This window comes from Alishewanella sp. HH-ZS (assembly GCF_001704375.1).
In the GTDB taxonomy this organism is placed as follows: Bacteria; Pseudomonadota; Gammaproteobacteria; order Enterobacterales; family Alteromonadaceae; genus Alishewanella; species Alishewanella aestuarii.
On record NZ_LZEJ01000015.1, the window covers coordinates 1 to 57,671 of the forward strand.

38 protein-coding genes (1 of these 38 running past the window's edge) are annotated in these 57,671 nt (G+C 48.8%); 21 read left to right on the plus strand and 17 right to left on the minus strand.

Annotated elements, in window-relative coordinates:
* Positions 1-290 precede the first annotated feature (290 nt).
* Both A9165_RS17100 and A9165_RS07710 read right to left on the minus strand, forming a co-directional pair.
* Positions 291-5,075 carry an RHS repeat-associated core domain-containing protein gene (locus A9165_RS17100; protein WP_176714602.1) on the minus strand — a complete coding sequence of 1,595 codons (4,785 nt, stop codon included), beginning with the start codon at positions 5,073-5,075 and terminating at the stop codon, positions 291-293.
* A gap of 2 nt (positions 5,076-5,077) precedes the next feature.
* Positions 5,078-5,905, minus strand: a complete 828-nt coding sequence (locus tag A9165_RS07710; RefSeq protein WP_065955471.1) for a hypothetical protein — start codon at positions 5,903-5,905, stop codon at positions 5,078-5,080.
* A 793-nt stretch (positions 5,906-6,698) separates the two neighbouring features.
* Between A9165_RS07710 and A9165_RS07715 the strand changes: the two genes are divergently transcribed.
* From A9165_RS07715 to A9165_RS07765, 11 genes are all read left to right on the plus strand, one after another.
* Positions 6,699-7,565, plus strand: a complete 867-nt coding sequence (locus A9165_RS07715) for a TnsA endonuclease C-terminal domain-containing protein (RefSeq protein ID WP_255365671.1) — start codon at positions 6,699-6,701, stop codon at positions 7,563-7,565.
* Positions 7,549-9,630, plus strand: a complete 2,082-nt coding sequence (locus A9165_RS07720; protein ID WP_065955473.1) for a Mu transposase C-terminal domain-containing protein — start codon at positions 7,549-7,551, stop codon at positions 9,628-9,630. The genes A9165_RS07715 and A9165_RS07720 overlap by 17 nt, the downstream gene beginning before the upstream one ends.
* Positions 9,630-11,294 carry an AAA family ATPase gene (locus A9165_RS07725; RefSeq protein WP_065955474.1) on the plus strand — a complete coding sequence of 555 codons (1,665 nt, stop codon included), beginning with the start codon at positions 9,630-9,632 and terminating at the stop codon, positions 11,292-11,294. Before A9165_RS07720 ends, A9165_RS07725 begins: the two co-directional genes overlap by 1 nt.
* Before the next feature lie 2 nt (positions 11,295-11,296).
* Positions 11,297-12,805: a TnsD family Tn7-like transposition protein gene (locus A9165_RS07730; RefSeq protein ID WP_065955475.1), complete on the plus strand. Its 1,509-nt coding sequence runs from the start codon at positions 11,297-11,299 to the stop codon at positions 12,803-12,805.
* On the plus strand, positions 12,802-14,418 hold the full coding sequence (locus tag A9165_RS07735; protein WP_083216244.1) for a Tn7-like element transposition protein TnsE: 1,617 nt from the start codon (positions 12,802-12,804) through the stop codon (positions 14,416-14,418). Before A9165_RS07730 ends, A9165_RS07735 begins: the two co-directional genes overlap by 4 nt.
* A gap of 119 nt (positions 14,419-14,537) precedes the next feature.
* On the plus strand, positions 14,538-16,226 hold the full coding sequence (locus A9165_RS07740) for an N-6 DNA methylase (protein ID WP_065955512.1): 1,689 nt from the start codon (positions 14,538-14,540) through the stop codon (positions 16,224-16,226).
* Positions 16,227-16,235: 9 nt separating this feature from the next.
* The gene (locus tag A9165_RS07745) at positions 16,236-18,635 is read left to right on the plus strand and encodes a sensor histidine kinase (RefSeq protein WP_065955476.1); all 2,400 of its coding nucleotides are present in this window, start codon (positions 16,236-16,238) and stop codon (positions 18,633-18,635) included.
* The gene (locus tag A9165_RS07750; protein WP_065955477.1) at positions 18,625-19,749 is read left to right on the plus strand and encodes a hypothetical protein; all 1,125 of its coding nucleotides are present in this window, start codon (positions 18,625-18,627) and stop codon (positions 19,747-19,749) included. The genes A9165_RS07745 and A9165_RS07750 overlap by 11 nt, the downstream gene beginning before the upstream one ends.
* A complete protein-coding gene (locus A9165_RS07755; protein ID WP_065955478.1) occupies positions 19,742-20,476 on the plus strand; it encodes a hypothetical protein in 735 nt (244 codons plus the stop codon). The genes A9165_RS07750 and A9165_RS07755 overlap by 8 nt, the downstream gene beginning before the upstream one ends.
* A gap of 565 nt (positions 20,477-21,041) precedes the next feature.
* Positions 21,042-21,761 (plus strand): HipA family kinase, encoded by a 720-nt coding sequence (locus A9165_RS07760; protein WP_039928402.1) that lies wholly within the window; start codon positions 21,042-21,044, stop codon positions 21,759-21,761.
* The gene (locus tag A9165_RS07765; RefSeq protein WP_008950565.1) at positions 21,758-22,594 is read left to right on the plus strand and encodes a DUF3037 domain-containing protein; all 837 of its coding nucleotides are present in this window, start codon (positions 21,758-21,760) and stop codon (positions 22,592-22,594) included. The genes A9165_RS07760 and A9165_RS07765 overlap by 4 nt, the downstream gene beginning before the upstream one ends.
* A 128-nt stretch (positions 22,595-22,722) precedes the next feature.
* Here A9165_RS07765 and A9165_RS07770 read toward each other — a convergent pair whose 3' ends face one another.
* From A9165_RS07770 to A9165_RS07780, 3 genes are all read right to left on the minus strand, one after another.
* Entirely contained in the window at positions 22,723-23,697 is a 975-nt protein-coding gene (locus A9165_RS07770) for a sensor domain-containing diguanylate cyclase (RefSeq protein WP_065955479.1), read from the minus strand.
* A gap of 297 nt (positions 23,698-23,994) precedes the next feature.
* Positions 23,995-24,369 carry a DP-EP family protein gene (locus A9165_RS07775; protein WP_008950563.1) on the minus strand — a complete coding sequence of 125 codons (375 nt, stop codon included), beginning with the start codon at positions 24,367-24,369 and terminating at the stop codon, positions 23,995-23,997.
* Between the two features lie 23 nt (positions 24,370-24,392).
* On the minus strand, positions 24,393-27,686 hold the full coding sequence (locus A9165_RS07780) for a winged helix-turn-helix domain-containing protein (RefSeq protein ID WP_083216246.1): 3,294 nt from the start codon (positions 27,684-27,686) through the stop codon (positions 24,393-24,395).
* 227 nt (positions 27,687-27,913) lie between these two features.
* Here A9165_RS07780 and A9165_RS07785 point away from each other — a divergent pair, with 227 nt between their 5' ends.
* The 3 genes from A9165_RS07785 to A9165_RS17205 all read left to right on the plus strand — a co-directional run bounded on the left by A9165_RS07785 (position 27,914) and on the right by A9165_RS17205 (position 34,260).
* On the plus strand, positions 27,914-30,553 hold the full coding sequence (locus A9165_RS07785; protein ID WP_008950561.1) for a glycoside hydrolase family 16 protein: 2,640 nt from the start codon (positions 27,914-27,916) through the stop codon (positions 30,551-30,553).
* A gap of 25 nt (positions 30,554-30,578) precedes the next feature.
* A complete protein-coding gene (locus A9165_RS07790; protein WP_008950560.1) occupies positions 30,579-33,536 on the plus strand; it encodes a TonB-dependent receptor in 2,958 nt (985 codons plus the stop codon).
* 436 nt (positions 33,537-33,972) lie between these two features.
* Positions 33,973-34,260: a LytTR family DNA-binding domain-containing protein gene (locus A9165_RS17205; RefSeq protein ID WP_369799940.1), complete on the plus strand. Its 288-nt coding sequence runs from the start codon at positions 33,973-33,975 to the stop codon at positions 34,258-34,260.
* 15 nt (positions 34,261-34,275) lie between these two features.
* Here A9165_RS17205 and A9165_RS07800 read toward each other — a convergent pair whose 3' ends face one another.
* Both A9165_RS07800 and A9165_RS07805 read right to left on the minus strand, forming a co-directional pair.
* Positions 34,276-36,807 carry an exo 1,3/1,4-beta-D-glucan glucohydrolase gene (locus A9165_RS07800; protein ID WP_065955481.1) on the minus strand — a complete coding sequence of 844 codons (2,532 nt, stop codon included), beginning with the start codon at positions 36,805-36,807 and terminating at the stop codon, positions 34,276-34,278.
* Between the two features lie 4 nt (positions 36,808-36,811).
* On the minus strand, positions 36,812-38,083 hold the full coding sequence (locus A9165_RS07805; protein ID WP_065955482.1) for a sugar MFS transporter: 1,272 nt from the start codon (positions 38,081-38,083) through the stop codon (positions 36,812-36,814).
* A gap of 160 nt (positions 38,084-38,243) precedes the next feature.
* On the opposite strand from A9165_RS07805, the gene A9165_RS07810 reads away from it, so the two are divergent.
* Genes A9165_RS07810 through A9165_RS07820 form a run of 3 tightly spaced genes read left to right on the plus strand, consistent with a single transcriptional unit; the run spans position 38,244 to position 41,977 of the window.
* Positions 38,244-39,578: a GH1 family beta-glucosidase gene (locus A9165_RS07810; RefSeq protein ID WP_065955483.1), complete on the plus strand. Its 1,335-nt coding sequence runs from the start codon at positions 38,244-38,246 to the stop codon at positions 39,576-39,578.
* A 32-nt stretch (positions 39,579-39,610) separates the two neighbouring features.
* Positions 39,611-40,951, plus strand: a complete 1,341-nt coding sequence (locus A9165_RS07815; RefSeq protein WP_065955484.1) for a glycoside-pentoside-hexuronide (GPH):cation symporter — start codon at positions 39,611-39,613, stop codon at positions 40,949-40,951.
* A gap of 24 nt (positions 40,952-40,975) precedes the next feature.
* Positions 40,976-41,977, plus strand: coding sequence for a LacI family DNA-binding transcriptional regulator (locus tag A9165_RS07820; protein ID WP_065955485.1), 1,002 nt, complete (start codon positions 40,976-40,978; stop codon positions 41,975-41,977).
* Between the two features lie 8 nt (positions 41,978-41,985).
* On the opposite strand, the gene A9165_RS07825 is transcribed toward A9165_RS07820, so the two are convergent.
* The 3 genes from A9165_RS07825 to A9165_RS07835 all read right to left on the minus strand — a co-directional run bounded on the left by A9165_RS07825 (position 41,986) and on the right by A9165_RS07835 (position 45,284).
* A complete protein-coding gene (locus tag A9165_RS07825; protein WP_065955486.1) occupies positions 41,986-42,504 on the minus strand; it encodes a DUF3617 family protein in 519 nt (172 codons plus the stop codon).
* Between the two features lie 86 nt (positions 42,505-42,590).
* Complete coding sequence (hxpB, locus tag A9165_RS07830) at positions 42,591-43,238, minus strand: hexitol phosphatase HxpB (protein WP_065955487.1); 648 nt, start codon at positions 43,236-43,238, stop codon at positions 42,591-42,593.
* A 24-nt stretch (positions 43,239-43,262) separates the two neighbouring features.
* Positions 43,263-45,284 carry a winged helix-turn-helix domain-containing protein gene (locus A9165_RS07835; RefSeq protein ID WP_176714603.1) on the minus strand — a complete coding sequence of 674 codons (2,022 nt, stop codon included), beginning with the start codon at positions 45,282-45,284 and terminating at the stop codon, positions 43,263-43,265.
* Between the two features lie 129 nt (positions 45,285-45,413).
* Between A9165_RS07835 and A9165_RS07840 the strand changes: the two genes are divergently transcribed.
* Complete coding sequence (locus A9165_RS07840) at positions 45,414-47,213, plus strand: alpha/beta hydrolase (RefSeq protein WP_065955489.1); 1,800 nt, start codon at positions 45,414-45,416, stop codon at positions 47,211-47,213.
* Here the strand turns inward: A9165_RS07840 and A9165_RS07845 are convergent.
* The 5 genes from A9165_RS07845 to A9165_RS07865 all read right to left on the minus strand — a co-directional run bounded on the left by A9165_RS07845 (position 47,208) and on the right by A9165_RS07865 (position 52,331).
* On the minus strand, positions 47,208-47,804 hold the full coding sequence (locus A9165_RS07845) for a response regulator transcription factor (protein WP_065955490.1): 597 nt from the start codon (positions 47,802-47,804) through the stop codon (positions 47,208-47,210). The genes A9165_RS07840 and A9165_RS07845 overlap by 6 nt on opposite strands.
* A complete protein-coding gene (locus A9165_RS07850) occupies positions 47,801-48,868 on the minus strand; it encodes a histidine kinase (protein ID WP_065955491.1) in 1,068 nt (355 codons plus the stop codon). The genes A9165_RS07845 and A9165_RS07850 overlap by 4 nt, the downstream gene beginning before the upstream one ends.
* Positions 48,865-49,449 carry a hypothetical protein gene (locus tag A9165_RS07855; RefSeq protein WP_065955514.1) on the minus strand — a complete coding sequence of 195 codons (585 nt, stop codon included), beginning with the start codon at positions 49,447-49,449 and terminating at the stop codon, positions 48,865-48,867. Before A9165_RS07855 ends, A9165_RS07850 begins: the two co-directional genes overlap by 4 nt.
* Positions 49,450-49,669: 220 nt before the next feature.
* The gene (locus A9165_RS07860; RefSeq protein WP_065955492.1) at positions 49,670-51,004 is read right to left on the minus strand and encodes a sigma-54 dependent transcriptional regulator; all 1,335 of its coding nucleotides are present in this window, start codon (positions 51,002-51,004) and stop codon (positions 49,670-49,672) included.
* The gene (locus tag A9165_RS07865; protein ID WP_065955493.1) at positions 50,997-52,331 is read right to left on the minus strand and encodes a sensor histidine kinase; all 1,335 of its coding nucleotides are present in this window, start codon (positions 52,329-52,331) and stop codon (positions 50,997-50,999) included. Before A9165_RS07865 ends, A9165_RS07860 begins: the two co-directional genes overlap by 8 nt.
* A 263-nt stretch (positions 52,332-52,594) precedes the next feature.
* Between A9165_RS07865 and A9165_RS07870 the strand changes: the two genes are divergently transcribed.
* Positions 52,595-53,077, plus strand: a complete 483-nt coding sequence (locus A9165_RS07870) for a hypothetical protein (protein WP_065955494.1) — start codon at positions 52,595-52,597, stop codon at positions 53,075-53,077.
* An 81-nt stretch (positions 53,078-53,158) separates the two neighbouring features.
* Here A9165_RS07870 and A9165_RS07875 read toward each other — a convergent pair whose 3' ends face one another.
* Together A9165_RS07875 and A9165_RS07880 are read right to left on the minus strand one after the other, a co-directional pair.
* Positions 53,159-54,604 (minus strand): capsule assembly Wzi family protein, encoded by a 1,446-nt coding sequence (locus A9165_RS07875; RefSeq protein WP_065955495.1) that lies wholly within the window; start codon positions 54,602-54,604, stop codon positions 53,159-53,161.
* A gap of 138 nt (positions 54,605-54,742) precedes the next feature.
* Positions 54,743-55,405, minus strand: a complete 663-nt coding sequence (locus A9165_RS07880; RefSeq protein ID WP_065955496.1) for an SDR family oxidoreductase — start codon at positions 55,403-55,405, stop codon at positions 54,743-54,745.
* Between the two features lie 196 nt (positions 55,406-55,601).
* On the opposite strand from A9165_RS07880, the gene A9165_RS07885 reads away from it, so the two are divergent.
* On the plus strand, positions 55,602-57,161 hold the full coding sequence (locus A9165_RS07885) for an FGGY-family carbohydrate kinase (RefSeq protein ID WP_065955497.1): 1,560 nt from the start codon (positions 55,602-55,604) through the stop codon (positions 57,159-57,161).
* A gap of 29 nt (positions 57,162-57,190) precedes the next feature.
* A protein-coding gene (locus A9165_RS07890) for a DNA-3-methyladenine glycosylase 2 family protein (protein WP_065955498.1) crosses the window boundary here: on the plus strand, positions 57,191-57,671 show its 5' portion. It continues 1,007 nt past the right edge of the window; 481 of the gene's 1,488 nt are visible here — the first part of the coding sequence; it begins with the start codon at positions 57,191-57,193; the stop codon falls past the right edge of the window.

Sequence of the window (57,671 nt, forward strand, 5' to 3'; positions counted from 1 at the left end):
AGCAATTTGTGGGGATCCCTCAGCCGGGCTGCTGGTGTTTTTGCTTATAATACGCTCACACCAGAGTTTAAACTAAATACTACCTCCATACCTATTTTTGTATTTTTTAAACGTGATGTAACCAACAACCAAAAAGAATAGATTGTAAGCAACAAAAAAAGCTATACCCCGCGTTAACGCATACTGATAGCCAATCAGAAACGAAAGAATTGCACTTATAATAAAGTGAAACTTCATTTGCGGTCTGTAAAAGTGTATGAATCTCATTTAAAGTACCTTTATCATAAGAGTCACTGCTTTTCAGTAATTTCTTTGTTTACTATCGACAACGTTAGATCTCCAGCAGCAGCAGCGCCAGTAGACCCAGCAGAAGTCAGCTGTTCTGAAAGTTTAGGACCTACATATGAAGAAGCAGTAGTATTTGATATCTGGGCAGGAATCCCACCTCTGTTAGACATACTATCAAGTTGAGCAGAAACGGAATTTGCTGATTTTGCACCTGCATAACCACCAATAGCTCCTGTTAGCGCACTCACACCGGCTTTAGTTGCATCTACTTCATTTCCTGCAGCAAGATCAGATGCAACTGAACCGGCAGCATTTGCAAAAGCACTAACCACTGTTGTTTGTTTAACAGCCTGACCAGCTGTAATTGTATTTCTTATGGCTTGTGTAGCAGCCCTGCCTGCAAAACCACCCGTAACAGCACCGACAGCTCCTGCTATTGCTACATCAGCAAGGTTAATTTTTTGTCCTGTTGCTACTTGGGCACCCAATTCAATTGCTGCACCGATTACCACCCCCCAAATAAACTCACCGTCTGGGTCAACATACTTATACGGATTATTATTTGCATAGGTATATCGATTGAACCCCATCGTCGGGTTGCCGCGCTGCATATGCCCGAGGAAGTCTACCGGGTCGTTTGAGTAAAACCTACCGATAAGTGGGTCATAATACCGCTGCTGCATATAGGTTAACTGCAGGTCATTATCTTCTACATGTCCGGTATAACCTGGCTCATCCGATTGAGTCCGAGGGTCTGCATACTTGGCTACGAGCTGGCTGCCTAAGTAGTAATAGTCGGTATAGCCATTGCTTTCATAGGTACTCATCAGAACACCAGCGCTGCTATACAGGCTATAGGTTTTTGCGCCGTTTTTGTTTTTGATTATCCGCCGACCATGGCCATCATATACATAGCTATTGATACCCGAGCTGGCTAAACGGTTTGCCCTGTTAAAGGTAAAGGCTCTTACCCCATTATTAGTGACATTTCCCCGACTGTCGTAGCTAAAGCTCTGGCTCAAACTGCCACTGATACTAGTAAGTTGGTTACTGCTATTGTAGGTGTAACTGATATCCTGGGTACCCAACGTTTTACGCGTGATATTGCCAAGAGCGTCATAGTTAAAGCTGCCGGCCCCCCAAAACCCGTTCGCGGTTTTTAACCGGCCAAGTCCGTCATATGTCATGTTGGTAACACTATTGGACGGCGAGACAGAATCAGTTATCGAGGTAAGATTACTGTTGGCATCATAACTGTACTGCTGTGACAGTAAGTTAGCCGATAGACTTACCCGGCGCTGCTCAGGTCGTTGCTGACTATCTAGTGTTTGTGTAAAGGTTAATGCATTGCCATAGTTGAAGCTTTTGAGCTGGCCATTTGGGAAGTACTGTGCATTAGTCGCATAACTGCCACTACTGAGCGCCCTACCTAGCGCATCAACAGTAAAGCTGACACTCCTGCCAGAGGGATAGACCAACGATGTTAACTGCTCCATAGCGTTATAACTTGGGTCCAATACAAAAGCGAGGTTATCCACCAGAAGTGTTTCTTTTTCAATTTTGCCTTGAGAATTGTATTCATACTCCCAAGAGGTAGCGCCTGAGGTTAACTGAGTGAGATTCCCCTGATTGTCAAAAGTGTAAATGCTATTGCCGCTGCTATCCGGGTAACTGATTTGCCGAATATTCCCCATATTGTCATAGGTATAACTGGTCTTTTCACCCGCGAGCACACTCGCCGTAGCACAGGTGTTACTTGCACCGGACGCCCCTTTTGCTTCCCAAAGAATATCGCCAACCGCATTATAATCGTATGCCGTTGCCCCGACATCCGGACGGTACAGACGACACAACCGCTGCTGCGCATTGTAGTAACGTGACTCTGTTATGCCTCCCTGAACAATACTGGAGACGTTGCCGAATACGTTATAGTTGATGGTTGTACTGACACTTTCAGGTTGACCGATAAGCGAGGGAAGTTTTTGCTCTGGCGAACCAAACGCCCGATAGGTAGTGGTGGTACGGTTACCTAGCGCGTCAACTGTTTCTACTCGATTGTTCGTTAAATAATAATAATCAACCCCCGTATTATCGACGGTGGAGTACTGCCGCTTAACCCGTTGTAAGCCATCGTACAGAGTCGCCTGACCATTTGACTCATAATCATTTTCACTTGGAAATGACGTGAAAACCGGTTGGTTATATGCATCAAACTGCTGACGCACAAATACATTAATATTACGCGCTGTATCACGCTCACGAGTGAGCAATGGCCTGAATAACGCATCCATTTCGATACGCTTTTCATAGGTTCCACGCGTTATCGTTTGAATAAAACGGCCGTTCTGATTGGTGTAGCTGATTGTCGTCGGAGCCCAAGGAGAAGATGGCGTAACGGAAGCCAGTCGTCCCATGGCATCGTAACCATAGGTAGTTGTATGACCGCGAAAATTCGTGACGCTTTCGATTTCACCCCGATCATTAACACTTTGCCAAGCGCTTTGTGTTGCTGATGCGGTATAACGTCCCGGCAGTGTTATTTGCTGTGGAATACCGCGCTTGTAGTTGTTGAACTCGACCCAGCGATTTGCCACGTTATACGTCTGACGTAACACATTGCCGGCAGAAACACCGCTGGTATGGTACGTACTAGTGCTTATAAGCATACCGTATTGATATTCCTGATGCGGCAATAGCTTACTTGCAGAGTTAGCCGCGTAGTACGTTGTCTGGTTTGTCGTGGTCCAGTTGCTGTTATCTGACGATAATTCTGTCGTCGTCGGCAAATTCAGTACCCACATAGCGGTATCATGTTGATAACTCAATCGCTTATAACGTTGTCCACTCGGACCAGATTCTGAAACCAGACCAGGTTGACCGTAAGCATTGTAGTTACTGTATGTAGTAAAAAATGTTGTAGGTGTGCCATTACTGTAACTGGTGGTCTTAACCGTTCCAGGATAAATATTGTTTTCATGCATTGCCTGGTTTTCAAAAACCTTCTGGCATTCATCGCTGATTATCTCGATGACCGGATATTGCGAGGGCTTACATGACACCATTCTTACTTTGCCGGTTTTGGGCGACGTCACATAGCTGGTTTCAACCGCCTGTAACAAGCTGGATGCGTTGGTATCGTAATAAAGCGTTAAGACTTCTTTGCCCTCTAGGACACCGAAGTTTCGATTAAATACATGTACTGTTTTACTGCCATCCGGATTAACAACAGAGGTTGATCGCAAGTCCATCAGTGTGTGACCAGCAGGTGTGAAAGGCAAACCTGACAGTGCAGCGGGTTGAGGTGTTGATATGCTAAGTTGTTTCGGCGAGCCTGCATTCTGAGAATATTGATAGTTCCAAATCAAGGAGCTGCCATTAAACTGCAGTTCCTTTTTGGATATGGCGAGATTCGTTATACAACGACCAACATTGTGATTTCCATACCAAGGTGATGCGCTGCCGCCAGTCGTTGAAAAAGGCACATTCGTTCTACCAAATTGCGTCCCTCGCTGTGTTAGCACGAAAACAGCACCATCCGGATGTGTGATAGTAGAAACTTTATCTACTGGCGATAAAACTGCACAATCCGCCAACGTGGGTTGACTCGCACTTATCCCACCAAAAAGGTCGAACGCTAAACTAAACTCCCATTGCTTGTTATCTGGGCGAATAACTCGTTTCAGGATATCTTTATATAGTAGGTCACGGTTGTCATATACCGTATTGTACTCGTAACGCCATTCCCGACCGTGTGCAGTGATCCGGGATACTCTATCCGTATTCACGCCAGCTTCATAAAAAATGTTGATTTCACGCCCATCTGAGGCGTAAATCCGGCTTAGTTTGTTTGAGTAAGTTAAAAATTGGCCCGAGCTGCCGTATGGTAGCGTTGCTGACTGATACTCGAAGGTCACTTCATTATTAAAGCGATCTCTGATCTTGCTCACCTGAATATTGAGGGTGTAGCTACGTAAGAGAACCGCATGGTCATAGTTGGGGTTGAAGACTTCCCCTTCCTGCTCTACCTGAACCAAGGTAGATGGCACAAGCCGAACCACATCAAAAGTATAGGTTACGCCTTCAGGAGATGTTGCCTCAAAGCCATATCGGTTAGAAAGACAGGTAATTTTCCAATTATCAGCATAACGAGCCTGCTGGATCCCTCCTCCTGCAGTATACGCCATTCTGAGTTTCTGATTAGTTACTCCAGGAATATCCAGTGTATCGCCACTCCAATACTGCATTGGGCCGACAGTCGCAAAATCTGTATCAACCCAGTTAGGCTCTAATTGACCGCAACTTGGCAGGTGGCTGAGTAAACCGGGGCGGTATTCAAGGGTCGTGGTAGTAATACTTGGGATTTCCAAAACCCAATCACCAAGACTTGCATTATTACCCCGGTTATTCTTTGACCCGCGATAGGTGCGGCGAATTTCAACTGGTAACGGGTTATTTCCTTTGAGGGCAATATCAGTATGCTGAAAGGTGACCGTTCCAGTATTCAAATCGACTTTGTCACCAAATAACGCTGTTGTCTCCGGCGTTATATGTTCCTTTACTTCCATTCTTGCTAACGCAAGCTCTGTCATCAATTTAAGCTTGTCATGGCTTCCAGCGGACATCGCTGACATCGTGCCGGCCTTAGCAAACGACTTTGTATTAGTATTCGGATCGACCGCCTGCATAAATAACGCAGACAATTCAGCCAACTCTTCTTTGGTATAAGCGTGAGCCCCAAAAGAGACAACCCCGGCAATCAGTAACGAAATGCTTAACGTAGTTTTCATCATTATTGCTCCTTGCGCTCACCGTAGGGTTTATGTTCCGTTTTCTTAAGCATAACGCCTGACTGATTACTTTCCCCAATCACACTGCCCAGAATATCCGTATGAATGTAAGTAACCGCAGGAGAGGTATTGACCGTAAGAACGTAAGACCAGTCAGAGCATTGTGAGGACGCATTACAACCACGCACTTGATAGCTGTAGATATTGTTCGCACTGACAGTAAAACTATGGCTACGGGTCGTGCCTTTGTTAATTTCGGCTTGCCAAAAGCCATTTAGGTTTTGTCTGATCCGATATGATGTGATGTTAGCTACAGCTCCCCAAACTACGGTCAATGTACTTCCTGAGAATGAGGCAGTTAGGTCCGCAGGCGCTTTTATAAAAACCCCCGGCGTACCGCCTCCGCCACCGGAAACGTTGAAAGTTTGTGTATACGCGTAATCACTGCAACCATGTAAATTGCTGCAAGCCGCAACACGGAACATATAACTATTCCCGGTTGCAAGAAAACGACTTTGGCTGTTGCTATAAAGCACATCGTCGTTGCCCCAGTTGCCGTTTGTCGCCTGACCCAGCACAAAATAGTCATAAGCACCATTAACAACCCATTGTAAATGAACAGTTTGTCCAGAAAGGGTCGCTTGGGTGTACTGCGGTACCTGAGGCGCACAGTAGCTGCCAATGGTTGCCACATCGCAATCCCACATTGGTGTAACCTGCTCTTCGATTTGCTTTTTTTCTTCGGATGGCTGATCCGTTTGTTGTGCATAAGTTGCAGTTACTAAAGGAAATAGCAAAAACAAACGGGCAATCAATAGCGCTCTCAGCATAGACACGACCTCCATGTCAGAATTATTGGCTAAGAAAAGGTGATTTTGACTTAAATTTGAACAGAACGTAATTACACTAGCGGTAGAAAATTAATTGTCAACAGAAAGTTTAAGAGAGGCGTGGCAAAGGGGATAAAGACCGTATCTCGCTGTTATTTGAGAGGCTTATTGAGCCTCTTAAATAGGATCTGGAAAAGACTCATGATCTTCATGAAAGAGCTCTTTACGAAGGTGAAGGTAAAATAAGTCTCCAGCCAGTGCGCTGGCGTTTTTTTGGCCAGTTATTGCCGTAGCGTTTAGACTCGCTAAGCAGTGCCGCTAGGGGTTATAGCTGCGCCGATGATGGGTGAAACATTTACCATGAGTAAGCCTTAATCAGCGTCTGTGTGGTACTGATTTCAAACAGCTCACCCACTAAACGGTATGGCGCGTATACGGTTGGTAGTCGGATTGTACGTGTTAGTTTTTGGCGATTTTCGCCAATACGGTATTACTTTAAATAGAAAGTGTCCGGGTAGCCTTTTTATCCCGCTCACAGGCTGGGGGAACTAACGCTCCGGCGTCACTACTCCAGTTTTCTGGCCCCGGTCAGTAGCGATACTTTCAGTATAGTTAATATTTCATCAATATGCATCATTTTACTAAGTTTTACCATGCTCCATGGGCTCGAGTACAGCTCGTTCAGCAGCGACAATATTTTCAAGTCTATCTAGTGCATATTTCGTAATAGAAAGTATGTTTGTTACATCAGGTCTTTGAAGTAATAAAGTTGCATACTGTAATAGTACTTACTATGATAAAAGTCAGTCTTTATTATCGGCTACATATTATGGCTTCAAGGAGAAGAGGATTTACGGATGCACAGTTTGCGAAGTGGATCAAAGCTGGCCGTGGTGCTGGCGAGTATGCAAGTTATCAGCCTTGGCTAAAAGTATCAGATTTCCCCTCCCTTGGTCGTGTTCATCGTGTTTTTGGGCATAAGTCTCAGCGCACCCATCATTTGCTATCTGATCTAGAGCTGTCGGTTTTCTTGCTACTGGAGTGGCATCGAGAGGTAACGCAGATCCGTGAACAATTCCCGCTGGAGCGAGAGGTGACCCGCCGCTTAGCCACTGAGGCGATGATTGATCATCCCGCTTTAGCAGGTACCGAACAGTATTTATCCTCAGACTTCCTGGTCGACTCCAGCAATGAGCATGAGCCGCGTTTTGCACTGCAGGCAAAGTATAAAGATGCCCTGGATGATGCCCGGACAGTCGAAAAGCTGGAACTGGAGCGGCGTTATTGGCAAGAAAAAGGGTTGCCCTGGTATCTGGTCACTGAAGCGGATATCCCGGAAACCGTGTCGAAGAATATCTCATGGCTTTATCCGTCTCAGCGCCATGAACCGGACGATTCTGAGCTGACACAGCAGCAGATCGAGCTGTATGCCCACCACTTTGCAAAGCGACCAAACCAGACATTGCTGGCCATTTGCAAGGAGTTGGATGCGGCATACGACTTGCCACTTGGCGAATCGCTGTACGAAGTCCGAACCTTGTTGGCCAAGCGCTACTTCACTTTCGACTTGTTCGTACCGGTGAGCAAGCTAAAAGCAAAGGATCTTCAGAGCGGGAATATCCATTTTATCCGGGAGACCTACCTTGTTTCGAATCAATGAGGTTCTGCGGTTTGATGGTCAATGCTACCGGGTGTTGCAGCTGCTGGGTGATTACCTGGTGTGGATCAACATCGATGACGCAGCGTCTTTCCCTGAGCTTGCTTTGGTGGCTGAGCTGCAGGATGCCATTGAGCAAGAGTTGCTTGAGCGTACCGATGATCCCTTTAAATCCTTGGCTTTTGAGTCTCCAGCAGAAGGCAGTATCGCAAAAACGAAGCGTGATAGTAATTATGCGCTCATCAAGCCACTGATTGATTTACCTGATTTTTATAGCCCCAAAAGCCGGGGTCCTGTGGTGGAAGATATCATCCGTGCGAGCGGTACCACCAAGCAAACCGTGTATCGCTTGGCCAAGCGCTTTTGGCAGCGAGGTCAGATCCCAAATGCCCTGCTGCCAGACTACAAAAACTCGGGTGCGAAGGGGAAGCGACGACTTGCCGGTGACAAAAAGCTTGGTCGGCCGCGTAAGCATCAAAGTGGTGTTGGCGCCAAGATAGATGAGTTTACTGAACGTTTGTTTCGTATTGCCATTGATCGGTACCTGTTAAAAGACAAAGGGCATTCCTTTCCTTATGCTCACCGCCGCTTTGAGAGCATGTACCTAAATCACTTCCCGGAAACCCCGCAAGAAGAGCTGCCCAGCAATTGGCAAATGTTGCATTTTTACAAGCGTGAGTACCAGCAAGTGGAAGCGCTGAAGAGGCGGGTGCCAGTTGCTATATACAACAAAGATATCCGGCCTTTGCACAGTACCGCCAATACCCAGGTGCTTGGGCCAGGCTCACGCTATGAAATTGATGCCACCATTGCCGATATCTACCTGGTATCTGACAGTGAGCGGGGCAATATTGTGGGTCGCCCTGTGGTGTATATGGTGATAGATGTCTTTAGCCGGATGATCGCCGGTTTCTACATTGGCTTTGAAAATGCGTCCTACGCCTCTGCCATTCAGGCTTTGTATATGGCCGTGACCGATAAGGTGGCTTATTGCAGGGGATTGGGTTTTGAGATTGAATCAGAAGATTGGCCCAGTGTTGGCTTACCTGATGCGATCTTGGCAGATCGTGGTGAACTGCTTGGCCATCAAATTGAAAATTTGGAGAGTAACTTTGCGCTCCGTATTGAAAACACGCCACCGTACCGTGGCGATGCAAAAGGGATAGTTGAGCGCAACTTCAAAACTATCCAAGCGTCATTTGGTCCTTTTGTGCCGGGGTATGTGACGGGTAACAAAGTGAGAAAGCATGGCGGAAACGACTATAGGCTTGATGCCAAGCTATCGGTAAAGGATTTTGCTCAGATAATCTTGTCCGCTGTACTTTACCAAAATCAGTATGCGGTGCTGGAAAAGTATGACCGTGATGCCGATATGCCGGCAGACTTACCGCTTACGCCAATTCATCTCTGGAACTGGGGCCTGCAACATCGCACCGGGCGTTTACATCATGCGGACCCTACAGCATTACGTATTGCATTACTACCGCGGGAAAAAGCGACGTTATCAGAGCATGGTGCCTGTTTATTTGGCCTTTATTACTCTTCGTCCGAGATGCTACAGCTGGGCTGGACGCATCGAGGCCGACAGGTCAAGCGTCCTGTGAGTCTTGAAGCGGCCTATGATCCTCTAGTTGCCGATCAAATTTACCTGTTCTTTGACAAAGGCAGTAACCATCACTGGATATGTAAATTGACCGATAAGTCCAGAGAATTCCGGGGGGCATCTTTTTGGGATGTCTGGCAGGTGCGGGATGAGCAAAAGAAAACAACCGCAGCAGCTAAAGTTCGTTCAAAAACATATAAACGCCAGCATGAGGAGTTTGTGCTGGAAAAAATACGTGAGGCTGAAAAAGCAGCCCCGGATACCAGCAATATACCCAAAGCTGAGCGGATCCGAGCCATCAACGAAAACAAACGAACCGAAAAAGCCCGTGAGCGATCCGAAAAAGCGCAGCGCCCAGCATTGGAGCAGCAGCACAAGTCTGCCCAAGTTATTCCGTTTGGTGGTAATGAACCCACTCTTGATTATCCGGATTACATTGACGAATTGTTTGGAGACGACGATTAATGCCACTACCTGATCATTACGTCGAGGCTGTTTATAAAGACCCCGGATTGGAACGTTATCGCGGGAATCCCCTTATTGAAGCTCTGCCGCCCATCATGGACTTACAATCTTTAAAAGCAAAGTTAACGGGGAAGATTAAATTCAATCCGAAGGATTGTTTTGAAAAAGGTCATATTCGAGCGCATCAGATTTGCGCCCTACTGGATGACTTTTTTCAGCCCCTGGCAATGCACAAGCAACTCGAAGAGAAGATATCCATTATGATCCGCGCAGGTTATGTTGGACGAAACCTCGCTGATGGCTCGATTAACAAGCTGATGCAAGAAAGCTATGAGCGCATCATGGCAGGGGAAAGTAGCTCATCACGCTTCGTCCAATCGAATTCAACCGCCAAGAGCTTGTCATTGATCGGATGCTCAGGCAGTGGCAAAAGCACTACTATCAATCGTATTCTGGCCACCTACCCGCCCGTCATTTACCACTCGAAGTACAATTTTATCCAGTTACCCTATCTGAGAATGGAATGCCCTTCGGATGGATCATTAAAGAGTTTGTGTTTGAATTTCTTTCGCGAAGTCGACCAACTACTGCAAACAGGGTACGAAGAGAAATACGCCCGCAAACGCCATGGTACAGAGGTATTGCTATCACTGATGGGACAAGTAGCGACTCAGCGAGCGATCGGTGTCTTGGTCATCGATGAGATCCAGCGTTTGACATTGAAGCGTTCAATCAGCAAGGAAGCGATGCTAGAGTTTTTTGTTGCCCTGGTTAATGTGGTTGGGGTGCCGGTGGTCTTGGTAGGTACGCCCAAAGCCCGGCCAATCTTTGAGCTGGAGTTGCAGTCAGCCAGGCGGAGCGCTGGTTTTGGCTCATTATTCTGGGAGCCGATGCTGTGTGAGCCTGTCAGCACAGATCCACGTACCGGCAAAGTGCAAAAAACCGAGTGGATCGCATTCACCGATAAGCTGTGGCAATACCAATGGCTGACAAAGCGGGACGAGGTGCTGAGTGATGAGGTGCGAGACTGTTGGTTCGACTTATCGCAAGGTGTGCTGGATATCGTTATCAAGCTCTTTGTACTTGCCCAAATGCGAGCAATATCCACCGGCCTGGAAAGGATCACTGTTAAGCTGCTGCGTACCATTTATGAGCAGGAGCTAAAACCGGTCCACCCTATGCTGGATGCATTGCGCCGGAATGACCCTCAACTGATAAGCAATTACTCCGATCTGAAGCTACCATCCATTGACAAGCGTTTGCTTGAGCTAAAAGCCTTGATAGATCAGCAGCAAACCAAAAAAGAAGCCGAGCCATCCTTTAGTGGTAACGACAAAGCCATGCGGCTTTATACCATGCTGCAGGCCATGGACTGTGATTCAGGTTTGCTGCAGCCATTGATTGAAAAGGTGTTTAAAGATCATCCGAATTTGTCGTTGCCAGAGCTCAGCCGGGTGGTGTTGGACTGGTATGCAAGCTCAATGAAACCAACAAAGTCGCCCCGGGCAAAAACCGAAAAAATTAAACAGAAAGACTGGCATACATTACCGTCCGATGATCTGCGCTTTAAGTTTTCGCAAGCGGAAAAGGGAAAGCTCTACCTGGGGCTCAAATACGGTAAGGAGTTATTCGATATACCCAACTGGCTGAAAAGAGTCGGTTAAAGATGTTGGGCTTTCCTTTGCCATATCGCGATGAGCTGCTTTATAGCGTCATCGCCAGGCACGGGGTTCATAGCGGTATTGTATCGCCAAAAGAGTTGCTGCGGGAGGTTTTTGGCGATACCAAGATCATTGCGACCCCTGACTTACCCGGTCATTTAACGTTGGTCGCTGCTTTGTACCCACCGAAAGTTGGCCCAACATCGTACGAATTGTTGTACAACCATACTCTTTTTCCGCTGTATGCACCTTTTATTGGTGAGCAACGCCGTCAGCAACTCGTCAATGAGCTGATAGCAAATAAACGACACAGTGCGCATGTCACGGCAGGAGTGGCCGCTTCGCGCATCAAGCAGCCGGAATATCTGCGGTACTGCCCTGGTTGTATGCAAGCACAATACAGCCGTTATGGTGAATGCTATTGGCAAAGAGTCTGGCAGGTCGCTGGTGCAAACGATTGTGCGGTTCATGGAGCTTTACAAAGTGCACCAACACACCGGCATGATGTGCATCGTCATCAGTACCAGGCTGCTTGCTTTCAAGTCTGTGTTATCAAACAACAGGCGATCGGCTGCTGGCAGAGCTGCTTAATTGCCACTAGTATCGAAGCATTACTAAATTTCACTGGGGTACCGGCACCTGAGTTGGTGCAGTGGGGGAATTGGTACCATGATTTGGCCGATGCACAGGGTTTCTGTCGTGGCCTGCAGATAGAACATGAGAAAGTCAGTGCCAAAGTGATTGGCTTTTGGGGCTCAGAATGGTTAGCAAGCCTTGATTTGCTGCCAGAATGCTCAGAAAACTGCTGGTTAAAATCAATATTCCGTAAGCATCGTAAAGCATTTAGCTATCTGCAGCACGTGATAGTGCTGCACGCTTTTCTCGAGCCTGGTTGGTGTTTTACCGATGTGATGCAACAAGTTGCTTCATCAAGGCATCCTGCAAAAGTAACGCCGCCTCAAGTAGCTGTATCGGATAATACGAAACTGGATAACTTCCGCAATCGTTGGTTATCAGCTGCACGCCGCTATGGTGCCAAGCAAGCGCGTGAGAATGGCTTTGGAGATGTGTATGCCTGGCTATATCGGCATGATCGAGACTGGCTAATAGCAACCAACCAACAATATTGCATTAAGCCGAATACGTGCCGATTAAAAGTAGATTGGCGAAAGCGTGACCATGATAATGTCAGAAGGCTGATACAGCTTCGTGATTCAACGGAGCAAGATCTCTGGCCGCCAAGGCGAACAAAGAACTGGTATCTGGCACAATTGCAGCGCAATGCCACCATTGAAAAAAACTTAAAGCACTTGCCACTGTGTCGTTTGTTTTTTGATCGGCATTGTGAAAATATAGAGCAATATCAAATAAGAAGAATTACCCGCATCGTTATTCGCTTGAATTTAGCCGGTGCAGATTTAAAGCGCTGGCAGGTGCTTCGGTTGTCTGGACTGAGTGAAGAGCGGCTCACAGAGTTGGCGCGGGAGTTTCTGCAGGAGATCATTAGAATTTGACCGGTTCTATCCACCTAAAGGGATTTAAAGACGATACCTGGCTAAATGGGATCGGAGATTTGTTTTGTAAAACAGATGGGGTACGTTGGGGCGTCAACTTAAGCATTTATCCGGGTAAGGAAGCGGGATCTGATTCAACGTCCCTGTCCAATGCGCCTTTGTTGGTGCGTAAGAACATCATAAATCCAAGCAAAGATTATTACCCAAATAGCCATGAGCAAAGTTTCGAAATCACCACAACACGGGATTGGGATGTTGTTCGGCTTAAAAACTGTCCTGCCCTTGAGCGTCCATTGCCAAAAGAGCTGCAGCAGTATTGTTTTGAATTCAACATCGAGGGCGGAATACGCGTTTTCTTGCCTCAGTTTGAGCTGGCTCGGGCGCTATTTTTTCATAATGCTTATCTGGCTCGTTCATCCGTTTTGCACGATGTGCTGAGTAATGAGTTCATCACAGAGACTGAGCCGAAATTAAATTGGGCTCATATTCATGTGCTTGATACCTGTAACTGCCCAATAGAGTTATTCAGTGATTATGGCTTTCGTAGGCATCTTTCTTGGTTGTTGCTGGATCAGGAGGTCAGACTCTCCTATGAGAGTATCAGCAGGTACCAGCTTTTGCATAGCGTTGATACTGGTCACTATAGACGCTGGACCTTTCAGTTTGATCCGCCGCCACTTCAGGGAGTGATACTAAACGTCAGAGGAAGGTTTGAGCCGAAAAGCCGATCCCTGCTGGTTTATGAGGTCTTTGGCATCCGTAAGATTGTGCCCAATATCCCTAAAGTGGTTGAGTTCACCAGCCCAAAATTCATAACTTCGGAGGCTGGTAAAGGGAGCAGAGCTGGAGGAGATTCTCGTCGGCCGGATGAGCATAATCTGGATGACGAAAGCGAAGAAAGCGGTGAGAATAAGCCTGTGATGCTGAAAGCAAATCAAGTGGTATTTGAATACGAGCAGGCCATTGAGACCAGAAAAGTAAGTAATAAAACCAAACCAACGGGTGGACGCAAGGATGAGGATGGTGAGCCTAGTGAAGCTTCAAAAGATGTTAGTAGCGAAGAGCAAGGCCCCTTTGGCGACTTACCTAGTGCTGAGTGGGACGCACTGGATGAACAGACCGATGATGCACACCTCTACCTGAATAAATTCGAAAGTTACTTTGAAATGCTGAGATTGCTTGAAGAACAGCATGGTTGTAAGGTGAAAAGGTACCCACTCAGAAAGCTGCCGGCAGTGGGTAGATGCACGATGCACATATTGAAAACCGATGGCAACCCAAGGTGCATGTCGGTTGCTCATGTTACGGTAGGTACCGTTGGATATTACCTGCTAGAGGTTGATACCTCCGATGCCAGTAAGGCATTGTCTACAAAGGTAATCTTGGCATCTGCTGTAGGTGATATAGCTAAGTATCTCAATGAAATAGAAAGGCAGTTGTTGAAGGCATCATTGTCCTGGCCTGTTGGATTGCTAGACCAGCTGTTTGGTAAAAATAGTCATGTCTGGGTAGCTCATCAGCAGTCTAGCGCAGGGGGAGCCTTAACTGCAGATGAAATTAAAAAATGGGCATCCAGACTTTTTACACAGCTTAAACCAAAGGTCTTAGCATAGATTTATTCGTTATCGATGTCGTGCGCCTTAGTCTATTTCATTATCGATGTGCTCTAGAGATTGACCTAACTGCACAATATCGATATAACGGGCCTAAATTTAAGTTGATGACATTGAGTATGCAGCCACACTCGAAGGATGAACGCAAGGCCCTTGGGGCCTATTATACGCCAAGTAACTTGAGCCAGGTACTTTGTGACTGGGCTATCAAGTCACCTGACTCTGTTGTTTTGGAGCCAAGCTTTGGTGGGTGTGGTTTTTTAGAGACTAGTGTTGTTACGTTGAAGGCTTTAGGCTGCAAGAACCCAGAAGATCAGCTCTATGGTGCAGATATTGATGAAAAAGCATTCGGATTTCTCTCCGATAAGTTAGGCCGTATTTCCGCGGTTAGTAATCGATTTATCTGCTTGGATTTTATCCAATCAAATAAACAAGATTTTGGCAATATCACTTTTGATGTTGCCATTGGAAATCCACCTTATGTATCAATGCATAGTATGACTGAGCGGCAAAGGGAAAGCTGTAAGAAAATCCTCAGAGCTTCACCTTTTGCAGATAAAACACTTGGGATAAATGCGAGCTTATGGGCTTTTTTCCTACTGCATACGTTAAGTTTCCTCAAGACAGGAGCTAGGACAGCATGGGTTTTACCAAGTAGTGCGTTGCATGCGGACTATGCAAAAGCGTTATTGGCAATTTACGAAAAGCATTTTGAAACGATTAAAGTAATCAAGTTAAATCAGAGATTTTTCCAATCGTTAGGAGCCGATGAGGTTTCAGTAATTCTTCTGGCTGAAGGCTTTAGCGAAACACCTTCAATCGGACCAAAGACACAATATGCGATTGCTGACGATTTAGATACGTTAAGGGTATTGGTTTCAAATAATTGCACGACACAAGACGCTTTCAGTGATAACTATAAGCACTCGATCATGTCTTCGGATGTGTTACGGAAAATGCTCGAAATTCAAGAGAGCGGTTCTACCGAGAGATTGGGAGAAATAGGTAAAGTCATCATCGGAATGGTTACTGGCGATAACAAGACTTTTGTCATCAGCAAAAAAGAGGCTGAAGCTTTTAATCTGGGTCCTGATGTATTAAAGCCAGTTATTGGACGATTTTCCCAACTGAAGGGTTTGATTCACACTCTATCTAGACATAAAAAGTTGGAGAATGAAAACAGCAAGTGCCTGTTAGTTTGTCCTAGAAGCGTGTCACAAAAACCTAGTCCAATAAGAAGCTATCTCGCTACCGTTGACAGGAAAAAGCGCCATGCAAATAGAACTTTCGTAAAGCGGCCTAATTGGTTTTATCCTGATGATGGCCGTTATCCAGATGCGTTTCTTTCATACATGCTTGATAAAGGCCCTAGGTTGGTAATTAATGCCTCAAGAATAAATTGTACCAATTCAGTACACAGAGTCTTTTTTACTGGTGACATCTCGTATGAGAATAAAAAAGCAATTGCAGCATCCTTTCTATCATCATACTCTCAATTATCAGCTGAAATCGCAGGAAGATCATATGGTTCAGGAGTTCTAAAGCTTGAACCAACGGCTGCAAAAAATATTTCGATTTTTACAAGTAGCAAAGTGCTCAAAAAGTTGTCTTCTATCGTAGCTCAGATAGATGGAATGCTAAGTAAAGGGCTTCTAATCGAAGCTCAAAAACTTGTTGATGAGGCTATTTGTAATGCTGAAGGGATTCCCCGGAAAACTTTTCTTAACTTTTCTAAGTGTGCTGAAGAAATGAGAAATGATAGATATAAAGGGTTGAGGAGAAGTGGTCCTAGAATTAAATCAGATTAAGGAAGGCGCATGGAACATTCTGAAAGTTATTTTGATGGCATCAAAAAAAAGTTGATTGATGAGCTCTCAAGTAATTCGTTAGACATAAGTGAAATACTCTCCCTTTCTACTGAGCTTTCGAAGTTAGACAAAAATAGCGTTAGATTTACAGTTGATGCCGATCATGTAAACCGACTTGGCTTAGAGCTGGTATCAAAAAAAGAAACTGCTTTGTCTGAAATTATAAAAAACTCTTATGATGCTGATGCAGATACTGTGCTTGTTAATTTTATTTATGATCATGTCGGTTCGCGGCTTGAAATTTTAGATAATGGTACAGGTATGAGTCGGGATGAGCTTGTGAATGGTTTCATGCGTATCTCTACCAGCATGAAGAAAAAAGAAGAGTATTCAAGAATATATAATCGAAAACGAGCGGGAAAAAAAGGAATTGGACGTTTCGCCGCACAAAGGCTGGGTTTGAGGCTTACTATTCTCACTAAACGTGATGTCGATGAGGGGGGCTTACGTGTTGAGATTGATTGGCGTGAGTTTGAATCAGAGAAAGAGCTTATCGTCATTTCAAACAAAGTAGTAGAAACTGATGATAGCCATTTTCAGCAATTCAACTTCAAGTCAGGCACGTTGTTGATTATTCATGATTTGCGAGATAACTGGACTGAAAGTCAGGTTAAGAGAGCGTATCGATATGCTTCAGGCTTGCTTCTACCTTTTCCTGTATCAAAGATTAAAAGAATAGATAGCGAACGGGGTAGTAAATGTAGGGATCCAGGATTTTCTGCAGTAATAAAGAGATTTATGGATGGTAATGAGATAGATGTGATCGATACCACTGACATGTATCTTAAGCATGCTCTTGCTGAAATAGAAGGCTGGATTGATGATAAAGGGCAAGGGTTTTGGCGAGTGAAAAGCTCTTATATCGACTATGATTCAGGAGTTAAAAATTACGTAACAAAAACACTTACTCAGTACCAAGAGAAAGATCAAAATACTTTAGAACAGATCAAAGTCAGTGAAGTTCGGAATGTAAGTTTCAAAGCTTATTACTTCAACCCGGGTACTGCTCATGTCCCTAAATTACTAAACTCTACTGTTACAGAAAATCTTAGGGATTTTGGAGGCATTCGGTTGTACAGAAACGGTTTTCGCGTATTACCGTATGGCGAAAAGTTTGACGATTGGTTGAGACTTGATTGGCACACGAAGAGTCGGACGATATTACCACCTGTAGGGAATCAGAATTTTTTTGGGATTGTAGAAATTACTCCTGATACGAAAGGGTATTTTGAAGAAGTTGCATCAAGAGAAGGTCTATTGGAAACAGATTCATTTAATGAGTTAAGGGAATTCGTTTCCTCATCCATTTTGTCAGCAATAGTTGATTTTACCTATGCATTTGGTCAAACCAAAGTTTTTGCAGGAGAAAAGGACTATATTAAAAAGGGAAGAATTTCTTTTAAGGATTCATTAGATGGATTCAGTGAGTCCATAGAAAAACTTGAAAGCTCACCGAGACTGGAACTTAATAAAGTACAACAGATTAACTCCTTATTTAAAGACGGAGTTGAAGAGCATACATCCATCTCTGATGGTTCTAGGGTTGTTCCAATTGAGCTAATAGAAAGTATTGCATTTCAGGCCAAGTATCTACTTGATAAGGCTGAAATGTATCGGATTCTCGCTGGTTTAGGCTTGGCGATGGCCGAGTTTACCCATGAAGTTAAGTTCTCGATATTGAAGGTCTCAGATAACCTATACAAATTGCTAGAGCTATTTCCTAAAGAATACCTATCACAGGAGATAGAGCAAGCCCTTTCAGCTATCGAAAATTTAAGAGCTTATACTTCTTTCTTTGAAGCTAGCTTTCAATCATTAACGGATAAAGAAGGCGAGCTCCTTGATTTAAGAAAGCTTGTTAATGAGTTCCTTGATGCGATAAAAGATACAAAGCATGAAGACGACCAGGTTAGGATTGATATTTCTTTAAATGGATTAGACTTTGTCACCCCTAGAGCGCACCGAGCAAACTTCAATTCTATTTTAGTTAATTTGTACTCTAATGCAAAGAAAGCAATTTATAGAGCCGGTGTAGAAGGGAGAATTCTTATTGAGCTCGAGGAGACTGATGACACTGTAGAAATGGTCTTTAGTGATAACGGCTGTGGAATCTCCAATGAGAACAGAGAAAAGATATTTGATGAGTTCTATACGACTAACACTCAGATGTTTAGTGCAACAGAGAATCAGCAGATGTTGGGGATGGGGCTTGGATTAACGATTGTACGAGAAATCGTAGAAGGCTTAGGGGGTGAAATCGATTTAACCACTCCAAAGGATGGGTATTCGACTTCCTTTCAAGTATCTTTACCAAAAGCAGAAGAAAAGGATATCGAAGATGACTTTTAATATTGCAGTTGTTGACGATGAGGACATAAGTGATTTTATTAACAACATAAGCCTTGATGGACTGACATATAAGCATATCAAGCCCTGTTCATTCCAAGAAGATATAGAGAATATTTCTGATCAACATGATTTAATTTTAATGGATCAGAAGTTAGCGGGGAGCATAGGGAAGATACCATATATGGGAACAACCCTTGTACAAGAGCTAAGAACCAGAATGGCCGAAGGCCATTTGAAACCAAAGCCCGTGATTCTATGGTCAATTGCTGAGAATATAATAAGTTACCAAAACGAAAAGTCTTCTCATAACCTTGTAGATGCGGTTTGGAATAAAGAATGGTTACATCGAAAAAATTTAAGGCAACGTGATGAGTGCGGAAAAAAAATTGAGAGCTTGATATTCGGATACAGGGAAATTACTGCTGCACTCTGTAAGCATAGGTCTGAGGATGATCGTAATGGTAGAGGGCTAGCTGCTGCAATTTTTGGCATTCCGAAAGAGTTTGTTCTTGGCTATCTCCCTGAGCCTGTTTTAGGACACCTGGTTAATAAAAATCATCACGTAACTCACACGCTGTCAAATTTCCTAACGAATGCGATTTTGAGATTCAATGGTTTCCTTATTAATGAACAGACTTTAGCGGCACGGTGCGGGGTTGATATAAGTTGTGGAGATTGGGTAAAGTTAAAAGACAGTAATTTCAGTAAGTTCCGATTCAACGGCATTTATTCTGATTTTTATCGAAGATGGTGGGCTTCAGATTTTGAAGCTTGGTGGTTAGAGGTGATATCTAGCGAGCATCCTGCGAATTTAGATGCCGCTGATAGGGTTAAACTTCTGAATCATAAATTGTCATTGTCACTTTCAACGGCAAGGCCAGCGGAGAATCATCTTGAAAGCAAGTTTTGGCATTGCTGTATTATTAATGATTCACCACTTGATGAAGTAGATAGCTACAAAGTTACTACTTCTGAACGTAGAGAGTGGCAAGAGCAGCTGTATGCCAGCTTTAATGCGATAAATAATAAACTCCATAAAAGTAATGGATATGAATTAACTGCTCGAGATAAAGAGAGGTTTCTGAAAGTAAGAAAAGGAAATTATCATGAATGATGTTGATTTCCTTCGTGCATTAGATGATCTGGCTGAAGTCCTCGAATCATTCTATGGAAAAGGTGTGCGTGATATAAGTGGGCTCAAGCGAGCAGTTTCAAGCTTAAAAAAGCGATTAGTGGATCCAAAACAAAGAGAATATCCACTGAACATTCACATTGCACGCATGAGCTTTGATATACAAGGTAATCACAAGCACACTTTACCTGCAGGAGCTACAGATTCTATTCTAACATTGTCAGTGAAAATATGCTTTCGTGATAAGTTTGCAGTCTTCTCTGATATAGTAGAAATGAGTGTTGACTTTGAGCTGTCTTCTAACGATGAAAATGGTCAGCCTGTGAAAAGTGCCTGGCACTTAGATTATCATGATGTCAAGGGAGATGAACAATTTTCCCACCCCCAATTCCATTTCCAATTTGGAGGAAAAAAACTCAGAGAATCGATTCGCGAAAATAATCGCCATTTTAATACAGGCGAATTACTTCTGATGGAGAGCCCCCGGATCATGCACCCTCCGATGGATCCTATATTAGCAGTTGACTTTGTTTTTGGTAATTTCCTCGGTGATAAATGTTGGAAAGCCCTGCGACAGAAGCGCCCCTTCATTAACATTCACAAGGCAAGTAAGGAGTTATTTTGGAAGCCGTATTTTGAAGGGATCTCTGGATATTTTTCAAACCCGAATGTCCCTTCGCAAGCAAATACCTTGCACCCAGGTTTGTAAGTCCAATGTTGGAGGAATGCTTGCGGAGAACAATTCAATTACTTTATTGCTAAGTAGTAACGAACCATACTCTGCATTCGAATGAGAATGTTATCATAAAGAAAAATTATAAAGGATATGTTGCGTAAGTTGTTTTTGGTGACTACTAACCATAGCATTGTGACAGTGTGAGTATGATACTTTATTACTCCAAGTTTGCCTACTTTGTTCGGGTGCTTGCATTTCAGTATGATACTTTATTTTTTTCACACTAATTTTTCCAGCTAAAAACCAAGGCCTATAGGTGAGTCAGTATGAAACTTTATTGCTCACCCACAGCCATTAACAGTATGCTGTGATGGCCTTTTTTTACCGCTTTATTAGCTGTACCTTTATCATGAATTTCGGTTAAGCCTCACAGTTTAATTTTGTTTCCAAAAGTGCTTCTCGATGCACAAAGCCTTGGTTTTAGTAGGGTAAGACAGCTTGATTGACGCAAATTACTTGCGAGCTGCTAACTAACTGACTAACTTAAAAGCAGTTTCAGAATTCTGGATGTTAATGCCGCAATCAAAAGGGGGCTTTGGTGCTCGACGTAATTGAAATTCAGCAAAAGTCCAGTCAAGGTCGAACAGAGCCTTATCTCTGCCGATTATCTGACAACAAGCACTACTATATAAAAGGACCTCAAGCAGGTTGTAAAGGACTGATAAACGAGGCGGTATGTGCATACCTTGGTCAGGCTTTACAATTAAAGGTGCCCGCATATTGTTGTGCTTACTTACCACAAGGTCTTTTGCATTTTGATTACGTTGCCAGTCGCGTGTTAGGAGCAGGTGACAGTGTAGTGTTTGCATCGGAACTTGTACCCGATCTTTTGGAGGTAACACCTACAAGTGTTTTATCTATGCCTGAGTCATACGCTCGTGATCTATTTCTTTTTGATTACTGGATCCGAAATGAGGATCGGACTATTACCGAAAAAGGTGGCAATCCGAACTTGTTTTATCAGGCAGCTTCAAAGCAATATATAGTAATAGACCATAATCTGGCTTTTGAGACCGACTATAATTTCAAGGACAATGCCAAACTACACTTAGCTTACAATGCTTGGTTTGGTTCGCAACATGATGCACTATGGCGTACGCATTACAGTGCGAAACTCGCCATTGCGTTACAAGGGTTGCCCCAGTATGCTGCCACTTTACCGCCTGAATGGTTGGCAGAAGAGCCGGGTTATCTGGCAGAAATAAACGACATACTGGCTTCATTTAACAGCGACGAATTTTGGGAGGTACTGATATGAAAACGCTATATCAGTATGCAATAGTACGGTTTCTACCTCATGTTGAGACGGGCGAATTTGCTAACGTCGGTATAGTACTGTGCGCCCCAGAATTAGGCTTATTTGATTTTCGCCTGGCGCCAAGCCGGTTTGCCCGTGTAACAGACTTTTTTGAAGACCTTGAAGGCAAGCTTTACAAGGCTACACTGCAGACGGTCGAGCAAGAATTACAACGGATACAAACTTATGTCACTCGGCTCACCCCAAAGGCGTTAGCACAACAGATGCAGGAAGTGGTACGGCCAAGAGAAACCTTGATACGCTACTCTGAACTGCGTTCTTTATATCTGGACCAGAAACCGACTGCCGTGCTTGAACAGTTGTTTGAGCGCCTGGTGCACCGTACTTTTCTGACCGAAGAGTATCAAGAAAACCTAATGGTTAAAGTCATTCGACAGCAGTTAAAAGACGAAAAGCTGACTCACTTTAAACAGCAGAAAATTCAGGATAATTTTATTGAAGTAACACTGCCGCTGGTGGCAAAAACCAACGGCCTTTTTGTGATAAGACCCTTAGCGTTTCGCCAGCAAACTGCTATTAGGCTGTTTGACCATGCTGAACAATGGCTTGGTCGTTTTCGGCGACTGGTAAATCATCATGTGCTACATAAAGAGCATATTTTGTTGCCATTACAGGGGCCAAAAGTTAGCGACAGCAAATTGCTCGGTGCATTCAGAGAAGTAGAGCGTGAATTGGCAGCCTTTGGCGTGCAAACTTTGGATTATAAAGATAAAGCCGGCATTAGCTGTTTTGCCAAACAGGCATTAATACCAGATGGTTTTAAACTTCAGTAATTCTACCCAATCGGAAGCTTAAAACTTCTAAGATTTGCCGTATCTAGCAAGTGAATATGCCAAAAATGGTATGCAACTTGGATACACAATTTAGTGCTACCGACAATTGCAAATATCGGTGTCATGTTTTAGCAACTGGTATTAATACAGTCGCGGCCATCTGCTTTGGCACGGTATAAGGCGGTATCCGCGGCGCATAATAGCGCTGTGCTGGTGCGAAACTGGCCGTTAATTTCACTGGCTATGCCCTGACTTACTGTAATGCCAACAGAAGCAGGTAAAGCTGCATCGGTAAATTGTAATTGCCTGACCGCTTGCTGAACCTCTCGGGCTACGGCTAATGCTTTAATTTCATTATAGTTAGGCAAAATCAACGCAAATTCTTCACCGCCATAGCGGGCGGCCAGTTGTGCGTCTAATGGCATTGCTTGAAGAATAGCGCGCGCGACTTTACGTAAGCAGGCATCACCCTGAATATGGCCGTAACTGTCGTTAAACTGCTTAAAAAAGTCGATATCGATAATGATGACGCTAAGAGGTCTTTTTGCTGCCGTGCACTGTAGCCAATGGTGCAATAATTGTTCGTCAAAACTGCGGCGATTTGCCAGGCCGGTTAAGGCATCCGTTGCCGCCTGGCGGCGTAGTTGCTCAAACTCGGCTTTTTGGCGGGTTAGGTCGCGTAAAATCAGTAACAGTCTGGCCTCAGGTTCTGATAAAAAGGACACAGATAGCTCAATATCTTTTAGTTCACCATTTGCGCAGCGAATAACCATCTCTGTAGGGCCAGTTTGCAGCGATAGCACTTGTTTCGCTACTATTTTGACCAGTCCCTGATATTGCGCTACACAACGGTCATGTAAAAAGTCCGTCCAGGATTCACCAAGTAAAGGCCGCTCTATGCTATTTAACAACAACGCAGCCTTGGCATTGGCACACTCTATTACCCCATCGGTATTCACCACCAGAACCGCTTCGGCCAGATATTGAATAAAGCGGTTGATATTAAAGTCGGCCGTATTTTCGTCACGACTTACTGACAAGCCGCTGTTGCCGTCCTGGCGTGCTTCGGCTGATAAAGTGCTTTTGAAAGGCGCTACGCTCATCTTGGTGTTCCGCAGTAGTGAGTTTTGTTATGACTCACTATAGAGCCTTGGTTGCGCCAGAACCTTTCGGTAACCTTACTTTTTAAGTTTCTGATTCTGTTTGATTATTTTTATTATTTGTTGGCCTGATCAGGAAGTAATAGGCAATAAGCGGGCATTAAATGCCGTTTCGGCTGCTGGCGTTGGTAGTGATTGGTATAAGCCGGGTTGGAACAGGAACGTATTGATAAGGTTAAAAGCCCCGGTTGGGGCTAGCTCAGAAGTTAAAGATCGCGCGTATCTGTAGTTGCGTTGACCTTAATCTGGTTCATTTTTAACTTGCGGATCTGGACTTAACACGAATAAAGAGTTCGTTGAGTTTGATAGTACAAATTGAAATTTAGTATCGCCTGCCGTTTGATCTGTATCCAGCAGTTGCAGGTATTGGCCATCACTGCTTACAGTCACAGCGTCGATAACGCCATCAAATGGCGTACTAAAACCGGCTCCGACAAATTTTAAACCTTTCCCGGTATTATCGATTAGTCGGTAAGTAATAGTACTGGCTTCCGTAACGGTTATATCGCCACTGGGTAAAGGTTCACCGCTTGTGCTTTGGTAACTAAAAGTGGGTTCACCTTGTTCCAGATTTACAATGACATTGATCATCAGAGAGGCATTGGGAATGGGCATCGTCTTTTCCTTGGTTGTGTTGATCAAAAGTGGAAATTGGTAATCGCATTGTGTTGTAGCAAGGATATCAGCACTGAGTGTTCACTTATTTCATTTAAACAGTCTAACGCTTTTGCATAGTTGATAAGATACCGCGGCTCCTTGTTGTTTTCGATAATGTCAGCAAGTCTGTCTTTGATGTTTCTACAAATTACTACTGCTTTATCTTGCCCATGCAGTACAGAACGCGTTTTGGCTTGCAATAATTGGCTCTCCAGTAACGCAATATAATGTGCTCGATTTAGTGGAAAGTTTTCACTTAGCTCTGAGTAGCCGGAGACAGCCAGATCGGTATAATTTTCGCTCAAGGCGATCTGATTGATTTGATGTAATTTTACTCCGGTTGTCAGCCACAACCTCGATAAAAGCTCTTTACGTTGCGAATCTGATAGTTGAGTAGGGCCTGAAGTTAAGATGTGTTTGAGTGAACTCACGTGTTGCTCAATTGCTGTTATATCGTCGTTAATTGAAAAGTTTAGCGCGTTGATATCCAACAGATATTTTCTTCTCTGCCAACGACTGTTGTCAGGATCTTGCTCTAACGCCTTTGCTAATGTCCGATAACCCTCTAAATAAAATGCACGTGCAGTTTCGAAATCTCCTTGATAACTGAGAAAATCAGCAAGAATTTGGTAACTGCTGGATAATATGTCTAATAAATACGGCTCTTTTACTTCAGCCAGGACAAGGTCATTTTGTAACGCTTTGTGAATTGTTATCGCCGATAGTAAATTACCTTCAGCCAGCGTTGCGCTTGCGAGCCAGGAGCGGGTATCGGCAATATCGGCTAGTAGCTGTGTATTTTCCGGCTGTTTTGCCTGCGCCAGTAATTTTAGCCGCAGCGATTCTTCGAAGTTTTCCCGCGCTATAGCAAATTGCTGCTGTTTTATCGCCAGCGAGCCCAGAGAATTGGTGGCGTAGGATAACTCCATAATGGCATCAAGGCTGTCGGGCGCCAGTTCGTACATTAATTCACTGTACTGATAATAACGCTGAAACTCGTGCTGGGTGCCCTGCCAGTTACTGGCGTCGTATTGGATCTGTCCCAGCCAGAAGGCATTGGCGCCCAGGGTCTTCAGCAGCTCGAGATTTGTTGGTTGTAGTTTGAGTGCGGCTTCTAACTGACTGCGGCCGGCTTGCAGGGCGGCGCTGGCTTCATCTATTTTACCGCGCGAGTAAGCCACCTCGCCCATGGCAGTCAGAGTTTGTCCGTGCTGCAGCATGGCTGCAGTGCTTTGTAAGGTGCTGCTATTGCTAAAGTCGGTGAAGTATTCCAACGCCTTATTGCTAATACCATCCAGTAGATCCATCCGGCCGATACTGCGCAGCTTGTCGGCAAATTCGCCTACCATAAACCCCAGCAGATTTTCGGCAGCCAGGCGTTTTTGCTGCGCTTGTTGTTCAGCGTTATAGCTTTTAAAACTCATGGCAAAGGCTGTAACGGTTAACAAGCACAGCGCGGCGATAGTGCCATGGCGTAGCCAGCGTTTTTGCCGGGCTTTTTGAGCGGATGCCTCGATAAAGGCCAGCTCGGCGGTATCGAGCTGAAATAACGGGTTTCGTTTTAACTGCAGCGCTTCTTGTAGCGGTTTGCCCGGGGCCAATAAATAAGCGCTATTGCCCTGTTCGGCCTGCCAGCGCTGCTGCAAATGTTGCAGACGGCTCTTAATGCTTAAGCTGTCGTGGTGCTCGCTAATCCAGGCGGTGGCGCGCGGCCAGCGCCGCAGTAGCGCTTCGTGTGCCACACTAAAGCAGGGCTCGCCTTGTTGTAAGTGCGATACAAATAGGCGTTGTTCTACTAGCGTTTGTACCAGGGTTCGCTCAGCATCGGTATTTAGCTGACTAAAGCGGGCGCTGCGGCTGGTAATGCTTTGCTCATCTTCACGCAGTGTCACCAGCAACGAGAGTACGGCCGGCAAGCTGGCTTGCTCGGTTTCCGTTAAGGTGCAAATGGCTTGCTCGGCATTTTTACCGATAGCGCCCTCAATACCGCCCAGCTTTTTATAGGTCGCCACTTGCAGCTTATTGTCGCTGCTACGCTGTAAATAAAGTTGTTGCAAGGTGTATTGCAGCATTGGCAGGGCGTCGGGGTTGCTGGCGGCTTCGCTACAGAGTATTTCGTCTAACGGAATGGCGGTATCGGGGTCGGTATCAAAACCCAGCCCGGCAGCAAGCGCCGGCAGCCTGATCATCTGTAGCAAGTCGTTACGAGTGGGAGCGGCCAAATCGAAATGTGCGCCCCTGGCTTTGCCGGCCATCAGCGTAGGGTAATTAACCAGCAAAGGGTAAAACTCATTGCGGCATGCACTCAGCACCAACACACTGTTGCTACAGGCTAGCTGCTCCAGCAGGCTGATAAATTGGCTGCGCTCGGTTTCATTAAACAGCGGCGACGACAGCAACACTTCCAGGCGATCGACAAAAAGTGCCAGGCGCTTTAAGCCCTGCCGGCCATTTTGCAGAGCCTGGTTTAACATACTCAGAATCAGCTCTGGGGTTGCGGTTAGTGCAGCGGCTAGGTGTTCGGCGCTGTAACCTGTCAACACGGGTTCATCCTGCAACTCCCAGTCTAACAGGGTGCTGGCTAAATTAAGCAACAGTTGCCTGGGCGCGACATCGGCTAAATCCAGGCTGGAGTAACTTAGTACTTCGATACCATGATAGCCACCTGTTTGCATTAAATTAGGCAGCACACCAGCATGCACCAGTGACGATTTGCCGCTTCCGCTAGGCCCCAGTAACAAACAAAACGCCCTGCCAAATTTTACCTGTTGTGCGATGCGCGATAATAAAGTGTTGATCTGTGCGCCGCGGCCGAAAAATACACTGGCGTAGCGGGCGTCATAGGCTTGTAAGCCCGGAAACGGCGAGCCTTGTTGCCAGCTCAGCTCGTTAACACTCTGCTCTTGCCCAACCGGAAAGCGTACTTCTGCAATGGCGCGATAACCGCGTTTACGGATGGTTTCAATATAACGGGGTTGGGTGGCACTGTCGCCAAGGGCTTTGCGTAACTGCGCCAGGGTTTTATGTAGGGGGTTATCGCCGGTATCCAGCCTGGGCCAGCAGCGGTTAATAATTTCGTCGGTCGTGACCACTTCGCCGGCGTGGCTGCATAACAGTAATAATAACTCCATGGCTTTGGGCTCCAATTGGTATTGGAGCTTTTGCTTTAGCAGCGTATTCGCTGCCGGGTTAATTTGCCATTCACCAAAAAAGAAGATGTTTTGCATAATAAGGGCGTTGTTATTCGTGGTCATCGCAGGGCTGGAATCAACCATAACACGCTGTTGTTGATTTGTTTAGCGACAAAGTATTGTTGCCGAATAGCCCGGGGTTTGTGCAACTTTCCTACCATTGCTGCGGAATTAAATCTGAGCTTTTTTTACACAGTGCATTGACGGCTGAAAATTCTTGTTCTACCTTATGTAAGCGCTTACATTTTTAAGTGGGCGGTATGGCGTGGCCTGCCGCTGGCGTGACAAGGCAAAAAACAGGAATTCAGGGTATGACCATTAAAATGAAAACAGCAACCCCCCTGGCCGCAGCACTATTGGCAGTGGGGCTAAGTGGCTGTGGCGGGGATGTAAACACCAATTCAAACTTTTCCGCTGTAGATACAACTAAGCCGGTCAGTGACTGGAAGTTAGTTTGGAGTGACGAATTCGAAGGCAATAGTATTGATCGGCGAAAATGGACATTTGAAATTGACTGTCGTGGTGGCGGCAATCAGGAAAAACAATGTTATACCGATAGTCCGGAAAATGCTTTTGTCTCTAATGGCACCCTGAAAATTGTTGCCAGGCCAGCGGCCGAAGGCGCCCCTTTACCTTACACGTCGGCACGTTTAAATACCCGATATCAGGGGGACTGGAAGTACGGGCGTATCGAGGTTAGGGCGAAAGCCCCATCAGGCCAGGGTTCTTGGCCTGCAATCTGGATGATGCCAACTGATGAAGTGTATGGTGGTTGGCCCAAATCAGGCGAAATCGATATTTTTGAAGCCGTTAATCTTAAAACCGTTGATGCTGAAGGTAATGTAGAAGCTAAAGTTTACGGTACTTTGCATTACGGACGTGATTGGCCTAACAATGCCAGTAGTGGTAAGTCTTACACTTTACCGAACGGAGCTAATCCTGCTGATAGCTTTAATACCTATGCTATCGAATGGCAGGAGGGTGAAATTCGTTGGTATGTTAATGGCTATCTTTATCAAACCCAGCAGGCTTCCCGGGTGCGCACCAATAGTCGCGGGGAGTTAATCGGTCTAAACCATCGCGGTTGGTTCGCCGAATATTTTAATATCGCCACCGGTAAGCTTGAAACCCAGTATAACGCAGCTCCCTTTGATCAGCGTTTTTATCTGATTCTGAATTTAGCTGTTGGCGGAAACTGGCCAGAGAACGTAAATAATCTGGGCATTGACGCTGCGGCATTTGAAAACGGCCAGACTTTCGAAGTGGATTGGGTTCGTGTCTATGAATGTCAGGCTAATCCCCGCAATGGTAAAGGTTGTGAAACTATTCGGGCTGGCTACCTGGATAGTGATACCCTGGTAACAGGGCAAGCGCCTATTCCTGTACCGCCTTCCACAGGAGTGGCACAGAATCTGACCATTTTTGATGGTACACCCAATCCAAACTGGCCAGCCTGGGATTGCTGTGGTGGTTCTACTCCAGCCATAGTGCAGGATGCCAGCCGTGGCAATGTTTACGAGTTTGTCGTGGGTGCGTCACCTACCGTTAATGGTTTTATTAGCCGCTCTGCCTTTGTTACCCCGCCCGGGGTGGCCAGTCCTTTTGATGCATCTCCGTTAAAAGATAAAGGTAGCATCAGTTTTGATATGTTGGTGGTTAGCCCCCCGGCAAATCCGGGTTCCAGTTGGCTATTTAAAGTAGAAAGTAACGAGAACTCTAGCGCTGTTGAATTGCCGCTTACTGCCAGCAGCGAAGGTGTTGCCCCGGTAACAGGGCAATGGCAAAGCTACACTTTCCCTCTAAGTATGCTGGATGCAGCGGGTTTAGATTTGTCGGCAATCGATGTAGTGATGATTTTCCCGGCCTGGGGTTCGGGTGAAGGTGCGGTATACCGGGTGACTAATGTGAAAATTTCTCAGCCTGCGGAGTTCCCGGAACTGGTGATCTTTAACAATGGCGCTAACGCTGACTGGCCAATGTGGGATTGTTGTGGTGGCAGTACCCCGATTGAAGTACTGGATGAGGAAACCGATCGTTTGGCCGCACAATTCACTGTAGGTGCTTCACCAACAGTGCTGGGCTTCTATAACAGAAGTCCGCTAGGTGGCGGTAATCCGTTTGATGCGTCGGCACTATTAGCCGATGGTGTGGTGCAATTTAACGTCAAGGTTGTAAACGCTCCGGCGAATCCTGCCTCAACCTGGTTGTTTAAAATTGAAGCCGCAGGCGGTGATTCAGCAGTTGAGTTACCTCTAAGTGCCGGTAATGGCGGCCAGGCCCCCGTTACAGGTCAGTGGGCAACTTATACCTTTAGTTTGCAATCGCTGTTCGATGCGGGTCTGGACATTAGCGCTATTGACGTACTGATGATCTTCCCTGCCTGGGGTACTGGCGAAGGTGCGGTATTCCGCGTGAATGAAGTGAAAATCTTTAACCCTAATGCCGGCAATAACCAGTTGGTGCTGTTCCGTGACGCTGTGAAAGCAGGTTGGGAATTATGGGACTGCTGTGCCGGTTCAACACCTAAGGTAGTTGATGTAGGAGCGCCATACGGCAAGGTCGCGCAGTTTGAAATTCTGGGTTGGCCAGAGACCGTACTGGGTTTCCTGGCTGACGAAGGTGAAGCCTTTGATGCAAGTGCCTTATTGGCCAATGGTAGCGTCAGCTTTGATATGCGCGTCGTATCTGCGCCAACCAATCCAAACAGCAGCTGGTTCTTCAAAATTGAATCCAGTGGTGCAGCGACGGCAGTCGAGTTGGCGCTAAGTGCGGGTAACAATGGCGTGGCGCCGGTTACTGGTGAGTGGCAACGCTACAGCTTCTCGCTACAAAGTTTATTTGATGCCGGTTTAGATATCAGTGATATCAGCGTGCTGATGGTATTCCCGGCTTGGGGTACCGGCCAGGGTGCCGTATATCAGATTGATAATGTTGAAATTTCAAATAACTAATACGGTGCGACGAGAGTAGAACATGATGAAAACAACAACTTTTAGCAAAAGCCGGGTCGCTACCGCAGTGTCAATGGTGCTGTTATCCGGAATAAGTTTACCGCTAATGGCACAAGACAGCATGACGTCTGATGACAATGCTGAACCGAAGATCGAGATTATTCAGGTTAAAGGTATTCGCGGTAGTTTAGCCCGCTCGATGGATGTTAAACGTGAAAGTTATGGCGTAATGGACGCTATCTCGGCCGAAGAGATGGGTAAATTTCCGGATACTAACCTGGCAGAGTCGTTACAACGGATCACTGGGGTCTCGGTTAGTCGGGTCAATGGCGAAGGTAGTCAGATCACGGTGCGTGGCTTTGGGCCATCGTTTAACCTGATTACGTTAAATGGCCGGCAGATGCCTGGTACAGGTTATACCCGTTCGTATAACCTGGAAAATTTGTCGTCTGAGGGGGTGAGTGCGCTAGAAGTCTATAAAACTGCACGAGCCGATAAACCTAGCGGCGGTTTAGGTGCTACGGTGAATATTGTGACCTCCAAGCCATTAAACAGCCCAGGTCAGAAATTTGCGGTAATGGGTCGTGGCTTGCATGATAGTTCAAATGAAGCCGGGAAAGATGTCACACCGGAGTTTGCGGCAGTGTATAGCAACACTTTCGCTGACGATCGCTTTGGAGCGGCTTTCTCGTTCTCTCACTCGCGGCGAGATTTCCAAATCCAGCAGGCGAATATTCAGGGCTGGCAGGCGAATGTGCCACTGCCTAATCTGGATTCACAGTATGTAGTTGACCGCCGCCCAGTCGGAGCAGACGGTTTACCAATCGGTAACCATTTCTTCCCAAAAGATATGAACTACAGTATTGCTGACTTTCAGCGCGAACGCACCAATGGTCAGCTAACCTTTCAGTATGCGGCAACAGACGATCTGACGTTTACGCTGGATTATACCGGCAGCCGCACCTTGACTGGTACCAACAGCATTGGTTGGGGGATCTGGAACGAATTCGGGGGCAATATCAATGCTTACGAATTAGATAAAAACGGCACAGCGGTGTTTGCCGATATCAGCGGTAACGATGGCTCTTTTACCGCCAACCGGGATACTACAGAAGTCAAAGCGGCCTCTATTGGTTTTAATATGGCGTGGCAGCTGACGGATGACTTCAAGCTAAGTTTCGATTTCCACGATTCAAACAACAAAACCGATAATGGTGTGGATAAAGGTCTGGGCAGTGCCGGCCAGGTTATTCTGGGTTCAGATCGTCTGCGGACAAAAATCTACGATTATCGTAACGGGGAAATTCCTCAGGCCTATGTGCTGTGGCGTAACGGTACCCGTGAATTGTTACCATCAGAGATTGACTCTAACTTTAGCCAGTTTATTCACTCACCAGGTGAAACAGAAATTAAGCAATATCAGCTGGATGGAACCTGGTTTAACTCGCGTTTTAAAATCCCACTGGTGTCGGTAAAAGGTGGTATAGCCCGTACCGATCAAACAATGGGTGGCACTAACGCCTGGAGTGGGCTACGTGGTGGTCCGGGCTTTAATCCAAGTTTTACCTTTATTTTTCCGGACGGTATGTTTACCCGGCGTGATACCGGCAACTTCCTTGATCAATTTAAAGGCGGTGGCAGAGATCTGGTGAGCAATTACTATTACACCTATAGCTTTGACGAAGCCGTAGCTCGACAGATGGCGTACCTGACGGAAGCCTTGCTGGGCACTGACGCCTATGTACCGGATGCTTATTTTAACGGCTTAACCGGTGCCAGCAGTGTGGGTGAAGTAACGGATAGCCTCTATCTGCAATCTGCCTGGGAATTTGAAGTCGCAAACTTACCGGTGCAGTTAAATGCGGGTGTACGTTATGAGCGCACAGATGTCACCAGTACAGTGCGGCAGCGGGTAGAACGTCAGGTTAATTGGGAAAGTGAATCTGAATGGATTATGCAGTACGAGGAAGGTGGTGAGGATAATTATGCTCAGTTTACAGGTAAGCATAACGTCTTGTTACCGAGTATTGATTTAAGAGTTGACCTGACTGATGAGCTGGTGAGTCGTTTCTCTATCGGTAAAACCATTAGCCGTGCCCCACTTGGCGATCTGGCTGGCGGCCGCAGCTTAACCGGCAGTCCGAAACCTGGCTCCAGAAGCGGTAGCCAGGGCAATACCAATTTGTTGCCATATGAGTCAACTAACCTGGATCTAAGCTTAGAGTATTACTACGCCCCGGGCAGTTATGCTGCGGTTGGCTATTTCTACAAGAGCGTAGATAACTTTATCAGTCGTGGCCTGACGACTACGACAATCCCAGGTTTGCACGATATCCTGGATGGTCCCAGATATCGTGAAGCAGTAGCGCAAATTATCGCAAGGGGAGAGCAAGCAGATACTACGGCTATTTATCAACAAATGTTAGCTAATGGCCACGGTGATGCAAATAATAAAATCTCACCAACCAGTCAAGACCCGCTGATCGTTTGGAGTATCACTGAACCGAAGAACACCGATCGCAAAAAAGTTCAGGGTGTTGAAGTAGCCTGGCAGCATCTGTTAGGTGAAACCGGTTTTGGTTTTGGGGTGAATGCGACCTTCGTAAATGGCGATGTCGAGTTTGATCGCGATAGTCTGGTGCAGCAAGCCCCGCTAGAAGGGATTAGTGACTCGGCCAACTTGCAACTGTTCTATGAGCAGTATGGTTGGTCAGTGAAACTGACTTATGCCTGGCGTGACAGTTATCTAATTGGGGTTGGCCAGGGCCAGGGTTCTTCAGACAATCCACCACAATTTGCTAAAGCCTACGGACAGTGGGATATGAGTGTGAACTATGATGTGACCGATAACTTTACGGTATTCTTTGAAGGGATCAACCTGACCAATGAGACCGAGCAAGGTTACGGCCGTTATGAAGAACAGTTCCTGTTCGCCCGGCAATATGGCCCGCGTTATACCTTAGGTGCCCGTTACCGCTTCTAACTGTTGTGCTACTCCCTGGTTGTCTTTAATGCCCGCTTTGCGGGCATTTTTTTGCTTTACTTGATTGGTATGTGTTCAGAAGAGATAGGAAAAGCCAAGCTGCCAGGTAAAGGGTTTGTAATTCAGATTAGCCAGCAGTTCACCATTGCGCTCATCTTTCAAATTGCCGGACTTGGCTCCGGCATGGCGTAATTCTGTATGATTACCCGAAACAAAGACTCAATGGTTTGTAGCGATAATAAGTGATATTAGTGTTGTGCTACCCCCAGTCGTAATATGTTGAATAGCAATAAATGCACCCTGGCAATTAGGATTTAAGCTTGTTATTGCATCCGCTAAGGTTGGAGAGCTAACCTCGCTTCCTAAAACTGAAGATAAAGCAGAAGATAAGACTATTTCTGATAGGTATTTATAGGCTGCCAAGCGCGGTCAGATCCTGTATTTAAAGTCAGAGCTACATTATTTACTGGTGGTAACAACAGCGGGTCAAGCGCTTATTCTGGCAAATCTTAAAGATGCTATAGGGAAGTGTCGGGAACTTGATGGGATCCAGCCTCATCGTTCTTTTTGGGTGAGTCGCTCTGCGATTGTACGATTTAAAAAACTTGGGCGTGAAGGGGTGCTTGTGCTGCATGACCATACCGAGATCCCGGTAAGTCGGAGTAAGGTAAAAGCGGTGCAGTTATTTTTGGAACAAGCGCCTCTCTCAAGTTTGAGTCCTTGAGAGAGGCTGCAACGATTACTGACAAGCTAGAGCAGGGTTAACGCCATTTGCTACTAAGCGTGCATCGGCCAAACTTAATATTAAGGCCCCCTCGCTTTGGATGGTCAAGACGTTTAATACCTGATTCAGGTTAAGGCCCTGTTGCTGCAGGCAGCTGAGGCTAAGCTGCAAGGTTTGCCATTCCCCTTCTGGCATTGCCGCCAAGGCAGGGGCAATATTCTGGCTTGCCTGACATTCTGCTGCGCAATTCACGCCTAACAGCACGCTATCAGGTACCGGACCATTACGCATTAATTTCAATGTTAACTGGCTTTCATTACCAATAAAGGCGCGCAGATCTCTTGGGAAGGTACTGCTAAAGCTAAAGCCAGCATTTGCTTTACCGCTAAATTCAAAGCGGCGGGCATCTTCCTGTACCTGATTATCAAAGGTACGGCTACGAATAGCACCAAACTCCTGCACACTACTGGTAACCGCCACACGCTCGCTACCACTTAGTAATTGTAACTGCCATGGCGAACGTGGTGCCCGTTCAAAAATAACTTGCTCAGCGCTGCCAGCTGCATCGCCACTATCTTCTGACAGCGTATTACTCAGGGTGCTGGCATCGCCATAGCGCAGGCCAAAACCGTAGGGCAGCAGCGGCTGATAGTCAGCATCACCAATATTGACAGTACTTTGCTGTGGTGTCGCTGGCCAGGAGAAGGATAACTTGCCGTGGAAATCATATTGCACCTCACCAGAGGCATTGCGCAGGATCACATCGGCTACGCCTTCGCCTTCACTACCCGGCAGCCAGACCGCAACAAAGGCATCAGAGGCATTAAGCTCCGGATTGACCCACATAGGCCGGCCACTGATAAAGAGTGACACCACTGGAATGCCCTGCGCTTTTAACTGTTGCAGCAGCGCCAGATCAGTTTTATTACCGCGCTGATACTCGAGGTTATCCAGATCACCATTGCCTTCGGCATAGGGTTCTTCGCCAAAGACCACGATAGCGACATCGGGTTTTTCCGTAAAGCTGCCATCACTTGATAACTCAACCTGCCCACCGGCTGCCGTAACCTGGCGGGCAATACCGCCATAGATCGAGGTGCCGCCCGGGAAATCTTCATTGGTATTACCGGTACCCTGCCAGCTGATGGTCCAGCCGCCGGATTGCTGGCCGATATTATCGGCACCAGGGCCGGTGACCAGAATACGTTGCTGTGGTTTCAGCGGCAGTAACTGCTCGTTATTTTTGAGCAGTACCAGCGACTGGCGCACGGCATCGCGGGCTACGGCGCGGTGTTCTGGCGCACCGATTAACTCGGTACGACCGGCCAGTGGGCGCTGTGCCGGGCTTGGCTTATCAAATAAGCCAGCACGTTTCTTTACCCGCAGAATACGCCGTACGGCATCATCAATCCGCGCTTCTGGGATCACGCCGGTTTTTACCTGCTCAATCAGATTGTAATACAGCGGCTTCCAGGCGGCAGTCGGCACCATATACACATCCAGGCCGGCATTCGCTGCCTGGGCGCAGTTATCATTAGTACAACCCGGGATCTGGCCATGACCATTCCAGTCGCCGACGACAAAACCATCAAAACCCATCCGATCTTTGAGTACCTCGGTCAGCAGGTAGCGATCGCCATGAATTTTACTGCCATTCCAGCTATTAAAAGACGCCATTACTGTCTGGGCGCCAGCCTCTAAACCGCCGACATAGCCCTGGGCATGGATACGGAACAGCTCTTCTTCGCTAACCTCGGTATTACCCTGATCAACACCGCCGGTAGTACCGCCATCGCCGACAAAGTGCTTTACCGTGCTGATCACCCGCCGCTCACTGAGAAAATCCTGCTCGGCAGCGCCCTGTAACCCCCGCACGATAGCTGCGGCATAATCGCGTACGATATCCGGATTCTCGGAGTAACTTTCATAGGTGCGGCCCCAGCGATCGTCGCGCACTACGGCCACGGTCGGCGCAAACACCCAGTCGATACCGGTCGCCATCACTTCGCGCGCGGTGGCTTCGGCTATCTGTTCAATCAACGCCGGATTATTCGCGGCACCTAAACCGATATTGTGTGGAAAAATGGTCGCGCCAATCACGTTATTGTGGCCGTGCACCGCGTCGGTGCCCCACATGGTTGGAATGGCAATACCATCGCCACTGGTATCCATCGACGCCTGATACATGGCTTCGGCTAAGGCAATCCAGTCGGCCGGGGTGGCGTATTTATTGTCATTCGGGAAAGCGCCGCCACCATTTAAGTAGGAGCCAAAGCCGTATTTGCGCATATCTTCGATAGTGATATCGCGGATTTCCGGCTGGATCATCTGGGCAATTTTTTGCTCCAGCGTCATCTTCGCCAGTAGTTCACTGATCGCCTGCTCCATCGCCGGATCCTGTGCCACTGGCAGCTTCAGCTGTGGCCAGACAGAGGTGGCTGCATTATCAGGTGCCACCGGTGCCGGCGCTTCGCTACAGGCACCCAGCAGCAGGCTGCCACTGGCCGAGAGCATCAACATAGCCATAGCGGTTTTTTTTATCTTCATCCGTTTATTCCTTAGTTACAGCGGGAGTTTGCGGGATACAGCCTTTCAGGCCGTAGAAGGCAATATACAGGTAACATACCAGCGGCAAGACAAAAGCCAGTTGCACCCCGACCTGGTCGGCTAGAATACCTTGCAGCAGCGGCAGTATGGCACCACCCACGATAGCCAGACACAGAATACCTGAGCCCTGACTGGTATATTGTTTCAGACCCTGGATCGCCAGGCTGAAAATGGTCGGAAACATAATCGAATTACACAGGCCAACCAGCAGTAATGACCACATCGCTAGCTTGCCGGAAGACAGAATAGTGATCGCCAGCAGCAACACCGCCATAATGGCGTTAAAGGCCAGTACCCGACCCGGATTCAGTTTTTGCATCACGGCCGCACCAATAAAGCGGCCGACCATAGCACCGCCAAAGTACCAGGAAATATAGTGCGAGGCAGCCGCTGTGGTCATGCCACCAATCTCGGGTTGTGACAGATAAATCGCTAAAAAGCTGCCGATACCGACTTCGGCGCCAACATAAACAAAGATACCAATAGCGCCCAGCACTAAATGCCGCTGCTGCCAGGCCTTACCGCCCAGTGGCAAAGCCTCTGCCGGATCTTTTTTACCCATTGCCGGCAGTTTTAACCAGGCAAAAATGACAGCTAATACGATCAGGCTGGCGGCCAGGATTAAATAAGGCACTTGTACTGTTGATTCGGTAACGGCACCCGGTACCGGTTCAGGGGCATTCATACCACCGAAGATCAGCCAGGCACCGAAGAAGGGCGCGACTGTGGTGCCCAGAGAGTTAAAGGCCTGCGTCATGGTCAAGCGGCTGGAGGCGGTTTCCGGTTTACCCATTACGCTGACATAAGGATTCGCCGCTACCTGCAAAATAGTAATACCTGAGGCCAGTACAAAGAGAGCAAACAGGAACATCGCATAAACATGCATCTGTGCCGCCGGTAAAAACAGCAAACAGCCGGCACCGGCGATTAGCAGGCCGGTAACAATGCCTGATTTGTAGCCAATGCGGCTGACCAGCATACCGGCCGGCACTGACACCACAAAGTAGGCGCTAAAAAAGCAAAACTGGATCAGCATCGCCTGGGTATAGTTCAGATCGAACAGCAGTTTTAAATACGGGATCAGGATGTCGTTTAAGCAGGTAATAAAACCCCACATAAAAAATAATGAGGTGAGAGCCGTTAACGCAAAGCGGTAGCTGGTTGGCGCGCCGTGCTGCGCCGCAGCGTCTGGCGTAATAATAGGTGTGGCAGCCATAAGGGTTCCCTTGTCGTTTCTGTTTTAATTGACGTTCGGCAAAGCGGCGTCTAGTATTAATGTAAGCGCTTTCATTTATAGCACACCTGCCGCTGAGCGCAATATTTTTTGGTGCTATTGTGCAAAAAGCATGTGCAAAAACTAGACAGAAGAAGCCTCTATGCAGAAGATTGTATTAGCCGAAAATTCACCGCTGTTACGCTCAGATTTTATCTTTGGTGTCGCCACCGCCGCCTTTCAGATTGAAGGTGCGGCCGAGAGTCGCGAGCCCTGTATCTGGGATACCTTTTGCGCCGAGCCTGGCCGCATTCGCGACGGCTCTGATGGGCTGGTGGCCTGCGATCATCTGAACCGCTGGCGTGACGATATTGAATTGATTAGCGGTTTAGGGGTGGATGCCTATCGCTTTTCCGTAGCCTGGGGCCGGGTCATTCGCGCCGATGGCAGTGTTAACCAGGCCGGCCTGCAGTTTTATCTGGATTTACTTGCTGAGTTGGAAGCACGGCAGATTAAAGCTTTTGTTACGCTATACCATTGGGATTTGCCGCAATATCTGCAAGATAAGGGCGGTTGGTTAAATCGGGAAACGGCCTATCGTTTTGCCGAATATGCCGAGGTGGTCAGTCAGGCCTTTGGCGATAAAGTTTACTCTTATGCCACCTTAAATGAGCCGTTCTGCAGCGCTTATCTGGGTTATGAGGCAGGTATTCATGCGCCGGGTGAACAAAACCGCCAGCATGGCCGGCAGGCGGCTCATCATCTATTGCTGGCGCACGGTCTGGCTCTACAGGTGTTGCGCCGTAACTGTCCAAAGGCATTAAATGGCATAGTGCTGAATTTCAGCCCTTGCTTTGCTGCGACCGAAGCCAAAGCCGATCAACAGGCCGCCTGGTTGGCCGATCAGTATCATAATCAGTGGTATCTGCAACCTTTGCTGGAAGGCAGCTATCCGGATCTGAGCGCCTACCTGGCGCCAGCTGAATTGCCGCAGATCGCTGAGGGCGATCTACAAATTATTGCCCAGCCGCTGGATTTTCTCGGCATTAATTACTATACCCGTACCGTGTTTACTGCCGGCAAAGATGACTGGTTTCATGATGTTAAACCGACACAACCGCCACTGACCGACATGGGCTGGGAAATCTATCCGCAGGGTTTAACGGAAATTCTGTTACAGCTACATCAGCGTTATCCGCTGCCGCCGGTCTACATTACCGAGAATGGCGCGGCCATGGTCGATCAACTGGTAGATGGCGAAGTACAGGATGCTGACCGACTGGCGTATTATCAAAGCCACTTAGTGGCGACCGAGCAGGCCATTGCTGCCGGCGTGAATGTGCGCGGTTATTTCGCCTGGAGTTTGCTGGATAATTTTGAATGGGCCGAGGGCTATGCCAAGCGTTTTGGTATAGTCTATGTCGATTACGCCAGTCAGCAGCGCATTGTGAAAGCCAGCGGCCGGGCATTGCAGCAACTTTGGCAAAGCAGAAAATAATAATAAGCAGCGCACTGCAACAGGGTAGAATTATGCTGAGCAAAAAAGAAAAAATCGCTTATGGCCTTGGCGATACTGCCAGCAACATCATCTTTCAGACGGTGATGTTGTTTTTAACTTTTTTTTATACCGATATTTTTGGCATTTCGCCGGCTGTGGTCGGCACCATGTTTTTAGTGGTGCGGATTATCGATGCCATCACCGATCCGCTGATGGGGGCGCTGGCAGATAAAACCCAAAGCCGCTTTGGCCAATACCGGCCTTATCTGTTGTATTTGGCGCTACCCTTTGCTTTTATTAGCGTATTGGCCTTTACTACGCCGGATTTATCGCCCAGCGGCAAAATCTGGTATGCCTTTATCACCTATACCCTGCTGATGCTGGCCTATACCGCTATCAATATTCCTTATTCGGCATTGGGCGGCGTGCTGACTGCCGATCCGGATGAGCGGGTGTCGGTGCAATCCTACCGCTTTGTGTTTGGTATGCTGGGTGGCTTGCTGGTTACTGCCTGCACCCTGCCCCTGGTGAGTTTTTTTGGGCAGGGCGATCAGGCCAAAGGGTATCAGCTGACGATAGCGGCAATGAGCGTGCTGGGTGTGCTGCTGTTTTTACTCTGTTTTAAGGGTACGCGCGAACGGGTTAAGCCACCTGCCGATCAGCAACTGACGTTAAAAGCCGGGCTGAAGGCATTGTGGCAAAATCCGGCCTGGCGGGTGCTGAGTCTGGCGGCTTTGCTGCTACTCATCGGCATGGTGTTGAAAAACACCCTGGTTATTTATTATGTGAAGTATTTTTTGCAGCGCGAGGATCTGGTGACCACCTTTATGACACTGGGTATGCTGGGCAATATCGCCGGTTGCGCCTGTGCCCAGTTTGTTGCCGCGCGGGTAGATAAGGTGAAAGCCTATATCGCCTTGCAACTGCTGGCCGCCGTACTCTGTGCTGTCGGCTTCTGGGTTGGTAGCAGTCAGTGGCAGCTGGCAATTGCCCTGCATATCGCCTGGTGTTTCTTTTTACAAATGGCGACACCAATGTTGTGGGCAAAAATGGCTGATGTGGTAGATTATGGTCAGTGGTTAACCGGTGTGCGCACCACCGGCCTGGTGTACTCTTCGGTGGTATTTTTTATTAAGCTGGGCCTGGCAGTGGGTGGTGCTTTAGCTGGCTGGTTATTGGCGTTTTATCAGTATCAGCCGGCGGCAGAGCAATCGGCGGTGACGCAACAGGGTATTTTATTGAGCTTTACGTTGCTGCCGGCGCTGGCTTCAGTATTGGTCGCCTGGGTAATGCGCTCTTATCCGTTGCACCGGCAGCGGGTGGCGCAGGTATCGGCCGATTTGGCGGCGCGCGAAGCCGCAATGAAAATCTGATTGAGGAAAGGATAAGTTCGCACTATGGCGACGATTTACGAAGTGTCCAAGCTGGCTGGTGTGTCACTGACCACCGTATCACGGGTGATGAACAACAATACGCCGGTTAAGGAGTCGACCCGGCGTAAGGTGCTCGATGCCATGGCACAGCTGGATTACCGGCCAAATAGTATTGCGCAGTCGCTGGCCTCGAATCGCTCGAACAGTATCGGGGTGCTGGTATCGGAACTGCACGGTCCTTTCTATGGTGCCATGCTAACCGGTATTGAAGCCGAATTTCGCGCGGCTGGCAAACATGTGATCATTACCGCAGGTCACAGTGATCTGGCCACCGAGCAAGACGGCATCGACTTTCTGCAAAGCCGTAATTGTGATGCGCTGATCCTGCATGTCGAGGCGGTATCCGATGACTATTTACTGCAGCTGGCCGCCGGTGATACGCCCTTTGTGTTACTTAACCGCCATATTCCGGCCATTGCCGACCGTTGTATCAGTTTAAACAACGAGCTGGGTGGCTATTTGGCTACCCGGCATTTGTTGCAGCAAGGGCACCGGCAGATTGCCTATATTGCCGGCCCGATGTGGAAAACCGACGCCCGCGATCGTTATCATGGCCATCAGCGCGCGCTGGCGGAATATCAGCTTACTGCTGATCCGGCACTATTTTTTGAGGGTGATTTCCGCGAAACCGGTGGTAGCAAGGGCTTAGAGAGCCTGCTGAAAACGGGTAAAGCCTTTAGTGCGCTGGTGTGTGCTAACGATGAGATGGCATCGGGCGCCATTACTGCCGCGCGTGAGCTTGGGCTTAACATTCCGCAGCAGCTGTCGGTAATGGGCTATGACAATGTCAATTTTGCCTATTACACCTACCCGAAGCTGTCGACTATCGATTATCCGATCAGTGCCATGGGGCAGATGGCTGCCCGCTGGGTGCTGCGCGAGGTATATCAGCAAGAAAGCAACGAGGTGCAGCAGTTATTTGAACCGGCGCTAATTAGCCGGGATTCGGTGCTGGCTGCCACTTAGTCCCTTGACTAGGTGCAGTTACTACGTAACCAGCGCCCTTGCTGACTCATTTTCATCTGTTCTTGTTGACCATCAAAGTCGCTGCTAAAGCTGGCCGTGCCCTGATAGGTTTTGCGATCGATAATCAGCATTTCACCACTGCCACTGCTTGGCGGCTCCGAGCTACACTGGAAGGTATAGCTAAAGCGGTTTTTATATTGCTGAGTCAGTTGTTGATTGCAGCCTTCCTGCTCCGGCAGCTTGCCCTGCTTCAGATCTTCTGCGGTCATACAAACTTCGATACTGCCATTCATGCCATCAAAGCTCATACCTTGTGCCTTTAGCATGTCCAGCATCATTTGCCGCTGCGCCTCTGGCATGGCGGCCAGTTGCTGCTGAAATTCCTGCATCATCTGCTCCAGCCTGCCGCTTTGGCTACTGACTTTAAAGCTGTGTTGCCACAGCCCCGGTTCCAGATCGAGTTCGATATTGGCACTGGCCATCATACTGACCAGTAACAGCGGGGTGAAAAGAAGGCGAATACGCATCAGGTTGCTCCCTGCAGTAGAGTGATTTATGGCAAGACTAGACCAATTTTCATTGTTCTGCCAGTCAGCTGTTGCTTAGCTGCAGGTTACAGCTGGGCCCAGTCAAACTCGCTAAAGCAGCGTATCTTATAATCGGCAATGGCAAATTTGCTGTGTTGCCATTCATGCTCTGCTGGAATGGCGACCACTGTCATCCCGGCGGCTTTGGCAGCCGTTACGCCGGCAAAGGAATCCTCAAAGACCAGACACTGCTCTGGAGCGACGCCAAGCTGGCTGGCCGCCAGCAGATAAATATCCGGTGCTGGCTTACCGCGACTGACCAGCTCTAAATGGCAGTGCGCCTGAAAATACTGCCGGATTTGTAGCCGCTGTAAGGTGGTATCCAGCAGCAGCTTAGGCGAGTTGGTGGCGACGGCCATCTTGAGCTGACGCCGTGCATTTTCGGCCAGCAGCGCCAGTAAGCCGGTTTTCGGTTCGCCGCTGCTGGCGACGCCAGAGGCAACAAAATCGATAATCTGTTGATGTACCTGCTCCGGGCTAAGTAAGGGCCAGGGTTGATGCTGATACCAGTGCGCGATGACCGCAGCCGTGGTAAGGCCGGTACTTTGTAGTAGTGGTGGCCGGCTAAAATCAACGCCCAGCCCGCCGAGAATTTGCTGTTCGGCCTGATGCCAAAGTGGCTCAGAGTCGATCAGCACACCGTCCATGTCAAAAATTACTGCCTGAAATGCCATAGTCATCCGACGTTATACCAATGGTTAGGGCCTGAGCAGTGGGATCTGATAGATATCGCCTGCTACCCGGCCGCGTTTAACATAATAAATACTGTCTTTATTGACACTGAACTGATGAACAAAATCGGCAACCAGCGGCATCACTATTTGGGTCTCGCCAGTAGTTAAAGAATATTGCCAAATCCCGGATTGCGGACGGTAAAAATACAACCTATCGTCCAGCAGTTGCCAGTTTAACCAGTTAATCAGATCAAAATCAGCCAGTAGCAGTTCTTCATCGCCGTCAGGCAGGGTTTTGCGCCACAAGCCCTGTTGGTGATAGCGGCTAAAGTACAGTTGGCCGTCCCGGATCATGCCACTATAGCCGCCGCCTGAGGTTAATTGCGTCAGGGTCTGATCTGCAGGCTGATACTGCCAGAGCTGCCAATCACCACTGCGATCGCTACTAAACACCAGCCCTGCCGAATCATCTGTATAGTTAACCACATTAGCGCCACTGGTATTGTCGAGCAGTTGGTTTGGCCGTCTGTTACTAAGGTCAACTTCATAGGCGGCGCCATCCTGGCTAAATACCAGCTTAGTTTGATCTGGAGCCAGACTGAGTCGGGTGAAGTGCGGTCCAGCCGGCAGCTCAGCGATGGCGGCCAGCTCGCCTGCTGCCGTTTGTTGCCAGATTTGATACTGGCCGGAGCGGTTACTGAGAAAATACAGCGTCTGGCCGTCACGGCTAATCCGCGGCATGGTATTCAGATACTGTGCTGCGATGATAGCGTCTTGCTGGCCATTGGCCAGCTGATAGCGCCAGATCCCGGATTCGGCCTGTTGCTCTGCCACGTAGAGCTGATTTGCCACAGCGACAAAGGACTGAATACGCTGCTTAGCCTGATACAGCGGCTGCCATTGTGCGGATGGCAGGTGATACTGATAAAGGGTGGTGTCAGAGCTGAGCAACAGTAATTCCGGGGTTAACCATTGTAGATGACTGATCGCAAAAGGCAGTTTTTGCCGATGCGTGCTATGCCAGTTGGGTGCTTGCATTACCAGCAACTCGGTAGCCTGATGTCCGATATAGCGGGCGCTGGCCAGGGCTTCTGGCGCAGAGCCGACTGCGCTTGCCGGTGCCGCCGCCAGGCTGATTTCGCCAGCCAGATTATCACTGGCCGGTGCAGTCAGTTGTTGCCGCTGACCGGTTGCTAACAGATAGCGAAACAGCGCATAGGGCTTGGTTTTATCCTCGCGTTGCCGGAAATAAAAGCCCTCACTGCTGGCCAGCCAACTGGCCTGAAACACGCTGTCCGGCGGGCAGCCAAACAATACACGCTCAGTGCGCTGTTGCAGATCCATTAAGCTAACTTCACAGCGCTGCTGCTGATGGCGCGCAAAGACGATCCAGCGTCCGCTGGGATCCAGTGCGGCCCCCTGATGCTGCAGACTATCCATGGTTAACTGCGTTGCCTGCCCCTGTTGTAACAGCCAGATTTGACTGTGATTATGCGGATCAAGATGATGAAACAGTAACTGCTTGGCATTAGCGCTGATTGAAAACTCTGACCCCTCCAAATGCGTGAGCCGGGTTAACGGCGCACCACTGCCTAGCCACTGTGGGGCCGAGTCGGCCCGGAACCAACTGATGGCTAACCAACCAAGTAATGAAACCAATACCAGGCTCACGCCAATCATCACGGCGCCTGTTCTGGATTTGTGCTGATACTCAGGGCTGTGATCCGCCGGGCTAACTGGTGCGGCCAGGCGATAGCCCAGTTTCGGTAGAGTTTCAATATAAGGTGTGGACGGATCGAGATTGGCAAAGGCCTTTCTTAGCAATGAAATAGCCCGGTTTATCGCGCCCTCACTGACTACGCGTCCCTGCCACACCTCTGTGATTAATTGGTCACGGCTGACCTGGCCTTGTTCGGCGTTTACCAGTAATTCCAGCAAGGCAAAGAGTTTCGGCTCCAGATAGATCCGCTGCTGCGCAGTACAGAGTTCCCGACGTGAGCGGTCAAAGATCACTTGTCCAATATTCAAAAATTTTACGTCGGTCATTATTTTGCCCGGATATTCTGCATTAAGCGGCGCCCGTAAGCTTTTTATCATCTAAAAATCAGCTACACCGCTGTCGGCTAAGGCCGATGCTCACTAAGTTGGTAACTGACTTATGTTCAGGAGGTTACTATGCAACAGTTTCGGCCGATTTTCATTTTATTTGCGATAATGTTAACTGCTTGTGGTGGTGGCAGTAAATCGACCACGGGGACTGTCGTTACCCCCGGCGGCGGCAACACCAATAATGTGATCTTGGGTTCACGCAGCTATATTCTGGCTTTGCCGGCCGGATTTGAGGCCGATAAAGCATACAAGTTGTTATTGGCTTTTCATGGTTCAAGTGGCTCGTCTGCGGGCATGCAGCAAATTGCTGGCTTCGAAAAATTATCCGGTGACTATATTCTGGCGTATCCGCAATCAGAGCAAATCGAGTGGAATGAGGGCTGCGGTTGTAATATTGCACACCGGCTGGGTGCCGATGACCTTGGCTTTGTTGACCAGGTGATCGCCGATATTGCTAAAAAATACCGGCTGCAACCGGGCGAAGTCTATGCTGCCGGCTTCTCGCAAGGCGGCTTATTTACCCAAAACCTGGCCTGTAACCGCAGTACGGTGTTTAAAGCGGTCGCCGTCGTTGCTGCGCCGATGTCGAAACAACTTGCTGAGGATTGCTACCCTACCCAGCCTGTTTCCGTGATGATGGTGATTGCTAAAGATGATGGTGTATTGCCTTACTATGGCATGTTCCATCCGAATTTCGCATTGATCAGTGCCGAAGCCGCAATACGCTTATTTTCACTACGCAATCGCAGCTTACCTGAGCCGATCAAACGGAGCCTGTCGAACCAGGTTGAGCTGACTGCCTATACCAATGGCGTCGAAAAAGCGGAGTTGTATGCAATAAATAAAGGTGGGCACCAATGGCAGTTTAGTGGCTTTAATACCTCAGGCGAAGTGTTGCGCTTTTTCGCCGAGCTGAATAAGCCGACCTTGCCGCAGGGCTCGCAGCGGGTTGAGGTAGCTGGGCAGGGTTATCATGTGCGCAGCTTGGGGCAAACCACAACGGGACCCGCTGTGATCTTGCTGGCCGGACCGAATCAGAATTACCACAGCGACAGTGCCTGGTATAGCCTGCTGCAGCCTATGCTGGCACAGCAGTATCGGGTGCATGCCATTGACCGTTTGGGCAATGCCTGGAGTGACGCAGATCCTGAGCTGTCCTATCAACGCTTTGCGAAAGATTTACCGGCGATTATCAGCGCCCTGGGTGAGCAAGACATAGTGCTGGTTGCCTTTGCCAGCAGCAGCATCAGTGCCAGACTATTGTTACAGCAGGATAATCCGGGCTTTACTACCCAAGGTTTATTACTGATAGATCCGGATATTCCGTTGAGCCAATCGGTTGCGAGCTACAGCGGCTATCCGGTTGACTGGTATCAGGCAAATTTAGCTGCCTTGCTGCCGCATCTGGCCGAAGGACGCTGGACGCAGCGTACCGCCGACAAACTAGCAACAGAGCGGCAGCAGGTCGCGCAATTAGTACCGGCAGCGTATCAGCATTTGATGGATTGGCAGTACTTCGATTTAGTGCAGCAACAGCGGCTGCTGGTAGGGCACCAGCAAAGCCGGGCTCGCGAAATAGCGAACTATGCCAACGATTTACAGCTTTACAGCGAACTGGAGCTACTGACCTCTGTGCCGGTAACTATTATTGATACCGAATTCGAATTGGCGGAGATAGTAAAAAATCCGGACCAGGCAGCCAGCTATCAGCAGATGCGTGCTGAGGCAGCACAATGGGGGCAGCGCCAAGCTGAGGTTTCCGGTGGCCACTATATTGCGGTAGCCCAACAGGAGCATTTACTGATGCTGCAACAGCCAGAGCAGATTTTGCAGGCGTTGCAGCGGATGATCGAACCAAAACTATAACCAACCTTTTTGCCGCGCAATGCGCGCGGCATCAACGCGGTTAGCCGCGTTAAGTTTGCTGATGGCTTCCGACAAATAGTTGCGGGCGGTGCCTTCGGCAATATAGAGCGCACTGGCAATTTCGCCGGTGCTTTTACCTTCAGCTGCTAACCGTAGTGCCTGGCGCTCTTTTTCGGTTAACGGGTCCTGCTCACCCAGTGAATTGAGTAACAGCTCACTGTCGACCACTTTTTTGCCTGTCATCACCTGTTGCATCGCCTGCACCAGCTGTTCGACCGGCGCATCTTTTAATAAAAAGCCGCCGACGCCGGCATCCATCGCCCTTTTGACATAACCTGCGCGGCCGAAGGTGGTAATAATCACTACCTTGGTAGCCATCTTTTGCTGTTGTACGTACTGCGCCAGTTCAATACCGCTGGCGCCCGGCATTTCAATATCGGTGAGCAGCATATCAAAGCTGTGTTGCTTTAACTGTTGTAAGGCTGCGTTACCATCCACCGCTTCCGTCACCTGCATATTGGCTTCTAAGCGCAGTAAAGAAGCTAAGGCAGTGCGTACCATTGCCTGATCTTCAGCCAGTAAAATATTCATAGCGGCTCCTGTAGCGGTAAATCAATGATAGCCCTAAAGCCAGAGCCGTGTTCTAACGTTAACTGTGCGCCAATCGCAGCGAGGCGCTGCCGCAGGCCGGTTAAACCGTTGCCTTCTTTGAATGCTGCGGCTTTGCCGTTGTCGGTAAGTTGCAGCTGTAAGCGATGGTTGTTTTGCATAAAACCTAATTGACAGCTATCGCCCTGGCTGTGACGCATAATATTAGTAACGAGCTCGGTCAGCGCCAGAATCACTGTGGTTTCACGGCGGCTATCCAGTTGTGGGATCTCACCGCTCAGTTCGACCTGAAAGCCGGCATCACGTAAGCGCGACAGTAGTTTCGCCACTTCGGCAGTTAACCCCTTATGTTTAAAACCAGAGACACTTTGCCGCACCTGACTTAATGCATCGCGGGCGATAGCGCTAAGTTCGCTCAGTTGCTGCTGTGCTGCTTCTGCTTGCTGGCGTGCCAGCAGTTTTTCCGCCAAATCAGCTTTTAAGATAATGCTCGACAGGGTGTGCCCTAAGATATCGTGCAGATCACGGCCAATCCGTTCGCGCTCGACCATGGCTCCCAGTTGCTTGATTTCGTCATGACTTTGTTGTTCCTGACGTAGGCGTAATTGCCGCTGTTGCTCAACTCTGCCCAGCAAGCTAACGCCTATTACAACAGGCAAACCAAGCAGTAAAAAGTATGGCCAGAGAATGAGACCCGTCACATCCAGCGTGATCAGGATGGCGCAAAGTGCAGCCATCAGTAACAGATAAAGCCGCAATGTACAGGCAAAGCCAATAAAAAATCCGGCAAAGCTAAACATGCTGATGGCTCCTGGGTTTATAGGAGCAATCAGGGTTGCAATCACCACCATGCCCAGCACGGGCCACAACATCTGTGAGCTATTTTGTCGGTACGCTACAAAATAGCAGTACAAAAAGCCGATAAGTGTCACAACCATGGCTGCGTAATGCCATAGCTGGTAAGGGACAAAGAGCAAAGGAGCCAGGAAAAGCGTCAGATTTAACAGGTAAACCCAGCTCATTTTTTGTTCTAACCGCAGGTTCATCTTGCCACTTCCAGTTGTCCGTTGCTTTGCTGACGGTTTAACCGCTGCCAGCGCCTTTCCAGAGTAAGAATACTGATTAAATATATCGCAACAATCACCAGCGGTATCATTACGAGACTATGCTCCGGAAAGAAAACCCAGCAGAGTGTGCACAATAGAGTGCGGGCGACAGCATGGAAGAGGCCAATCCAGTGCTGAATAATCCAGCCCAGAGGTAGCCACATTAATCCGGTTAAGACCCCCACCGTGAATGGTAGCGAGCGGTAATCGGCCAGGAAAAATGGAATTGCCAGTGCGTAGACTAAAAACGCCATACCGACACCATGCAAAAATAAGGCGTCAAACGGGTTTTTCTGCTTTTTATTAAAGTTGAGACTTTCGCCGGTAAAACGGGCAAGCAGCATACCCAGATAAACAATGCCACCGGTGCCGAGAAAGATGGCAAGCGTCGCCTGATAAGGCGGTAATAACCAGCCAGTCAGTGCCAAAGTTAACCAGACCAAAAGCCCGCTTAACGGCATGGCCAGAAAACGTCTGTTACTAAAGTCTGTTCGTTGCTGTTCTAAGGTGTATTGCTGCATTTTATTACCCTCCATCTTGCTGGTAGGTAAAGTATCTGCTGTGAATGGATTGCCGGGCAGTGTCAGCTGTCAGGACTTTGTCATGACAAATGTCATCTGTATCGTTCGACAAGATCACCGCCAGCAGAGAGCGGTGATCTATAGCCTGGATGAGCTGCTGTGTTGAGACTAGCAGTGGCAGGCACTAACCAGAACTTAAGCTTAGCGCTTCCCTTAGGCACTAACTCAGTTGGTATTTCTCCAGCCGGTACAAAAATGCTTTATAGGGTAGCTGCAGTAGTTTGGCTGCCTGGGCGCGGTTGCCGTTGCTACGCGATAGCGCCTGCAGCAGGCAGTCGCGCTCATGTTGTTGCCAGTTCAGGCCCTCCGCCGGTAATACAAAGCCGCTGCTGACGGTAGCTGCGGTGTTAAGATCGGCTAATAGTTCGCGCTCATCCGCCAGTAACACAAAACGCTCAATGCGGTTTGCCAGTTCACGCACATTACCGGGCCAGGGGTAGTCCATTAGTTGGCGCAGCGCGGCTTTACTCAGCTCTGCTGCCGGCAGCTGATAGCGTTGCTGGCTTTTTTGTAAAAAGTGCTGGATCAGTCGCGGGATATCTTCCCGTCGTTCGCGCAATGCTGGCATGTGCAGTGGCACTACATTTAAGCGGTAAAACAAATCCTCCCGAAAGCGGCCTTCCTGCACCGCCTGTGCCAGATCCTGATGGCTGGCCGCAATCAGTCGCACATCCAGGCTAATTTCCTGATGACTACCCAGCCGTGTGACCTTACCTTCCTGTAACAGTCGCAACAGTTTGGCCTGCAGCGCGGCCGGTAGCTCGGCCACTTCATCCAGAAACAGGGTACCGCCATTAGCGGCTTCAAATTTCCCGGCTTTACTCTGATGAGCGCCGGTATAGGCGCCTTTTTCGGTACCGAACAGCTCAGCCTCGGCCAGTTGCTCCGGAATTGCACCGCAGTTAATGGCGATAAAGGGACCCTTGCGCCCGGATAACTGATGCAATGCTCGGGCAGCCAGCTCTTTGCCGGTGCCACTTTCGCCGCTGATCAGCACAGTGGCGTGGCTGGCGCTGATACGATTAATGCGCTGAAACAACTGCTGCATACAGGGCGCATGGCCAATCAGCTCGACCAGTTGCTGTTGCTCGCTTAACTGTTCGGTGAGTTGTTGATTTTGCTGCCGTAACCGCCAGGCACTGAGGCCCTTGCTGATTGCCAGCAACAGCTCCTGCCGTTTAAACGGCTTGGTCAGGTAGTCGTCGGCGCCGGCTTGAATGGCTTCTACCGCATGGCTGACCGAGCCATAGGCCGTCGCAACCACAAAGCCCAGCTGCGGATAATGCTGGCGCAGGTACTGCAGTACCTGCAGGCCACTGCCCTGACCCAGTTTCCAGTCACATAGCACCAAATCCAGCGGCTGTTGCTTGAGGGCCAGAATCGCAGTTTCGACACTGTCAGCGCTCTGTACCTGATAGTCCTCAGCACGTAGTAACTCACACAGCAATTGACGCTGCTGCGCATCATCTTCTACTACCAGTAGCCGCTCAGTCATGCTGTTGTGTCCTGTTAAAAGTGAGTGTTGCTACGCAGCCGCCTTGCGGATGATTGTGTAACTGCACTTCGCCCTGATAATAGAGTTTAAGTAAACGGCTACACAAATACAGCCCCATGCCAGCCCCTTCGGCTTTGCCGGAACAATGTGGCTGAAATAAGCGGCTGGCAATAGCCGGATCCAGCCCTGGGCCCTGATCCCGGATCTGAATTTGCAGTGCGGTTGGCTGCGCCCTGACCTTAATCGTAAGCTCGCCGCCAGGCGGACTGGCCTCAACGGCGTTGGCCAGTAAGGAATGTAAAATGGTTCTAAGCTCAGTTTCTGCGCCTGGTAGCCGCGCCTCCAGATCACCGGCTAAGTGGATCCGGGTTTGGTCTGAGCTAAATTCCAGTAGTAAATCCTGTAGTACCGGCTTTAGCGCCACCAGCTTACTGCGCTCAATATCGGCACAGCTTAGCGTCAGCATTGCGGTCAGGCTGCGGTTGATATGCTGCATCTTGCGCTCGGCCTGCTCAGTTAAGCGTTGACGTAACGCAGGGTCATCACTGCTGGCAACCTGCTCCAATAACAGATTCAGAGTATGCAGCGGGTTGCGCAGCGCATGCACCATGCCGCGGCTGATTTCGCCCAGCTCCGCCAGATGTTGTTGCTGTTGCAGCCGTTGGCTTTGCTCGGCCAGTTCGGCCAGCCGGACACTCATCTGGTTAAACTGGTCGCTAACATAACGGTACTCGCTTAAGCCGCTGACCGGCACCTGCTGTCCAAGCTGACCTTGCTGTAAAGCCCGAAACCCCTGTACCAGATGCTGTAACGGCTTAATCAGACGATGCCCCAGTAGTAGTGCTATCAGTATCGCCAGTAAGGTGGTACTGACGATCAGCAGCACCGCGTAGCGGCTAAATTCAGCTAACAGCGGCGTACTTCTCGCCTGCTGGCGCCGCAGTTGCAACTGTTCCAGTTGTTGTTTTAATTGTTCAGGTTGAATCTGGGTGCGAATACGCTGCGCTGCCTCGCGTGCCAGCTCGGCCTGGCGCATCTGATCATTGATCAGCCGGACATCCAGCTGTTTACCCTGATGCTCAATTTCAATAATCTCGACCCGCGGTCGGGCCGTAGGAGCCGGTGGTACGGGTGGTAATGGTGCCCATGCCAGTTGTTCCAGATTGGCTGCGGTTTGCGACAATACTACCCGGGTAATTTCGGTACTTTGTTCTGTGACCTGTTGCGCCAGCTGCTGTTCCAGCCGTTGTAACAGCCAAATTTGGCCAAGCGCCATTAACGCCAGCAAACAAATAATACCCAGGCTCAGCGCCCAGCGGATTGACATAACGAGGTCCTGCGTACTTTGAGAATAGTTTTAGCTTACAAAGCTTATACCACTTTGCCCAGCAAGAACTTTATATGTTTAATCAGCTGCTTAGCGAAAGTGTGATTAAGGTGACGCTCGCAGATCTGCCGAAATGGGGAAACTGATGTGCCGATATCAGGAGATCAGATAACGGCAATATTGTAACACTATGAATTACAATGATAAAAATTATGGCATTAAACTTTCATTAGCAGTTGGCCCAATCAACAGGAGATTAAGTTATGCGTGTAACCTTATTAGCGACCCTGATCGCCCTATTAACCGGCTGTGCTATGCCAAAAGCCCAGGCAGAGCCGGCACCGGAAGTGAGCAAAGAGCAGGAAACCCGTATTGTGGTGTTGCAGGATGGCGAGAAACGCGAGCTGCGTTTTAGCGGCAGCAACTGGCGGGAAAGCGCTGAGTGGCAAGCCTTACTGCAAGAGCTAGCACCGGAGCAGGCGGCACGGCTGGAAGCGCTGCTGGCCAAGGCTCCGTTACCACCGCTGCCGCCGTTACCAAAAAATGTCGAAATCATTGAGGAGAACGGCGTCCGGCGGGTGATGGTGCTGGATGCGGATGGTCAACCGCTGGAGCAAAAAATCATCAAAATTCGCGCTGAAGCTGCCGGCCACCGCTTTGAAGCAATTAAACGGCTGCTGGAAAGCGCGGAGCTGAACAAAGAACAACTACTGGAGCTGCAAAAAATCCTCGACGCTAAACACTGATTAGATGCAGGCCAGCACTGCCGTCCCAACCCGGCAGTACTGGCTTGTCCGGCATCGGTAGCGTTGCCGCTGTGATGCCAGTCAGAACCGGCCTTCCCAGCTTAGCGCTAACGCCGGCTCGATACGATCACCTTTAGCAATGCCCGGCCAGTGGCGATGTGTCAGCGCGGCTGTGATGCTTAGCTTTCCATCCTGCAACTGATACTGATAAGTCGTTTGCGCCTGTAGCACCTGTTCGTATCTACCGGGTGACACCTTGTTACCTCCGGGTTCACTCAGATCAAGACCATCAAGATTCAGGCGTAGCCAGCGAACTTTGTTATGCCAGCTGATCTGAGTTGCCAGTGGCGTAATAATGCCGGCGACCCAGGTCAGGGCATCATTATCATAGGTGCTGCCAAGGCTTTGTCGGTAATAACGGTAGCCATCGAGGTGAAAGCTATGTTCATACAGGCAGTTATACAGCTTGCGGCTCTCGGCTGAGCAGCCGACCTTGGTATCGGAAAATTCCAGGTAGATGCGGCTATCCAGCGCCTCCAGGTAGATATCCGCGCCGAGCAGAAAAGCGGTGTTAATCAGGCGCCGTTTTTCGCGGTGAAAGTCTTCAGCGGTGACCTGAGCATAGAGGCCGTAAGGCACGCCTGCGATAACATCCGACCAGCGGATATCATAACCGGCCAGCATATTTTCAGTGCCTTGCTCACTGCCGCCTTGAAATAAATCCTGCCACCAATCTGAGAGGCCATTGCCATAACCTTCGCCCCCCCACAGCATAGACCAGGAGGTGCCAATTTCCAGACCTGCTAACGGCTTGGCGGAAGCCCGTGCTGCCCAGAGCCTGGCATTTGGGATGGCCCGTTCGCCCTCTAACTGCCCAAAGCCGGTAGTAAAGGTCCAGGGGCCCAGCCAGCGTAGCAGCGGCAGATCCAGAGCCTCAGAGTTGTAACGGGTCAGGCTGAGCATGGGTACAGGCCTGGCATTCTGGCTAAGTTGTAACGAGGTATCCCAGGATGGCCCCCAGTAGCGGTCCAGACTGCCGGCACTGATAATCCAGTTACCCAGCCTGGCAGCGAGGTAGCTATCATCTGCACGCCAGCGTTGTCCTTCATCGCCCCGGGTTGTGGTTGCGGCGGCAAGTTTACCGCTCAGATGTTGGCTGCTGAACTGATAACGCACTTGGACAGCGGCTTTGTCGCGGAAATGGTCGCCAAAGCTGTAAAAGCGGTTTTCGCTGGTTGCCGCATCTACCTGATAACTAAAGCCGAGCTGCTGATCTTGTTGCCAGGCTGCCAGCAAACGTTGTCTGGCGGCTTGTTGCCGGGTACTCAGCGATTGTGGATCCAGCGCCTGCAATTCTGTTGCGATAGCTGACCATACTAACGGATAGGTGTTCAGGGGTTGTGACAATAAGCGGTGATCGGCCAGAAACTGCAAGTCAGCCCTGACGGCAAGTTCACTGGGTTCAATCCACCATTTAGCGAAGGCAGGTGGTGCAATCAATAGCGCCAGACAAATCAGATATTTCATGAAAAAACCATAATAGGACGGCAGGAGCGGTGCTGGCACCGCTCCTTTACAAAAAGATAGAAAACATTATTTCTAACATACAAAGATGAACAACGGATTAACCTTGTTGCGATACACAGTTCGCCGGGTAAACCGCTATTACCAGGGCAACTCGCTGCCGTTGCTGTGAAAAAACCAGCCACTACGGCTGGCATCCAGCTCATTGATGCGCTGAATTATCCGGCTGGCGGCTTCATCCGGGCTGATATCACCGGCAAAACCAACCATCTGGGTTTGCACAAAGCCAGGATGGTAAATACCGACATAAATGTTACGTGGCGCTAGATCACGGGCCAGGGACACACTGCCGGCATTCAGTGCGGCCTTTGCCATGCGGTAACCATAGTAAGCTCCCGAGCCATTATCGCTGATAGAACCCATGCGGCTGGTGATCATGGCAATTTTGCCGCCGTTTTTGATGGCTGGCAGTAACAGCTGACTGAGTGCCAGTGGCGCCAGTGCATCAACCTGAAACTGCTGTTGGATCCGGCTCAGATCAAAATCGTCCAGCGTTTCGTTGCTAAAGATCCCGGCGTTGTTGATCAGTAAGTCGATACTATTGGCGGCGAACTTGCCGGCCAGTTGCTGCAGTTGCCGGTTATCGCCGAGCTCAATGCCGCTATAGACGGTGGCACCACTTTGCTCCAGCTCGTCTGAGCTGTGGCGGCATAACACGCTGACCAGATTGCCACGCGCCAGCAGCTGTTTAACCAGCGCCAACCCAATACCTTTATTACCCCCAGTGATCACTATATGTTGCATTTTCGCGCTCCTGCTGCCAGTTCTGGTGTTTGGTCTGCGCCGCTGCTGCAGCAACTGACCAGGCATTTAGATAAATTAGGTACAACTTTGCCGATATCGGGTTAGCATCGCGCAATATCAAGTCTGATAGTTGAATTGACCCTCAGATTATCTGTGGTTAGAGTGAAACTTTAGCGGGCAGATAATAACGAGAACTATGACCAGCAACCCAACCTATGTCCTGGCGCTGGATTTTGGTACCCAAAGCGTCCGTGCCATTATTGTCGACGACAGCGGTAATATTATCGCCAAAGGTCAGCAGGCGATGCCGCCTTATCACTCACCTGAGCCCGGTATGGCGGAGTTGCCGGTCAGTGCTTATTGGCAAACCCTAAGCGCAGCCTGTGCCGATTTGTGGCAGCGCAGTCCGGTCGCTGCCAGCGACATTGCGGCCGTTACGCTGACCACCCAACGCGGTACTGTGATATGTCTGGATAAAGACCAGCAGCCGCTTCGCCCTGCTATTTTGTGGTTAGATCAGCGCACGGCCACGCTGTTGCCGCGCCTTGGCAGCTGGCGCAGTGTGTTCTGGCTAATGGGTATTACCGCAATCGTCGAGCGTTTTCAGCGCCGGGCGTCGTCAAACTGGCTCGCTGAGCAGCAGCCACAACTGTGGCAACAGACCGCCCATTATGTCTTGCTCTCCGGTTACCTGACCTTACAACTGACCGGGGAGCTGGTGGATTGCAGTGCGGCCCAGGTTGGCTACCTGCCCTATGACTTTCAACAGCAGGGCTGGGCCAGCCGTTTTAGCTGGAAGTGGCAGGCGTTATCGTTAAAACCAGCGCAGTTGGCGCCATTAAAGCCCCCAGCCGAGGAATTGGGCAAGCTGACCAGCACCGCCGCGCAAACGTTGGGACTGCCTGCCGGGATCCCGCTGTTTGCAGCCGCTGCTGATAAGGCCTGCGAAGTCTTGGGCTCTGGCGGCTTAACGCCCGATACCGGCTGTATCAGCTATGGCACTACAGCCACCATCAGCACAGCCAATCGGCGCTATATAGAACCCGGCCCCTGGTTGCCGGCTTACCCGGCGGCTCAACCCGGTTTCTACAATACTGAAGTGATGATTTACCGTGGCTTCTGGCTGGTAAGCTGGTTTAAGACCCAGTTTGGTTTGCAGGAGCAGCAGGAAGCGGCGGTGCTGGGCATCGCGCCAGAGCAGCTGTTTGACGAACTGCTCAAAGCTGTGCCGCCCGGCAGTATGGGGCTAATGTTGCAGCCTTACTGGTCACCCGGCATCCGCGAGCCCGGGCCGGAAGCCAAGGGCGCCTTAATTGGCTTTGGCGATGTGCATCAGCGCGCTCATGTCTACCGGGCGCTGATTGAAGGTTTGGCCTATGCCTTGCTCGAAGGCCGCGAGCGTTTAGAGCGTCGCAATGGTGTAAAGATGCAGCGGCTGCGGGTATCGGGAGGCGGCGCGCAAAGCGAGCAAATTCTGCAGCTGACTGCCAATGTGTTTAATTTACCGGTGGAAAGGCCGCATACCAGTGAAACCTCAGCGCTGGGCGCTGCTATCACTGCCATGGTGGGATTACAGCGTTATGCCGATTTCAGGCAGGCGCAGCAGGCGATGTGTCAAAGCCCGCAGCGTTTTTTACCAGAGCCGGCCGTGGCGGCACAATACCAACGCCTGTATCGCGAGGTGTATTTAAAAATGTACCGCCAGTTAAAGCCGCTGTATCAGAAAATCCGCGAGATCACCGGTTATCCGCAGTAAGTTGCTTGCTATTGCGCGCTAGCTAATCAGTGCCGAAAACTGCCAGTTATTTGGCCGGTTCTGGTTATACTGAGGCCAATTCGTTACCGGAGCCGGTTATGGTTTTTTCTGAGACAGAGTTGCAAATTTTCCAGCAGGCCCGCTTAGCACGCGATGCGCGCTTTGATGGCCGCTTCTTTGTCGCGGTAACCAGTACCGGGATCTTTTGTCGCAATATTTGTCCGGCGCCGGCACCCAAAGAGCAGCATGTCCGGTATTACCCCTCTGCCGTGGCGGCGCTTGCTGGCGGTTTTCGTCCCTGCTTGCGTTGCCGGCCAGACAGCGCTCCCGGATCCGCGGCCTGGCGTGGCACAAACAGCACCCTGACGCGGGCACTGCGCTTGATTGACGAAGGCGCCTTGCAGCAGAGCGCGATGCCGGCACTGGCCGCACGACTGGGTGTCTCAGAGCGTTACTTACGGCAACTGTTTAACCGCCAGTTGGGGCTGTCACCCAAGCGTTATGCGTTAT

Excerpts from the sequence above, each read along its gene's own strand:
- A9165_RS07885 (WP_065955497.1), top strand. The coding sequence starts at position 55,602 with ATGACCAGCAACCCAACCTATGTCCTGGCGCTGGATTTTGGTACCCAA.
- A9165_RS07725 (WP_065955474.1), top strand. The coding sequence starts at position 9,630 with ATGCCACTACCTGATCATTACGTCGAGGCTGTTTATAAAGACCCCGGA.
- A9165_RS07765 (WP_008950565.1), top strand. The coding sequence starts at position 21,758 with ATGAAAACGCTATATCAGTATGCAATAGTACGGTTTCTACCTCATGTT.
- A9165_RS07835 (WP_176714603.1), bottom strand. The coding sequence starts at position 45,284 with ATGACCGACGTAAAATTTTTGAATATTGGACAAGTGATCTTTGACCGC.
- A9165_RS07850 (WP_065955491.1), bottom strand. The coding sequence starts at position 48,868 with ATGAACCTGCGGTTAGAACAAAAAATGAGCTGGGTTTACCTGTTAAAT.
- A9165_RS07790 (WP_008950560.1), top strand. The coding sequence starts at position 30,579 with ATGAAAACAACAACTTTTAGCAAAAGCCGGGTCGCTACCGCAGTGTCA.
- A9165_RS07840 (WP_065955489.1), top strand. The coding sequence starts at position 45,414 with ATGCAACAGTTTCGGCCGATTTTCATTTTATTTGCGATAATGTTAACT.
- A9165_RS07715 (WP_255365671.1), top strand. The coding sequence starts at position 6,699 with ATGATAAAAGTCAGTCTTTATTATCGGCTACATATTATGGCTTCAAGG.
- A9165_RS07800 (WP_065955481.1), bottom strand. The coding sequence starts at position 36,807 with ATGAAGATAAAAAAAACCGCTATGGCTATGTTGATGCTCTCGGCCAGT.
- A9165_RS17100 (WP_176714602.1), bottom strand. The coding sequence starts at position 5,075 with ATGAAAACTACGTTAAGCATTTCGTTACTGATTGCCGGGGTTGTCTCT.
- A9165_RS07825 (WP_065955486.1), bottom strand. The coding sequence starts at position 42,504 with ATGCGTATTCGCCTTCTTTTCACCCCGCTGTTACTGGTCAGTATGATG.
- A9165_RS07845 (WP_065955490.1), bottom strand. The coding sequence starts at position 47,804 with ATGAATATTTTACTGGCTGAAGATCAGGCAATGGTACGCACTGCCTTA.
- A9165_RS07780 (WP_083216246.1), bottom strand. The coding sequence starts at position 27,686 with ATGGTTGATTCCAGCCCTGCGATGACCACGAATAACAACGCCCTTATT.
- A9165_RS07860 (WP_065955492.1), bottom strand. The coding sequence starts at position 51,004 with ATGACTGAGCGGCTACTGGTAGTAGAAGATGATGCGCAGCAGCGTCAA.
- A9165_RS07770 (WP_065955479.1), bottom strand. The coding sequence starts at position 23,697 with ATGAGCGTAGCGCCTTTCAAAAGCACTTTATCAGCCGAAGCACGCCAG.
- A9165_RS07750 (WP_065955477.1), top strand. The coding sequence starts at position 18,625 with ATGACTTTTAATATTGCAGTTGTTGACGATGAGGACATAAGTGATTTT.
- A9165_RS07805 (WP_065955482.1), bottom strand. The coding sequence starts at position 38,083 with ATGGCTGCCACACCTATTATTACGCCAGACGCTGCGGCGCAGCACGGC.
- A9165_RS07880 (WP_065955496.1), bottom strand. The coding sequence starts at position 55,405 with ATGCAACATATAGTGATCACTGGGGGTAATAAAGGTATTGGGTTGGCG.
- A9165_RS07810 (WP_065955483.1), top strand. The coding sequence starts at position 38,244 with ATGCAGAAGATTGTATTAGCCGAAAATTCACCGCTGTTACGCTCAGAT.
- A9165_RS07855 (WP_065955514.1), bottom strand. The coding sequence starts at position 49,449 with ATGCAGCAATACACCTTAGAACAGCAACGAACAGACTTTAGTAACAGA.
- A9165_RS07730 (WP_065955475.1), top strand. The coding sequence starts at position 11,297 with ATGTTGGGCTTTCCTTTGCCATATCGCGATGAGCTGCTTTATAGCGTC.
- A9165_RS07755 (WP_065955478.1), top strand. The coding sequence starts at position 19,742 with ATGAATGATGTTGATTTCCTTCGTGCATTAGATGATCTGGCTGAAGTC.
- A9165_RS07785 (WP_008950561.1), top strand. The coding sequence starts at position 27,914 with ATGACCATTAAAATGAAAACAGCAACCCCCCTGGCCGCAGCACTATTG.
- A9165_RS07775 (WP_008950563.1), bottom strand. The coding sequence starts at position 24,369 with ATGCCCATTCCCAATGCCTCTCTGATGATCAATGTCATTGTAAATCTG.
- hxpB (WP_065955487.1), bottom strand. The coding sequence starts at position 43,238 with ATGGCATTTCAGGCAGTAATTTTTGACATGGACGGTGTGCTGATCGAC.
- A9165_RS07815 (WP_065955484.1), top strand. The coding sequence starts at position 39,611 with ATGCTGAGCAAAAAAGAAAAAATCGCTTATGGCCTTGGCGATACTGCC.
- A9165_RS07710 (WP_065955471.1), bottom strand. The coding sequence starts at position 5,905 with ATGCTGAGAGCGCTATTGATTGCCCGTTTGTTTTTGCTATTTCCTTTA.
- A9165_RS07740 (WP_065955512.1), top strand. The coding sequence starts at position 14,538 with ATGCAGCCACACTCGAAGGATGAACGCAAGGCCCTTGGGGCCTATTAT.
- A9165_RS07820 (WP_065955485.1), top strand. The coding sequence starts at position 40,976 with ATGGCGACGATTTACGAAGTGTCCAAGCTGGCTGGTGTGTCACTGACC.
- A9165_RS07865 (WP_065955493.1), bottom strand. The coding sequence starts at position 52,331 with ATGTCAATCCGCTGGGCGCTGAGCCTGGGTATTATTTGTTTGCTGGCG.
- A9165_RS07875 (WP_065955495.1), bottom strand. The coding sequence starts at position 54,604 with ATGAAATATCTGATTTGTCTGGCGCTATTGATTGCACCACCTGCCTTC.
- A9165_RS07870 (WP_065955494.1), top strand. The coding sequence starts at position 52,595 with ATGCGTGTAACCTTATTAGCGACCCTGATCGCCCTATTAACCGGCTGT.
- A9165_RS07745 (WP_065955476.1), top strand. The coding sequence starts at position 16,236 with ATGGAACATTCTGAAAGTTATTTTGATGGCATCAAAAAAAAGTTGATT.